54 protein-coding genes and 1 pseudogene (2 of these 55 only partly in view) are annotated in these 57,671 nt (G+C 37.0%); 29 read left to right on the forward strand and 26 right to left on the reverse strand.

Annotated features, from left to right (window positions below; all coding sequences use genetic code 11):
• The 6 genes from GNP81_RS15140 to GNP81_RS15165 form a co-directional block, all read left to right on the forward strand.
• Window positions 1-931: the 3' portion of a glycosyltransferase family 4 protein gene (locus tag GNP81_RS15140; RefSeq protein ID WP_155673936.1), read on the forward strand. The gene continues 158 nt to the left of window position 1, outside the view; 931 of the gene's 1,089 nt are visible here — the last part of the coding sequence; its start codon lies beyond the left edge, outside the window; the stop codon is at window positions 929-931.
• Window positions 928-2,115 (forward strand): glycosyltransferase family 2 protein, encoded by a 1,188-nt coding sequence (locus GNP81_RS15145; protein WP_155673937.1) that lies wholly within the window; start codon window positions 928-930, stop codon window positions 2,113-2,115. The genes GNP81_RS15140 and GNP81_RS15145 overlap by 4 nt, the downstream gene beginning before the upstream one ends.
• Before the next feature lie 14 nt (window positions 2,116-2,129).
• Window positions 2,130-2,774, forward strand: a complete 645-nt coding sequence (locus GNP81_RS15150; RefSeq protein ID WP_155669674.1) for a sugar transferase — start codon at window positions 2,130-2,132, stop codon at window positions 2,772-2,774.
• A 217-nt stretch (window positions 2,775-2,991) separates the two neighbouring features.
• Window positions 2,992-4,884: a sensor domain-containing phosphodiesterase gene (locus tag GNP81_RS15155; protein ID WP_155669673.1), complete on the forward strand. Its 1,893-nt coding sequence runs from the start codon at window positions 2,992-2,994 to the stop codon at window positions 4,882-4,884.
• Between the two features lie 87 nt (window positions 4,885-4,971).
• Window positions 4,972-5,520, forward strand: coding sequence for a DUF1415 domain-containing protein (locus GNP81_RS15160; protein ID WP_196587370.1), 549 nt, complete (start codon window positions 4,972-4,974; stop codon window positions 5,518-5,520).
• A 40-nt stretch (window positions 5,521-5,560) separates the two neighbouring features.
• A complete protein-coding gene (locus GNP81_RS15165) occupies window positions 5,561-5,788 on the forward strand; it encodes a glutaredoxin family protein (protein ID WP_005423709.1) in 228 nt (75 codons plus the stop codon).
• Between the two features lie 101 nt (window positions 5,789-5,889).
• On the opposite strand, the gene GNP81_RS15170 is transcribed toward GNP81_RS15165, so the two are convergent.
• The 3 genes from GNP81_RS15170 to GNP81_RS15180 form a co-directional block, all read right to left on the reverse strand.
• Complete coding sequence (locus tag GNP81_RS15170; RefSeq protein ID WP_155669669.1) at window positions 5,890-6,261, reverse strand: YgiW/YdeI family stress tolerance OB fold protein; 372 nt, start codon at window positions 6,259-6,261, stop codon at window positions 5,890-5,892.
• A gap of 347 nt (window positions 6,262-6,608) precedes the next feature.
• Window positions 6,609-9,068 carry an ABC transporter permease gene (locus GNP81_RS15175; protein WP_155673938.1) on the reverse strand — a complete coding sequence of 820 codons (2,460 nt, stop codon included), beginning with the start codon at window positions 9,066-9,068 and terminating at the stop codon, window positions 6,609-6,611.
• Between the two features lies 1 nt (window position 9,069).
• Window positions 9,070-9,747: an ABC transporter ATP-binding protein gene (locus GNP81_RS15180; RefSeq protein ID WP_155673939.1), complete on the reverse strand. Its 678-nt coding sequence runs from the start codon at window positions 9,745-9,747 to the stop codon at window positions 9,070-9,072.
• 158 nt (window positions 9,748-9,905) lie between these two features.
• Here GNP81_RS15180 and tesA point away from each other — a divergent pair, with 158 nt between their 5' ends.
• Entirely contained in the window at window positions 9,906-10,520 is a 615-nt protein-coding gene (gene tesA / locus GNP81_RS15185) for a multifunctional acyl-CoA thioesterase I/protease I/lysophospholipase L1 (RefSeq protein ID WP_155669663.1), read from the forward strand.
• A gap of 83 nt (window positions 10,521-10,603) precedes the next feature.
• On the opposite strand, the gene GNP81_RS15190 is transcribed toward tesA, so the two are convergent.
• The gene (locus GNP81_RS15190) at window positions 10,604-10,993 is read right to left on the reverse strand and encodes a MaoP family protein (protein WP_394134922.1); all 390 of its coding nucleotides are present in this window, start codon (window positions 10,991-10,993) and stop codon (window positions 10,604-10,606) included.
• Between the two features lie 79 nt (window positions 10,994-11,072).
• Here GNP81_RS15190 and hdfR point away from each other — a divergent pair, with 79 nt between their 5' ends.
• Entirely contained in the window at window positions 11,073-11,933 is an 861-nt protein-coding gene (gene hdfR, locus GNP81_RS15195; protein WP_072055047.1) for an HTH-type transcriptional regulator HdfR, read from the forward strand.
• A 154-nt stretch (window positions 11,934-12,087) separates the two neighbouring features.
• Window positions 12,088-13,437, forward strand: a complete 1,350-nt coding sequence (locus GNP81_RS15200) for a magnesium transporter (protein ID WP_012534818.1) — start codon at window positions 12,088-12,090, stop codon at window positions 13,435-13,437.
• Between the two features lie 59 nt (window positions 13,438-13,496).
• On the opposite strand, the gene GNP81_RS15205 is transcribed toward GNP81_RS15200, so the two are convergent.
• On the reverse strand, window positions 13,497-14,426 hold the full coding sequence (locus GNP81_RS15205) for a LysR family transcriptional regulator (protein ID WP_155673940.1): 930 nt from the start codon (window positions 14,424-14,426) through the stop codon (window positions 13,497-13,499).
• A gap of 147 nt (window positions 14,427-14,573) precedes the next feature.
• Here GNP81_RS15205 and GNP81_RS15210 point away from each other — a divergent pair, with 147 nt between their 5' ends.
• Complete coding sequence (locus GNP81_RS15210) at window positions 14,574-15,680, forward strand: alkene reductase (protein ID WP_155673941.1); 1,107 nt, start codon at window positions 14,574-14,576, stop codon at window positions 15,678-15,680.
• A 106-nt stretch (window positions 15,681-15,786) separates the two neighbouring features.
• On the opposite strand, the gene GNP81_RS15215 is transcribed toward GNP81_RS15210, so the two are convergent.
• Window positions 15,787-16,662, reverse strand: coding sequence for a DMT family transporter (locus tag GNP81_RS15215; RefSeq protein ID WP_155673942.1), 876 nt, complete (start codon window positions 16,660-16,662; stop codon window positions 15,787-15,789).
• Between the two features lie 234 nt (window positions 16,663-16,896).
• On the opposite strand from GNP81_RS15215, the gene GNP81_RS15220 reads away from it, so the two are divergent.
• Entirely contained in the window at window positions 16,897-17,286 is a 390-nt protein-coding gene (locus GNP81_RS15220) for a 3D domain-containing protein (protein ID WP_155673943.1), read from the forward strand.
• An 85-nt stretch (window positions 17,287-17,371) separates the two neighbouring features.
• On the opposite strand, the gene GNP81_RS15225 is transcribed toward GNP81_RS15220, so the two are convergent.
• On the reverse strand, window positions 17,372-19,234 hold the full coding sequence (locus GNP81_RS15225) for a PhoX family protein (RefSeq protein WP_155673944.1): 1,863 nt from the start codon (window positions 19,232-19,234) through the stop codon (window positions 17,372-17,374).
• A gap of 256 nt (window positions 19,235-19,490) precedes the next feature.
• Here GNP81_RS15225 and GNP81_RS15230 point away from each other — a divergent pair, with 256 nt between their 5' ends.
• Complete coding sequence (locus GNP81_RS15230; RefSeq protein WP_155669643.1) at window positions 19,491-19,688, forward strand: hypothetical protein; 198 nt, start codon at window positions 19,491-19,493, stop codon at window positions 19,686-19,688.
• A 72-nt stretch (window positions 19,689-19,760) separates the two neighbouring features.
• Here the strand turns inward: GNP81_RS15230 and GNP81_RS15235 are convergent, their stop codons facing one another.
• On the reverse strand, window positions 19,761-21,035 hold the full coding sequence (locus GNP81_RS15235; RefSeq protein WP_155669642.1) for an NRAMP family divalent metal transporter: 1,275 nt from the start codon (window positions 21,033-21,035) through the stop codon (window positions 19,761-19,763).
• Between the two features lie 265 nt (window positions 21,036-21,300).
• Here GNP81_RS15235 and GNP81_RS15240 point away from each other — a divergent pair, with 265 nt between their 5' ends.
• Window positions 21,301-21,774, forward strand: coding sequence for a MarR family winged helix-turn-helix transcriptional regulator (locus GNP81_RS15240; protein WP_005423733.1), 474 nt, complete (start codon window positions 21,301-21,303; stop codon window positions 21,772-21,774).
• A 155-nt stretch (window positions 21,775-21,929) separates the two neighbouring features.
• The gene (locus GNP81_RS15245; protein ID WP_196587371.1) at window positions 21,930-22,886 is read left to right on the forward strand and encodes an AEC family transporter; all 957 of its coding nucleotides are present in this window, start codon (window positions 21,930-21,932) and stop codon (window positions 22,884-22,886) included.
• A 192-nt stretch (window positions 22,887-23,078) separates the two neighbouring features.
• On the opposite strand, the gene GNP81_RS15250 is transcribed toward GNP81_RS15245, so the two are convergent.
• The gene (locus GNP81_RS15250; protein ID WP_155669634.1) at window positions 23,079-24,047 is read right to left on the reverse strand and encodes a DUF3187 family protein; all 969 of its coding nucleotides are present in this window, start codon (window positions 24,045-24,047) and stop codon (window positions 23,079-23,081) included.
• Window positions 24,048-24,283: 236 nt separating this feature from the next.
• Window positions 24,284-25,183, reverse strand: coding sequence for a transcriptional regulator GcvA (gene gcvA / locus GNP81_RS15255; protein ID WP_155673946.1), 900 nt, complete (start codon window positions 25,181-25,183; stop codon window positions 24,284-24,286).
• A gap of 128 nt (window positions 25,184-25,311) precedes the next feature.
• Here gcvA and GNP81_RS15260 point away from each other — a divergent pair, with 128 nt between their 5' ends.
• Both GNP81_RS15260 and GNP81_RS15265 read left to right on the forward strand, forming a co-directional pair.
• Entirely contained in the window at window positions 25,312-25,986 is a 675-nt protein-coding gene (locus GNP81_RS15260; RefSeq protein WP_155673947.1) for a cupin domain-containing protein, read from the forward strand.
• Window positions 25,987-25,994: 8 nt separating this feature from the next.
• Window positions 25,995-27,064, forward strand: a pseudogene (locus tag GNP81_RS15265) (flavin monoamine oxidase family protein).
• Between the two features lie 55 nt (window positions 27,065-27,119).
• Here GNP81_RS15265 and pepE read toward each other — a convergent pair.
• Window positions 27,120-27,857: a dipeptidase PepE gene (gene pepE / locus GNP81_RS15270; RefSeq protein WP_155673948.1), complete on the reverse strand. Its 738-nt coding sequence runs from the start codon at window positions 27,855-27,857 to the stop codon at window positions 27,120-27,122.
• A gap of 313 nt (window positions 27,858-28,170) precedes the next feature.
• Here pepE and GNP81_RS15275 point away from each other — a divergent pair, with 313 nt between their 5' ends.
• A complete protein-coding gene (locus tag GNP81_RS15275; RefSeq protein ID WP_155669623.1) occupies window positions 28,171-29,028 on the forward strand; it encodes a PA4780 family RIO1-like protein kinase in 858 nt (285 codons plus the stop codon).
• A 31-nt stretch (window positions 29,029-29,059) separates the two neighbouring features.
• On the opposite strand, the gene GNP81_RS15280 is transcribed toward GNP81_RS15275, so the two are convergent.
• From GNP81_RS15280 to yddG, 3 genes are all read right to left on the reverse strand, one after another.
• Entirely contained in the window at window positions 29,060-29,704 is a 645-nt protein-coding gene (locus tag GNP81_RS15280) for a lipase family alpha/beta hydrolase (protein ID WP_155673949.1), read from the reverse strand.
• Window positions 29,705-29,825: 121 nt separating this feature from the next.
• The gene (locus GNP81_RS15285; RefSeq protein WP_155669619.1) at window positions 29,826-30,914 is read right to left on the reverse strand and encodes an AI-2E family transporter; all 1,089 of its coding nucleotides are present in this window, start codon (window positions 30,912-30,914) and stop codon (window positions 29,826-29,828) included.
• Window positions 30,915-31,000: 86 nt separating this feature from the next.
• Window positions 31,001-31,888, reverse strand: a complete 888-nt coding sequence (gene yddG / locus GNP81_RS15290) for an aromatic amino acid DMT transporter YddG (protein WP_336495479.1) — start codon at window positions 31,886-31,888, stop codon at window positions 31,001-31,003.
• Window positions 31,889-32,101: 213 nt separating this feature from the next.
• Here yddG and GNP81_RS15295 point away from each other — a divergent pair, with 213 nt between their 5' ends.
• Window positions 32,102-33,988, forward strand: a complete 1,887-nt coding sequence (locus GNP81_RS15295; protein ID WP_155669617.1) for a methyl-accepting chemotaxis protein — start codon at window positions 32,102-32,104, stop codon at window positions 33,986-33,988.
• A 29-nt stretch (window positions 33,989-34,017) separates the two neighbouring features.
• Here GNP81_RS15295 and GNP81_RS15300 read toward each other — a convergent pair whose 3' ends face one another.
• A complete protein-coding gene (locus GNP81_RS15300; protein WP_005423765.1) occupies window positions 34,018-34,188 on the reverse strand; it encodes a hypothetical protein in 171 nt (56 codons plus the stop codon).
• Between the two features lie 144 nt (window positions 34,189-34,332).
• On the opposite strand from GNP81_RS15300, the gene GNP81_RS15305 reads away from it, so the two are divergent.
• On the forward strand, window positions 34,333-35,226 hold the full coding sequence (locus tag GNP81_RS15305; RefSeq protein ID WP_155669615.1) for a LysR family transcriptional regulator: 894 nt from the start codon (window positions 34,333-34,335) through the stop codon (window positions 35,224-35,226).
• A gap of 4 nt (window positions 35,227-35,230) precedes the next feature.
• On the opposite strand, the gene GNP81_RS15310 is transcribed toward GNP81_RS15305, so the two are convergent.
• Window positions 35,231-36,124 (reverse strand): LysR family transcriptional regulator, encoded by an 894-nt coding sequence (locus tag GNP81_RS15310; protein WP_336495478.1) that lies wholly within the window; start codon window positions 36,122-36,124, stop codon window positions 35,231-35,233.
• A gap of 125 nt (window positions 36,125-36,249) precedes the next feature.
• On the opposite strand from GNP81_RS15310, the gene GNP81_RS15315 reads away from it, so the two are divergent.
• The 8 genes from GNP81_RS15315 to GNP81_RS15355 all read left to right on the forward strand — a co-directional run bounded on the left by GNP81_RS15315 (window position 36,250) and on the right by GNP81_RS15355 (window position 43,069).
• Window positions 36,250-36,684 carry a carboxymuconolactone decarboxylase family protein gene (locus tag GNP81_RS15315; protein ID WP_155669613.1) on the forward strand — a complete coding sequence of 145 codons (435 nt, stop codon included), beginning with the start codon at window positions 36,250-36,252 and terminating at the stop codon, window positions 36,682-36,684.
• A gap of 108 nt (window positions 36,685-36,792) precedes the next feature.
• The gene (locus tag GNP81_RS15320) at window positions 36,793-37,332 is read left to right on the forward strand and encodes an NAD(P)H-dependent oxidoreductase (protein WP_155669611.1); all 540 of its coding nucleotides are present in this window, start codon (window positions 36,793-36,795) and stop codon (window positions 37,330-37,332) included.
• Between the two features lie 516 nt (window positions 37,333-37,848).
• Window positions 37,849-38,901, forward strand: coding sequence for an ABC transporter substrate-binding protein (locus tag GNP81_RS15330; RefSeq protein WP_155673950.1), 1,053 nt, complete (start codon window positions 37,849-37,851; stop codon window positions 38,899-38,901).
• 9 nt (window positions 38,902-38,910) lie between these two features.
• Entirely contained in the window at window positions 38,911-39,726 is an 816-nt protein-coding gene (locus tag GNP81_RS15335; protein ID WP_011263894.1) for an alkaline phosphatase family protein, read from the forward strand.
• A complete protein-coding gene (locus tag GNP81_RS15340) occupies window positions 39,723-40,610 on the forward strand; it encodes an ABC transporter permease (RefSeq protein ID WP_155673951.1) in 888 nt (295 codons plus the stop codon). Before GNP81_RS15335 ends, GNP81_RS15340 begins: the two co-directional genes overlap by 4 nt.
• Window positions 40,597-41,382 (forward strand): ABC transporter permease, encoded by a 786-nt coding sequence (locus GNP81_RS15345; RefSeq protein WP_065597835.1) that lies wholly within the window; start codon window positions 40,597-40,599, stop codon window positions 41,380-41,382. Before GNP81_RS15340 ends, GNP81_RS15345 begins: the two co-directional genes overlap by 14 nt.
• Window positions 41,382-42,401, forward strand: coding sequence for an ABC transporter ATP-binding protein (locus tag GNP81_RS15350; RefSeq protein WP_155673952.1), 1,020 nt, complete (start codon window positions 41,382-41,384; stop codon window positions 42,399-42,401). The genes GNP81_RS15345 and GNP81_RS15350 overlap by 1 nt, the downstream gene beginning before the upstream one ends.
• A 2-nt stretch (window positions 42,402-42,403) precedes the next feature.
• Entirely contained in the window at window positions 42,404-43,069 is a 666-nt protein-coding gene (locus GNP81_RS15355; RefSeq protein ID WP_155673953.1) for an HAD family hydrolase, read from the forward strand.
• A 34-nt stretch (window positions 43,070-43,103) separates the two neighbouring features.
• On the opposite strand, the gene GNP81_RS15360 is transcribed toward GNP81_RS15355, so the two are convergent.
• The 10 genes from GNP81_RS15360 to GNP81_RS15405 form a co-directional block, all read right to left on the reverse strand.
• Complete coding sequence (locus GNP81_RS15360) at window positions 43,104-43,313, reverse strand: hypothetical protein (RefSeq protein ID WP_155652200.1); 210 nt, start codon at window positions 43,311-43,313, stop codon at window positions 43,104-43,106.
• A gap of 276 nt (window positions 43,314-43,589) precedes the next feature.
• Window positions 43,590-43,799: a transcription antiterminator/RNA stability regulator CspE gene (cspE, locus tag GNP81_RS15365; protein ID WP_005423776.1), complete on the reverse strand. Its 210-nt coding sequence runs from the start codon at window positions 43,797-43,799 to the stop codon at window positions 43,590-43,592.
• Between the two features lie 359 nt (window positions 43,800-44,158).
• On the reverse strand, window positions 44,159-45,073 hold the full coding sequence (locus GNP81_RS15370) for a halovibrin HvnA (protein ID WP_196587372.1): 915 nt from the start codon (window positions 45,071-45,073) through the stop codon (window positions 44,159-44,161).
• A gap of 27 nt (window positions 45,074-45,100) precedes the next feature.
• A complete protein-coding gene (locus GNP81_RS15375; RefSeq protein ID WP_196587373.1) occupies window positions 45,101-47,290 on the reverse strand; it encodes an adhesion domain-containing protein in 2,190 nt (729 codons plus the stop codon).
• Between the two features lie 25 nt (window positions 47,291-47,315).
• Window positions 47,316-49,157, reverse strand: a complete 1,842-nt coding sequence (locus GNP81_RS15380; RefSeq protein ID WP_196587374.1) for an RCC1 domain-containing protein — start codon at window positions 49,155-49,157, stop codon at window positions 47,316-47,318.
• Between the two features lie 66 nt (window positions 49,158-49,223).
• The gene (locus tag GNP81_RS15385) at window positions 49,224-50,378 is read right to left on the reverse strand and encodes a hypothetical protein (RefSeq protein ID WP_072055079.1); all 1,155 of its coding nucleotides are present in this window, start codon (window positions 50,376-50,378) and stop codon (window positions 49,224-49,226) included.
• Between the two features lie 138 nt (window positions 50,379-50,516).
• Entirely contained in the window at window positions 50,517-52,388 is a 1,872-nt protein-coding gene (locus GNP81_RS15390) for a hypothetical protein (RefSeq protein WP_155673955.1), read from the reverse strand.
• Between the two features lies 1 nt (window position 52,389).
• Complete coding sequence (locus GNP81_RS15395; RefSeq protein ID WP_005423781.1) at window positions 52,390-53,424, reverse strand: outer membrane beta-barrel protein; 1,035 nt, start codon at window positions 53,422-53,424, stop codon at window positions 52,390-52,392.
• Window positions 53,425-53,491: 67 nt separating this feature from the next.
• Window positions 53,492-53,779 (reverse strand): hypothetical protein, encoded by a 288-nt coding sequence (locus GNP81_RS15400; RefSeq protein WP_005423782.1) that lies wholly within the window; start codon window positions 53,777-53,779, stop codon window positions 53,492-53,494.
• 440 nt (window positions 53,780-54,219) lie between these two features.
• On the reverse strand, window positions 54,220-55,023 hold the full coding sequence (locus tag GNP81_RS15405) for a tyrosine-type recombinase/integrase (RefSeq protein ID WP_005423783.1): 804 nt from the start codon (window positions 55,021-55,023) through the stop codon (window positions 54,220-54,222).
• 264 nt (window positions 55,024-55,287) lie between these two features.
• On the opposite strand from GNP81_RS15405, the gene GNP81_RS15410 reads away from it, so the two are divergent.
• Window positions 55,288-56,298: an HlyD family secretion protein gene (locus tag GNP81_RS15410; RefSeq protein ID WP_155673956.1), complete on the forward strand. Its 1,011-nt coding sequence runs from the start codon at window positions 55,288-55,290 to the stop codon at window positions 56,296-56,298.
• A protein-coding gene (locus GNP81_RS15415; protein WP_005423785.1) for an MDR family MFS transporter crosses the window boundary here: on the forward strand, window positions 56,295-57,671 show its 5' portion. The gene runs 93 nt beyond the window's last position; only the first 1,377 of its 1,470 coding nucleotides appear in the window; it begins with the start codon at window positions 56,295-56,297; the stop codon falls past the right edge of the window. The genes GNP81_RS15410 and GNP81_RS15415 overlap by 4 nt, the downstream gene beginning before the upstream one ends.

The raw sequence follows: 57,671 nt of genomic DNA on the forward strand, positions 1-57,671 counted from the left end.
ACGTTATCAAGATCAAATTATATGTTTGGATAAATCAGCAGGATTTTCTTTTAAAGTAATAAAACAACTGCTTAATTTATTTAAAACTTATAATGCTGCAGTCGTACATTCTCACCATATAGGACCATTAATTTACGCAGGTATTGCAGCCAAACTAAATAAAAAAATAAACCACGTTCATACAGAACATGATGCATGGCATTTGAATGTAAGCAAACATCGTCGATTACAACGATTTGCTCTTTCCTTGTCTCAACCTAAATTGGTTGCAGACGCCAGTTTTGTCAAAAAAGCACTTAACAACATTTTTAATAGCTACCCTATTTACACAATAAAAAACGGCATAAACCCTTACAAATTCAGCATTGGTGATAAACAAAAAGCACGAAACACACTGAAAATTTCGTTGCCAGAACATTCCATTGTAATTGGTAATGCAGGACGATTAGAAACCGTTAAAGGGCAATTAAACTTAATTGAAGCATTTCGATTTTTAAACTCTAAATATCATTTATTACTTGCTGGTTCGGGCTCTCAAAAAGAACATTTAATGCAATTAGTTAAGCAATATCATTTAGAAAACAGAGTGCATTTTCTTGGGCATATCGACCATATGCCAACCTTTTACCACGCACTAGACTTATTTTGTCTTCCTTCAAATAACGAAGGTTTTCCATTATCAACTCTTGAAGCTCAAGCTTGTGGGATCCCTTGTATTGCAAATGACGTAGGTGGCGTAAGTGAAACCTTATGCCCTAAATCCAGTATTTTAGTCAGCGATAATGCAGCTATAACTTTGTCTCAAGCCATTGAGTCTATGACCTATAAAGCTGGCCGATTCTCTTCACGAGATTTTATCTTAAAAAATAACCATGCCCAATCAATGGCAAGTGCTTATGAAAAGTTATATTTTGAAGGAGTAAATCTATGAATCTTTTTCTTATCATCATTACATCGTTCAGTATTTGTGCGGTGGTATATCACCACGCACTCTACCCAATATTGCTACGTTGGTTTGCGACTCGTCATCCAGTAAAGTCAATAAAACCAACCTGTAGGAATTTTGCTGAATCTAAACAAGATCGTACATTACCTTCAATAACCATGATCATTCCAGCTTATAACGAGTCTCAATGGATTGCAGAAAAGATTCGTAATTTATCCTGTTTAGATTATCCATCATCAAAATTAAAAATCATCATTGCATGTGACGGATGTACAGATGACACTGTTACGATCGCTTATAACACCATTCAAGAAGCGTTATGTGCAGATACCCATTTTGAGATTTTAGCTTTAGAACATAACCAGGGGAAAGTAGCGCTACTTAATCAATTTATTCCTCAATATCAATCAAGTGACATCATTGCACTGAGCGATGTTTCTGCTCTACTTTCTTATGATGCATTATTAATTGCAGCCAAACATTTCGAGAACAAACATGTTGGGGTTGTTAATCCAACTTATCGCTTATTAACGCCCTCATCAGAAGGTGAAAAGAAATATTGGGAATATCAAACCAATATTAAACAGCAAGAAGCAACATTAGGTTCAAGTTTAGGTTCTCATGGCGCTTTCTATCTATTTCGCTCTGAACTGTTTGTCCATTTAGAACCTGACACTATTAATGACGATTTTATTTTACCTATGATGATAGTTAAGCAGGGTTATCAAGCAGTATACGACCCAACAATTCAAGCGTTAGAGCTCGAGCACGTTGTACAGGAAGAAGATTTTTCTCGAAGATTAAGAATTTCAGCAGGGAATGTACAACAATTATTGCGTCTTATTTCTTTATTTAACCCTAAATACAAAGGAACTGCCTTTACTTTCTTCTCAGGCAAAGGATTGAGAGCAATGATGCCATACTTCATGCTCACCGCCTATATTGGCTCCGCATGCCTTTTATCTAACCCATTATTTTTTATTGCATTTATTGGACAAACCATTGTCTATTGCATTGGCATCATTAGCCTGTTTTTCCCCACATTATTTTCAAATAAATATTGCCAAATTCTCGCTTATTTGGTTTCTGGACACATGGCAAATTTACTGGGTGGTCTAAATTACATCTTTAAAAAACCAACGACTCCATGGACCCGAGTTCAAAAATAACAGAGGATTTTATTATGATAGATTCATATTACACAATGAACCAATCGACCATTAAAGCCAAACGTGCTTTCGATGTCTGTTTATCCATCATTGGATTGATGCTTACATTACCACTTTTTCCATTTATTGCTCTAGCCATTAAGTTAGATTCAAAAGGTCCTGTTTTTTACCGACAACTTCGAGTTGGAAAAGCCATGCCTGATAAAATTGATGTGTTTGAAATGATAAAATTTAGAAGCATGGTTCAGGATGCAGAAGTGGCGACTGGTGCTACCCTTGCGACAAAAGGAGACAGTAGAGTGACCACTGTTGGTCGCATATTACGTAAAACACGCCTAGATGAATTACCACAGTTTTTTAATGTGATAAATGGAGATATGTCCCTTGTGGGTCCAAGACCCGAACGCCCAACCTTTTATAATAAGTTAGAACGTGAAATCCCTTATTTTAGTGAAAGAACCTACGGTGTCCTTCCTGGTATTACAGGGCTAGCTCAAATCAACCAAGGTTATGATACGTGTATTGAAGATGTTCGTTCTAAAGTAGGATTCGACCATAGCTATGCTTTATCGTTGACCTCAATCTCTGGATGGATTAAATCTGATCTTTATATTCTTCTAATGACAATTAAAGTAATGATATTTGCTCGTGGTCAATAAAAGTCAGTTTCTATTTGAAATTTATATATAAATCACCTTTAACCATTAAAATTTCATGGGTATCCTTTGTTGTCATTTAATGGTTTTAAGCTTGCTAACTAATTAATTTATAAATAGACTCGTCTAGCAGTTATCAAAATTAAGACAATTAATGAATAGAATAAACTGCTACTATCTAACTAATAGCAATCAACTATTGGGAATATGGATACCTGATATGCAAAAAACATTGACGTCTGCCATCGACATTCCAGAGCAAATGCAAAACGACTGGCAAAATATGCTCGATATTTTATCGAATGTAATTAATGTACCAGCGGCATTAATTATGCGTATTTATGATAACGACATTAAAGTTTTTTCATCCAGTTCATCCACAGAAACCCCTTACATTAAAGGGGCAACAGAAAAACTCAATCAAGGCTTATATTGCGAAACCGTCATCAAAGAAAGACAGGAACTTACTGTCTTCAATGCGTTAGTTGACCCTGAATGGAACAATAACCCCGATCTAAAGCAAAACATGATTGCATATTGCGGGTTACCTTTATATTGGCCAGACAACACGCCTTTTGGCACCCTATGTATCTTAGATAAAAAAGAAAATCACTTCTCTCCGGCTTATCAAAAATTGATGAAAACCTATCAACATTCGATTGAAGCTCAACTTAACACCTTATATCAACATGCAGATCTTCTTTATCGCCACAAAGAACTGCAAGCGGAAGTCGCGAGAACAACTCAACATCTAAATGAAATTAACATCAAATTATCCAATGAAATAGACTGCCGACGAGCCGCTGAACAAAAAGTTGAATACCATAAGAATCATGATGTTAATACTGGTTTTCTCAACCCTACAGCCATTCACCGACATGTAGATAATCTGATTAAAAACGAAACCAAATTTGTTCTTCTTCATGTTCATTTTGCCAACAGTCGAAAAATTCAGCAAGAGTATGGCTATCAGGCTTTTGATTCTTTATTAATAGAATACCGCTCAAAATTAACCAAAATTACTGATACTTCAGTAACTGGTCGCTTAGGCTCATCTGATATTTTACTGATTATTCAGACTGATAAAGAGAAGCTACCGCAACTTTGCCAACACTTATCAGAAATAGGTCAAGCAAACTACACAGCAAATGAGCAGTCTCTTCATTTACAAACTTATGTTGGTGCCGTGCATTCTAAAGAGGGAATTTCTCGTTCAGACCTACTTCAATTTGCTTATGATACCGTAGTGAAATGTCAGAGTTTAGGTAAAACCTTTACAATCGCTGATGTATCACTACCAACACAATCAACATTATCTGAGCATAAAATTGAACGCTATCTACTTGAAGCTGTTCGTAATCATGACTTGTTCTTAAATTATCAACCTAAAGTATGCCCAGTAAATAAAAAATGGATTGGTTGTGAGGCATTATTGCGTTGGAATCACCCACACTTAGGCGCCATTGCGAATGATGTATTAATACAACTCGCAGAACGAAATGGACTCATTTACGAACTAGGAAACTTTGCACTTCGTAACGCTATCCAACAAGCTTCAGAATGGATTCTACACTCACCAAACTTTGTTATGGCTGTGAATATTTCAGCTGTCCAATTGAAAGATCCTCATTTTGTTACTCATATAAAACAATTACTTAATCTATATCAATTGCCAGCCCGCAATCTTGAATTAGAAGTAACAGAAAGTGGTTTAATTTCAGATGAACCGCTAGCCATTGCGACACTAAGTCAGCTAAATAATATGGGGATATCTATTGCGTTAGATGATTTTGGTACTGGCTATGCTTCATTCCAGTATCTTAAAAAATACCCATTTAGCTCATTAAAAATCGATAAAAGCTTTATCGCAAATATTGAGAAAAACGCAGACGATCAAAATATTGTGTGCGCAATGATCAACATCGCTAAAAAACTTCAACTAAAAGTGGTTGTAGAAGGCGTTGAGAATCAAAATCAAGAAGCATTTGTTGTTAAAGAAGGCATAGACCTAATTCAAGGCTATCTCTATTCAAAACCAATTTCAGCAACTGATTTTGAAGAAGGGTTATTTAATCAATCTTCGATTGGTACGCCTTATTTCCAATTTGTGTAATTGAACCTTTGAAATATCATTATAAGAATAAGCAAAAAGTCTGATACTCTTGCTAACAAATATCATAATAAAATGAACCCAGTCAGCATGAATATTCAAAAAATAGAGCAAGAAGTACAACAATGGTTAGAAGATGTGGTTATAGGCCTAAACCTTTGCCCTTTCGCAGCAAAACCAAACCGTAATAAACAAATCAAAATTTTTGTATCAGAAGCGACGACAGAAGAAGTACTGCTTGAAGATATACTTCAAGAGTTGATGAATTTAGATTCAAAAACAGCTGAAGAGTTAGAAACAACACTCGTTGCAATTCCTAATATGCTGCAAGATTTTATGGATTATAATTTCTTCTTAGATTGGGTTGATGCTCTTATCAAACAACAAGAGTGGGAAGGCATTTACCAAATCGCCACTTTCCACCCTGATTACTGCTTTGGCGGTGCTGAACCTGAAGATGATGAAAATCTAACCAATCGTTCTCCATATCCTGTGCTTCACCTTATCCGCGAAGAGAGCATGGAAAAGGTACTAAAACACTACCCTAACCCTGAAGCTATCCCAGATACAAACATTGCACGGGTTGAGGCGTTAACCTTAGAAGAGCGCCGTAAACTATTCCCTTACTTGTTCGTATAAGATAGGCTAGCAGCCATTAATACATAATTGAGAGAAACCGATGAAACGAGTTGTTTTATATGTTGCAGACAAATGCCCTCACTGCAAAGAAGCACAACGCTACCTTGATTCTAAAGGCATTAAATATCGTTTAACTAACGCAAAAATGCAGCGTGGTCGTAAAGAGCTAGAAGCCATTGGTGCTCGCTCTGTACCGGTATTAAAAATCGGCGATCAAATGATGGCAGGTTGGAATCAAAAGAATTTCGATAAGATGTATAATAGTTAATTAAAAATGGAGCTTATTTAAAGCTCCATTTTTACATAATTGTAAATGTTAAAAAAACAATCAACAAGAAAATAGTATTTTAATAAAATAATTAATTTATATTAATCAATAGTCACGCTATCTACATAAATAATATAATTATCTTCTTTATTTACTTCACCTTTGATCGTCACTTTATCGTTTGGTTTAACTTGTAAACCAGACATTTTATCACCATCAATTTTTACATTTAAAGAGCCTGTATTATCTTTAAATACATAGACTTCCTTTCCTAAAGGCTCGATTAAGTACCCCGTTAATAGGATCGGTGTATCATCAATGACGGCGCTGGCATTTAATACTGATTCTACGCTATTTATTCCATCAACAGGTTTAGAAAATTCATCCTGATAATTAGCGGTTTGCTCATTAGCCAATGCAAGCGTTGATGAACAAGCTAATATTAGAGTAAATAACAAATGTCTTTTTTTCATAAATAAAACCTTAACTGTTATTATATGAAAAACCACATTAACATTTGTAACTTAATTTAATTACGATAAAAATAAGTTATAAATATATAGTAGTTTTAATCAATTCCATTTAGAGACTACGCCTAGTTTTTAATTATATCAAGACTTATATTTGCTTTTATATTTCGATTAAAAACATTGTTATAACCTATAAAGAAACAGTAATTAACCCACTGATTAACATCGTGTATATTGCATTTTCAGTAATGTAAAGTTTCATCCAAAAAAGTAAAATATAAACATAAATAAAAAGCAGGCTTTAATATAATTAAAACCTGCATAAAAACTAAAATAATAACTTAAAAGATCTACTTTAACGGTTTTAGTAACTGCTTTATCACACTCACCAAACTCATAAAAACAATCATCATTGCAATTAAGGGAAGTACAAACCACATACTGATATGAAGTGTCGGCTCTAATTTAAAGCCCCATTTCACTAAACTGAATACAATCGCCTCTGCTCCCATCACCGCCACAAACCCCGCAGCCAATGCCATGACACCGTATTCACTCCACAACGTATTGCTGATGCGCTGACGACTAGCCCCAAGAGTACGATAAAGGGTGATTTCACGCTGACGCTGATACAAACTCAAACGAAGTAATGTGAATATCAATAAAATACCACTCACCACACCTAGTCCTGCCAATACCGTTAATGACCACGTAATTTGAGCTAGCATAATTTGGATCTTTCCCCCCATGGTTCTAAAATCCAATAAGCTCACCGTTGGATAATCACGAGCCAGTTGATTCAATAACGTATTTTCATCATCATTTACTTTAAAGCTCACTAACCATGTCGCTGGCAAGTCAGCAATCACATCGGGTGTGAAAATAAAATAAAAGTTCGGCTTCATGCTCTGCCAATCAACAATTCGAATCGAATTAACCACTGCCGTAAATGGTTGACTATTTACCGAGAAACTCAATGTATCACCAATCTTAATATTTAAATCATTCGCGACATCTTGCTCAACAGACACCCCATTTTCGCTTGTCCATGCACCTTCAGTGACCTGATTATGAACGGGCAACGCATTACGCCAAGTAAAATTAATTTCACGACGTAGCGCATCTGAGCCTTGTCCTTCACCTTTCATTTTTTCTCTGGTACTTTCGCCATTAATTTCTGTTAAGCGTCCACGAACAATAGGATAACCTTCTGAGCGATCCAATTTTTCATTGTCCAATGCTTGTAAGTACTCTTGCTGCTCATACGGGGCAATATTCATCGCAAACACATTAGGGGCATCCGGCGGTAAGGTTTGTTGCCAATCTCCTAATAAATCAGTTCTCACTAGCCAAATTACCGCAACTAACATTAAAGAGCCTGATAGTGCAGCCAATTGCATCATGCTGTTTTTTGGAGAACGCTTAATCCGACTCAATGCTAATGTCATTGCCGCGCCCCATTTAATCTGCCCAAACAGGTGCACTAAACCGTAACTAATGCCGGCAAGCAAAATAAACAGTATGACTAGGCCAACTGATACCATCCAAACTAGGCTGTTATTGCCATACATAAATAAAAAAGCAATGATGGGCACAGCAATAAGCCACCATCCTTTTTTTGAAGAAGTGTTTATTTGAGATTGCAAAACGGTAATCGCCGGCGTATCCAAAAGACGAATTAATGGAATACCCAGAGCTGGTAAACCAATGAATAACGCAACAATAGAACCAAACAAAAAAGGTTGCCAGCCATAACTTGGTAAGTCTTCGGGCAGAATATCCGTTAAAGGAATACGCAATAACAATTCAAGCCCTAACCCGATTAACGACCCGACAATCACACCCGTAACAAACATCAACCCCACTTGACTGAATAACCAACGCTTCAGCCACGCTTTGCTTGCTCCCATACTTTTTAGCATAGCAACAGTATTTGCACGACTGGTTGCATAATGCTGACAAGTTAATACCAAGGTAACCGATGCCATTAAGATCACCATCAAAATAGTCAATGATAAATACTGCTTTGCTTTTTGCATTAAATCAGCAGTTCGACCTTGTGTTTCTTCACTTATCCAACTTTCCCCAGGTTGCAGTTCATACTCACTTTGAAGCAATGAGATCGCATTATCATCCCCTTTAAATAACGTTCGATATTGCACTCGACTGCCCAGCTGAATGGCACCAGTTTTATCTAAATCAGATTGATGAATAAATACACTTGGCATGGTGCGAAATGGATTAAACGCCAACTCAGGCTCTGATTCAATCACACCAGAAATCGGCAATTCTGCATCGCCAATGGCAATCACATCACCGATATTTAATTCGAGTAAAGATAAAAGACGATCCGCAACCCAGACTTCTCCTTGGTTCACTTGTGTATATTGTTCATTATTTGCACCATGCAATAATAACTCACCACGAAGTGGATAATTACTTTCAACAGACTTTACACTCACCAATTGCATTCCAGTATCACTGAATGCCATGGTTTGGAAGCGAACTTGAGAAGAAATAACTAAATCATGCTCATCAGCACGTTGTAGAATGGAGCCGGGTGTTGGATTTGCTGAACGAAAAACCAAATCTGCAGCCATCATAGAGCGACCTTGATCTGTCATGACTTTTTCCACTCGAATAGCCAAAGCAGATAACGCCACTACACATGCAACAATCAAGGTGAGTGCTGCCATTACGGGCCATAATTGTCCCTGCCAAATCTCACGCCAACTCCACCGCAATATCATTCGACTTCCAGAGGAAGGGGAGTTATCTGAAGAGATTGATGTTAATGATTTCTCATTCATTTCACTTCACCTCTTCGCGGATCTGCCCAGCATCTATGGTCAGTGTACGCTCACATCGCTCCGCTAACTTAGGATCATGAGTGATAAGAACCAAGGTTGTCCCATGTTTTTGGTTCATTTCAAATAAAAGTTCAATAATGTGCTCAGCGGTGTGTTGATCCAAATTTCCTGTGGGTTCATCAGCAAACAGGATTTTGGGTTGAGTCATAAAGGCACGAGCTAATGCCACACGTTGTTGCTCTCCACCTGAAAGTTGAGATGGTAGATGCGTTTCTCGCCCTGAAAGCCCAACAGAATCGAGTAACTGTTTTGCTTTTTTAATGTCTTCTCCTTCCCCACGTAAAATCGCAGGTAAGGTGACATTCTCAAGCGCTGTCAATGATGGGATAAGTAAGAAACTTTGAAATACAAAACCAATGGATTCACTTCGAATCTGAGCTCGGGCCTCATCATCCATTTGGGATAGGCTTTTCCCTAATAATTCAATATCACCAGTAGAAGGGGTATCCAACCCTGCAAGCAAAGTCATTAATGTTGATTTACCCGCACCTGACGTGCCAACAATCGCAACACTTTGACCAGATTGCACCTCAAAAGAAACATCTTTTAAAATGGTTAACTCAGCCTCATTAGATATCACAGATTTTCCAACCGAGCTTACTTTTATGGCAACCGTCATTATCCTTTCCTTTTGATATTATCTTTATACTATTATACGTATTGTATACATAAGTTCTTATTAATCAGCAATTTCATTTACACTTCTTTAACTAATTTCTATGGGCAGATTTACGCTTTCTGCTATTCTATTGTTACCCACTATTGTTAAGGTTACTCATGCGTAAATTACTGACTCTTACTCTTATACTTATTAGCAGCCAATTTCTTGCTATAAAAACCGCTTATAGCCAAACCTTACTGATTCTTGGTGACAGCTTAAGTGCCGGTTATAACATGCCAATAGAACAAAGTTGGCCTTCACTATTACCAGAACAACTCAGCGCCTTAGGTAAGTCAATCACGGTTATTAACGGCAGTATTTCAGGGGATACAACAGGCAATGGATTAGATCGATTACCTAATCTATTAGAGCAACATAAACCTAATTATGTACTTATTGAGTTAGGTGCAAATGATGGACTACGTGGATTTCCACCACAAAAAATCAATGCCAATTTAGAAAAGATATTCGCTCAAATTAAGGCAAATAATGCACAACCATTATTGATGCAAATTCAAGTACCGCCTAATTATGGAAAACGATATAGCCAAGCGTTTGGATCACTGTACCCCAAATTAAGTGAAAAACACGCTATCCCCCTATTACCTTTTTTCTTAGAACAAGTAATAGTAAAACCAGAATGGATGATGAAAGATGGATTACATCCAAAGCCTGAAGCTCAACCTTGGATCGCAGAGTTTATGGCAAAAGAGCTGCAGCCCTATTTATAACAAGATTTATTCATAAAAAACAAAAAGCCCGTCTATATTAAATAAACGGGCTTTTAAAATTACAGTTACCAATACAATCGGTATTATTCTGTATCATCATCAGCAGAACCACTATCGTCATCATCTGAACTGTCTGATGAACGTTGTGTTCCACATAATGTATGAAATCTTGGTTTAAAGTTGATTTTATTTTGATACTTTAACCAACATTGCGCAAATTCTGAAGTCTCAGCAGGTAGATGCTGTATTTGCTCAACAAATCGTATTTCTGCTTCTGATTCAGGAGCCAACGTACCGTCTAATAGAGACTGCATTGTTCGACCATAGGTTTCTAAAATCAACGCTTCGCGGATTGTGAAACCACTGCGACTAAAACCTCGTTTGAAGTTTTTGTCATCGTAAAATTTAGTAAGAGTTCGCATTGATGCTTCTTCGTGACCACAAAAAACGTATATGTAATTCAGTGCAGTCACATTGTACAACGAAAAATATTAGCGATTTCAATCAAAATATTTTATTGTGGCGGTTACCACCATCAAAGAGATGATAACTTTGGATACTGATCTGCTTAAAACCTTCTTAGAAGTTACAAAAACGCGCCATTTTGGGCGTGCTGCAGAGCATTTATTTCTCACACAGTCAGCAGTGAGTTTCCGTGTTCGACAGCTTGAATCACAGCTAGGAAACCCATTATTTACGCGCCAACGCCATAATGTACAGCTAACCGCTGCAGGTGAGCGCTTACTTCCTTATGCCGAAGCAATTTTGCAAACATGGGGAAGAGCAAAACAAGACGTTGCACTGACTGAAGATTACAATTCGCAAATCACCATTGGTGCCAGTGCATTAATCTGGGAATTTGATGGAATATCAGATTGGATAAATGGGATCTATGACACAATCTCTGGTTTGGCATTACGCCTAGAATCCATACCTCGTCAAGAACTGGCAAAAGCATTATTAGAAAAAAGTGTCGACCTTTTTATTACCAGTGAGCCGCCAAAAATTGATGGTATTCGTGTATTTAAAATTCGTGATTATCAATTACAGCTTGTTTCTAGTACCCCAAATAGTACGATGGAAACGATTCAATCTATGCCGTTGGTGTATTTGGACTGGGGAGCTCGATTTGCAATTCAACACAGTAAAATTGCTGAGCTGCAAAAAACGCCTATTTTACACACTCATTCATCAAAAATGGCGCTTGATTATTTAATGTCGCATTCAAGCATTGGTTATTTGCCTGCCCCAGTTATTAACCAATGTGTTGATAACAAAGAGCTATACGTTGTAGAAGGTGCACCAATTATGGAGCAAGAACTGTACTTAGTGTGGCAAGAAAAAAGCGAAAAAGCAGAGCTAATTGAGCAAATTACCAACATAAAACCGAAAATGGTTACCTCTAGCGTTTAAAAAGCGATTTTTCGATTTACGATAAGGGCTTACACAAGCCCTTTTATTTTATCTATTTCTATAATAAATCACTGTATTAAGTGGTTTAATTACCTTTTCCTCGTTACTATAATTATTATCTTTTTAATCTTACTTCCATCCACGGAGTTCGACATTGAACGAACATCAAGATTTATCATTCCAAATTGAAACCTTATTCAATGCCGACGACCAACAGCAACAAATAAGCTTATTGAGTGAATTTGTAGAAAACGGCTTAGATACAGGTTCTGTGGCTCGTATTTTAGAAGCTTTCCCAGTTGATGACCGTGTGCAGCTATGGCGTCACTTGCCACTAGAAATGCACATTGAAGTATTAACGGAAATGCGTGCTGATGCTCGTGTTGCTATCCTTGAAGAATTGTCAGAAGCCGAATTAAACTTCACCTTAGCAAAACTGGATAACTTATCGTTAATCGAGTGGGCAGAATCCCTCCCTGATGATATTTTCAGCCTTGCACTACAACTTATCAGCCGTGATGAGTTGGACTTATATGACGATGCAAAACAATATGACGACGACGAAGTCGGTCACTGGGCTGACAGAAAAATAGCAACACTGCCTTTTAACGTGAGCGTAGGTCGAGCTAAAAAGCTATTAAAAACCAATCTGTTTGAATCACATCAATACATGCATTTAATTAATCGTGCCCATAAGTTTCACGGTATTGTGCAATATACAGATATTTTAACCGCTGACGATTCAGTTAAAATTAACACACTAAAATTAGAAGATTGCTTAGTCCTTAATGTTCACCAACCACTGAATGAGAGTATTGAAGCAATCGAACACTCCGCAGTGCCAAGTGTGGCGATTGTGGATGATGAAAATACCTTAATTGGGCAATTAGATTGGCAGTTTGCGATTAATACACAACGTGAAATCTATGAAACCCGTTTAATGGCCGGTACCGGTATGGACGAAGGTGATGATCTATTCTCACCTATCATTAAAAGTTCGAAAAAGCGTGGTGTATGGTTAGGCATTAATTTATTAACCGCTATTTTAGCATCGATTACTATCGGTTTATTTGAAGATGTCATTACCCAAGTCGTTGCTCTAGCGGTATTAATGCCTATTGTAGCCTCTATGGGAGGGATTGCAGGCAGCCAAACCTTAACGCTCATGGTGCGTGCAATGGCACTAAACCAAGTTACCGCTGGTAACCGTTTTGCCTTATTAAAAAATGAATTAGGCATTGGCTCCATTAACGGATTGCTATGGTCGTTAATTATCGGTGGTATTGCTGGCGCATGGTTCCAATCTTTTGCTTTGGGTGCCACGATTTCACTGGCTATCATTGTCAATATTGTTACCGCAGCACTATTTGGGGTACTTATTCCTATTACACTAGATAAGTTTAAACTTGACCCTGCACTGGCTGGTTCAGTTATCCTGACCACAGTAACTGATGTAGTTGGCTTCTTTGCTTTCTTAGGTACAGCAAGCCTTGTAATGATGTAAATATTTATATAAAGACCTCCCCTGAATCGACATAAATCAATCAGGGGAGCTTTTTAATCTCACTCACCACCGCTTTTCATAGCTTCAAATCTCTCCAAAAGAAAATCTAAGAATAACCGGATACGTTTTGGCTGATATTTTTTACTCATGTATACCACATTAAGATCAGCACTTGATACAGATGTCGATGTATTAAAATTAGCCATATATCCATTAAGAACAGTAACAAGGCGTCGATTATTAATGTCATCTTGCACGTCTAATATGGATTTTAATGCTATCCCTGCCCCTTCAAGAGCCCAATAACGTACAACTTCTCCATCATCTGAAAATCGTTTAGGTAAAACAGTAATCACATTCTTTTTATCTGAGCCTTGGAAATGCCATGTTTTTAATTCCTCATGGCTACGAACCATCGCAAGACAATGATGATTAACCAAATCTTGTGGAGTTAAAGGCGTTCCATGTTTAGCTAAATAGTCAGGTGATGCACACAACACTCGATGGCTAGATGATAATCGTCGAGATATCAAACTGCTATCAGCCAGTTCACCATATCGAACGACAATATCTATGCCTGATTCGGCAATATTTGAAACATCGTCATTCAAATATAAATATGGCACTACCTCTGGGTATTTCTCACAAAACTCAGAAAGGATAGGAAGAATGTATTGCTTACCAATATCTTTAGGCGCAGCTACTCTTAACGCACCTTTTACCTCTTTAATTCCATTTAAAATCAAATTCTCGGCTTCATTCACATTATCTAAAATCTCAAGACTGGCTTTGTAATAAAGCTCTCCTGCATCGGTTAGAGACACATGTCTTGTACTGCGATTAAGTAACTTCACTCGATATCTTTCTTCAAGAGCTTGAAGTCTGGCTGTCATCGTTGCAGGCGATAAACCAAGTTCTCTACCCGCTGCCGCTAAACCTTGATGCTTTACGATACTCACAAACATCGTCATATCAGAAAACTTATCCATTATCGTCCCTTTGATTATCCAGATGAACATTATTCAGTTTTTTCGAATAATGATTTTAGATATTACTCAATTATCAAAACAAAGCGAATGAATATACTAGTTGGCATTAGGTCATAACAATAAAGAAATAAGTTAAAGGTTATATACATGAATCACAAAACATTATTTGAAAAAACACATTTAAAAAATATCACATTACAAAATCGAATAGTAATGGCTCCAATGACTCGTGCTCGCACAAGCCAACCCGGTAATATTCCAAATGACATGATGGCAACTTATTACAAACAACGTGCAACTGCCGGTCTCATTATTTCCGAAGCTACTCAAATTTCAGATGACTCTCAAGGTTATTCATTTACTCCAGGCGTTTATACTGATGAGCATGTTAAAGGGTGGCAACCTGTCACTAACGCAGCTCATAAAGAAGGGGCTGCGATATTCTGTCAGCTATGGCATGTTGGCCGAGTATCTCATCCTACTTTCCAAAAAGGAGAGCTGCCCATAGCTCCATCTGCTCTTGCTCCTGTAGAAACTAAAGTATGGATCTCTGACGAAGAAGGCAATGGCAAAATGGTTGATTGCATTCAACCACGAGCTATGACTCAAGACGATATTGATCGTGTTATTCAAGATTTCGTCTATTCAGCTAAACGAGCAATCGAAGCGGGTTTTGATGGTATTGAGATCCACGGAGGAAATGGGTATTTGATTGACCAATTTCTTCGTACTAATTCGAATCATCGCACAGATAAATACGGCGATACTCGAGAAAATCGTATTCGCTTTCTACTTGAAGTTGTTGATGCGGTAAGTAAAGAAATTGGTTCAGATAAAGTTGGAGTTCGCCTTGCTCCATTTATCACATTTAAAGACATGGATTGCCCAGATATCGTACCCACAATTCTTGATGCATCAAGAGAGTTACAATCGCGTGACATTGCTTACTTACATTTATCTGAAGCAGATTGGGACGATGCACCGATTATTCCTGAAAACTTTCGTATTGAACTAAGAAAATTGTTCACCAATACGATCATAGTCGCAGGTAGTTACACACAAGAGCGCGCCAATGAAATTCTCAATAAAGGTTACGCTGACCTTGTGGCTTTTGGCCGCCCATTCGTATCTAATCCAGACTTAGTATCTCGCTTAGAGAACAATTATGAGCTAGCGGCATTAGACGGTAATACGTTATTTGGCGGTAATGATAAAGGTTATATTGATTATCCTGTTTATTGTAAAAACCAGTAATGCAAATTAGCTTTGACAAACATTATAGCGATTTCTAGTCTGACGCTTAAAAACAATAACGTCTAAAGTTATTAGCTTTAGACGTTATTTTCCATAACGACTCGATTCAAATTCGCCCATGCTGAAAAAACTTAGAAGCAAACCCAGTAACAAACATGGTGCCAATTACCACTAAAATCGTACCTATAATGGCATTTACTCCCACTGTTTCACCTAAGAACAAATATCCCCATAAGATTCCAAAAACAGGAATTATAAAGGTTACGGTTAAAGCAGAAGAGGCGCCGAGCTCCTTAATAAGTCGGAAATACAATAAATAAGCCAATCCCGTACACACAGCACCAAGAGCAAAAACAGCCGCAATAATGTCTGAAGTGACTTCTTCTCTAGCAGGCATAAAAGGAACAAGAGGCAATACAAGTAATACAGATGCCCACATACTGCCGTGTGCATTGTTAAATGGTTCAACGCTTGGTGCATTTTTGGCATAATTGGTCGCAACCCCATAGCTAAACGCACCAATTAACGCCGCAATAATAGGAATAATCGCTTCATCGCCAATATTAATCGCTTCCCATCCAACTAAAACACTCACGCCTATCATTCCGAGAATCAAACCAAAAATAACCTGCTTACTTAATCCAGTTCGAGTCCATACAGCACCAATAATCGCTCCCCAGATCGGGGCTGTAGAGTTAAGAATAGCCAAAGTAGATACATTTAACACTTGTGCAGAATAAGCAAATAACAAGAAAGGCAAAGCGGAATTAAACAAACCTAATATAAGGAAATGCTTAATATTGGACATAAAGCGTAAAGACTTTTTCAGAAAAAAAGAAACAACAAGCAAAGTCAATGCAGCAAAAGCAACACGAGTTTCAATTAATATTGCAGGCCCTAACGGATTAGCTGCAATCCTAACAAATAAAAATGAGCCTCCCCACAAAGCAGCTAAAGTAAATAAACTTAATATATTGAGCATCCATGATTCCAAACTGTGGGTAATTTTTTAGTGTGGTTGATAATGATAAATTACTCAACCAAATGACTTTAAAAATGCTATTTAGTACTCACCTGTATTTCAAATATAATTTCTGTAATTAAAAATTAAATAACTCATAGACTGTCTCAATCTTTAGCAAGGTATGCATAGATAAAAAAGGTATTATGTACGGATACATATAAAAACAAACCTCTATTTTAAAGGAAAATAATTATGAAAATTCGCTTTTATCTTCTTGCAGCACTCGCTATGACTTCACTTTTTGGCTGTGGTGGAGGCGAACAATCTCTGAAAGTAACAGCAAGCGCATACACATCAAGTGTTGGTGAAACTGATGACACTCCAAACCTTGCAGCTTGGGGAGATACGCTTAAACCAGGAATGAAATCCATTGCTGTATCAAGAGATCTTATCGAAATGGGTCTTACTCATAATCAAGAAGTAAGAATCGAAGGACTTGATGGTACATACCTCGTGCTTGATAAAATGAACAAGCGCTGGAAAAAGAAAATTGATATTTACATGGGTGAAGATGTTGAAAAAGCAAGACAATGGGGTAAGAAAGAAGTCGTTATCTACTGGACTGTAGAAGAAGAAAAATAAGACTTAGGTTATTCTTAACTTTACTATTCTCACTCAAGGTGGCTTCGTAATGAAGCCACTTTTTTATACTTCAAATATAGAAATCCTAGCTACCGATCACACCACCGTTATCTTTGGTGATCATCACAATCGTTGACCGAGGCTTACTGTTTCCACCTTGTGGGAAATGTTCAGATGGGTGTTGTACACCAACAAACATCGTCTTTTGATCTTCAGAGAAAGTTAACCCAGTAATTTCACAACCAATTGGGCCAGTTAAGAAACGACGTACTTCTCCAGTATTAGGATCGCCACACAACATTTGGTTATTACCTTGCCCTGAAAAATCGCCTTTATTTGAGTAATTACCATCCGTTTGAATCCATAAACGTCCTGCTTTATCAAAACCAATACCATCAGGACTATTAAACATATTGTCTTTATTGATGTTGTCGCTTCCAGCATAAAGATTATCTTGATGAACCATAGGATTACCTGCTATCAAGTATAAGTCCCACTGGAAAGTATCACTCACATGATCGCCATTTGTAGGTTCCCAACGCACGATTTGACCATAATGGTTTTCAGCTCGTGGGTTGACGCCATCGACATCCTGCCCTTCTTTAACGCCACGATATTTATTATTGGTTAGTGTACAAAATACGTGTTTTTTATCAGGATGAACCGCAACCCATTCAGGTCTATCCATTGTAGTTGCCCCTACTTGTGTTGCCGCACGGCGAGCAAAAATCATCACTTCAGCTTGGCTATTAAACCCATTCTCTTTGGTTAATCCATTTTTGCCATAAGTCAGCTCTAGCCATTGCCCCTCACCTTCTAACTTATCGTCTTTCATTGCGAATTTAGCAACGTACAGAGTACCTTCTTCGAGGAGATTGCGATTGGCAGCGTTATTGCCTTCTTGGTATTTGTCTTTTGATACAAACTTATACAGATGCTCACCACGTTCGTCATCACCAAGGTACACCACAACATGACCATCATCGTTAACAACTAATGCAGCATTCTCATGCTTAAATCGACCTAGTGCCGTTCGTTTTAATGGCGTTGACGTTGGATCATTTGGATCAATTTCAACCACCCAACCAAAGCGATTTAGTTCATTTGGGTTTTTCGCGACATCAAAACGATCATCAAAATTATGCCATTGATATTCACTCTGCTTTGCTTTAATACCGTAACGCTTATCATCAGGCGTTAATGCTGTATTTTGTTCTGAACCAAAGAAATCATTAAAATTTTCTTCGCATGTTAAATAAGTACCCCAAGGCGTTTCACCATTTGCACAGTTATTGAAAGTACCTAATACTTTTTTACCTGTAGGATCCGCTTTGGTTTTTAGTAAATCATGACCTGCAGCAGGACCTGTCACTTCCATTTCAGTATTTGCTGTTATACGACGATTTGCCTTACCTGTTGAATCCATCGTCCATTGACCGTTCTTTCTGACGATTTCAACAATAGTTACGCCCATAGCTGCCTGCGCTTTAGCTACATCATCCGCGGTCATGTTTTTACCTTGGTGAGCAAACAAAAATTCATAATTAGTGTATTCATTATTCACCGCAAGAATCGCACGATCGTTTGATAATGGAAATACACTCATACCGTCAGTATTATCACCAAATTGCAGTGCTTGCGCTTTTGAATCTTGCTTTCCATTTGGGTTAAATTGAGGTGCATTAGCAAAGATAGGGTCGCCCCAAGACATCAATGTATTCCAACTGTACCCTTTAGGAAGCACAATAGAATCACTTGTAGAGGTGGGAATGGCTTCAAAGTTTAATAATGTACCGTTCATATTACCTGCAATGGCTTTTGCTACTGGATTTAACGCTAAAAAAGCGCCAGCACCTACCGCCGCGGTTCCCATTATGAAACCTCTACGAGATAAACGAGCATTCACCATATTGCTAAAATCAGATTCTTTTTCTACAAATTTATTCATCATACTTCCCTTTTGAAACTATTATTTTTATAAGTGTATTTTTACAATCAGAAGTAGACTAAAGGTGCTTTGTGACAGAAATATTGAAAGGACATGACGATTTTATTGCGTATTTTCAAATCAAAATCTGGGGACTCATCCCAGAATAAAAACATTCATTATGATGATAATTCTTTCTTTAAGAGTTATCTGATATAAAGCTTAGCCTTTATTTCAGTCTGTATTGATTCATCTAACGTAGATATCAAGGAAAATCATGTTAAAGCAAACTCTATTATATTTATTTTTGAGTGCATTATTTATAACAAGCGGTTGCGCTGAGCTAAAAGATGCAGGCAGAACCATCGGACATACTACACGTGATGTTACCACTGCTATTGGGCACGCTTCTCGAGATGCGGCTAAATCAGTTAAAGCAGAATTAGATAAAGGAGAATGGGCAAATGAACCTTAATTTCAAAATGCATGTCATGATATACAAATAAAAAGCCTCTATTACAGAGGCTTTAAATTAATTTAATAGGCATTACATCAGCCATTTCCACCAAACAAAAATAGCTAAAAATCCAAATAAATAAACCAAACCAACAATGGATAACGCTTTTAATTTTGGTCCCATTTTTAGTTCATCTGGCAACTCCGTTTTTGTTACTAGAATATAATTCAGAGCAGCAAAAATCGGTGTTGTAATAAACGCCATGATCATTGCAAAATCTAACATACTCATTAAAGAGGAAATAAACAAAGTGACAATGGTGATCGCCAATACAGAAACAATCATAACCCAAGAGTTATAATGTTTTGGCTGATTTAATGGTTTGCGCTGTAGCAATAATTGAGCTTCCGATACCGCTCTTGAATAGCCATCAATCACTGTAATGGTACTTCCAAAAATACAGAAAAAAGCAATAACTGCTATCAAATACCGTGACCACTCACCGATTGTTGCAGCATAAATTCCCACTAACTGATGGGAAAAACCGATACCTGATGCTTTAAATTCAATTCCCGAACCATATAACACCAAAGCCCCTAAAGATAAAAAAAGCACAGCAAGGATCGCGGTTCCAATATAACCAACATTAAAATCAAACAAGGCTGATTGTGATGTTACTTTTTGAGTTTGACACTGACGCTTTAGCCACATTGATGTAATACTTGAAATTTCGATAGGTGCTGGCATCCAGCCCATCGTAATAACCAAAAATCCGATAGACGCAATTGACCAAACCGAAGGACCTTGATAATCAGTAGGAGCAACAGCACCATTAGAAAACGCAACACCTAAGGCTATCGTTGTCGCAATCGTTAATGTGACCATAATTAATTTAGACAGTTTATCTAAGGCTTTAAAATGTCCTGCAAACAATATTGTTATACAAGTAATTAGAACAATGCCAGACAATACATTTAAAGATAGATCAAAAGGTAAGAAATAACCTAACAAACTTGCACTAAATAACAATAAAGCAGCGGTATTAACGACAGCTGAAATCGCACTTAATACTAAAAATACCCATAAATAACCTCGGCCCAATTTATGGTAACCTTGAATAATACTGTCTCCAGTACCAAGGGTATATTGAACCCCAGCTCTAAAGAATGGATATTTTAATAAATTAACCGCAAGAATTAGCAGTAACATTTCCCACCCATAGATTGCTCCAGCCTTGGTTGATGCAACCAAATGAGAACCACCAACAGCCGCAGCGGCCATCATAATGCCTGGGCCTAACGACCGAGAAAGATCACTTATTTTTAATTTTGGCTTCATGCCATTTTGTGTACAAGACGGTTCCATATCTATCCTTTTAATAACAACACTGCCTCACTACCCCTGTGAGCAAGTACAATTTAATTTGAATTAACAATTAAGTTACATAAAGGTATGGTTTTAATCAATTGCAAAGTAGAGAATCAGCCCAAACAATACCGTATCACGACAAATAGTTATTGGAATAACTCATTAACCAGCTAATTACATAGAAAAGATTGAGAATAGTACGAACATCAGTACAATGCGAAAATAACCATTCAATCTCGCACTCATACAGAAGGTCTGTCACTTGGAAAAACATGAAGAAGTTCTGGTCGCTATACGCCAAATTATTCGAGCTATCGATTTACACTCGAAAAAGTTAAGCAAAGAATATGGGTTAACAGGCCCTCAATTGATTCTTATGCGCGCGATTCAAGAAATGGATAATGTGACAATTAAAGAGTTATCAAAACATACAAATGTAAGCCAAGCGACAACAACAACCATCATTGATCGTTTAGAACTTAACGGCTATGTTCAACGTATTCGTAGCGAATCGGATCGACGTAAAGTTCATGCTCATTTAACTGATAAAGGAAAAGAGTTACTCGATAACGCTCCTCTTCCTTTACAAGATAGCTTTGTGAATAAGTTTCATAATCTAGAAGCGTGGGAGCAGAGTCTTCTTTTATCATCAGTACAACGTGTATCCGCGATGATGAATGCTGAAGATATCGATGCAGCTCCAGTACTACAACTTGAAGGCATTGCTAAAAGTTAGTAATCGTAAAAGTCACTCACTTTCTAAAACAAAAAGCCTCTTTTTTATAGAGGTTTTTTGTTGAATCCTAATCAAAAAAATCGACTGATGCATCACTCATCATGCCGTCTTTGTGTAAACTGAACCCTTGTATTCAAACTCATAAAGAAGTCATTATGGATAACCTCATTACACAGTTATTATTTTCAGCTTCAATAACAGGCCCTATTTGTGTCATGTTGCTATTAGGTGTCCTACTTAAACGCATCCATCTGATTAATGATAACTTTATTGAAATCGCATCAAAGTTAGTCTTTCAAGTGACCTTACCTGCCATGCTTTTTTTAAGTATTGTAAACGCCAAACATGACTTTTCCTCAAGCAGTCACTTAATCCTTTACGGGCTTATTGCTAACTTCGTTTTCTTTCTTTTCACTATTTTTTCCACTCGATTTGCTTTTAAAGACAAGCAAAATCACGGCGTTATTATTCAGGGTGGATTTCGCGCTAACACTGCGATCATTGCTTTAGCTTATGTGGCTAATGCTTATGGGAACACTGGTGTTGCATTGGCTGCTATCTATGTTGCTTCAACAACTATTTTATATAATATTCAGGCCGTTATAGCCCTTACACCTAAGAATGAACATAATAAAAAACAAGCGATTGGGATCATAATAAAAACATTAACTAAAAACCCATTAATTATTTCTATTATATTAGGTGTTATTTGTTCTCTTCTCTCTATTCCTGTACCGGATATGCTTTCACAAGCCGGACAATACTTTGCCAATATGACACTTCCTTTGGCTTTATTATGCGCAGGAGGGTCACTTAATTTACATTCAATGAAAGAAGAGAGTGCTGCTACGTGGTTTGCTACAAGCTATAAACTTATCTTAAGTCCATTATTCATTACGTTAGGAGGGATCCTCATAGGATTTAGAGGATTAGAACTAGGACTTATTTTCTTCATGAGTGCCGCGCCAACAGCAGCTGCAAGTTATGTAATGGCAAGAGCCATGGGGGGAAATGCAATATTAGCAGCAAACATTATCGCTCAAACAACCGTAGTCTCATTGTTCACTTGCACTCTAGGTATATTTATTTTGTCATCATTTAATCTAATCTAATTTTAACTAAGGATAAATTAATAATTTTTTGGAAAATGAAAAACAATATCCTATATATAGTAATACCAACATCGTTAATGTGATGCTCAATTACGACGATTGGTGTTGGTACAATGTATCTACTATTGTTTTAGTTAATATCACGTTTTTCCAGAGAGTTTCCCCTTAAATTCTCTGGAATTTTTTTATCTATTATAATGTGTAGCGAACACCGAAAGTGAACGCGATATCAGTCGAGTTATCCATATTTATTGCATTTTCAATAACAGAAAACTCAAACGCAGCCTTCTCCAATAAATAACGATAGCCTAAAACATATTCATGAGAGGACTCTGAAAAATCGTCACTATCATCAACAGTCCCTTCATAATTATGATAAGAAGTAACAATATGATGCGATGGCGTAATGGCGTAGCCATAACCAATAGCAAAAGAAACAGTATTATCTTTGTATGGCAATTCACTTATCACGCCACCGTCATGAAAAGTGACTCCAAGTGTAGAAAAAATAGCGTGTTTTTCATAGCTAAAGCTGTAGTTTGCCTGTAATCCTTGCTCAAAAGCCTCTCTTTTAAAATGACCACTATTCACTTTATTAAAATATAAACTAGCACCTAAACTCACTGCATTATGTTCATTGGCAAACAATTGATATTCTAAATAGCTATGAAGTGCACTTGATAATATCTCGTTTTCAAAATCTTGAATATCCACCCCATACTTAGGCACCGAGATAGAAAATTGATCATCTTCAACTTTATCTCTTCCATTTTGACCAATGCCAAAAAAGTCATGGAAACCATAAACAAAAGAATCCAGCCTATTGTTACCTGCGTAGTTATATTGATACTTTAACTCAGCCTTAAACTTAGGGGTTATTTGCCATTGTGCTCCAGTGACTACTTGGTTTTGATAGTAATCCATGCTGAAGCTTTCTGAATGAGCCCAAACACTAGAAATGGTACCAGTAGCAAACAGCTCTACAGAATCGTCTTTCATTGCAAAAGCAGAACGAAGCTCTGTCGTTAGGCTATTGGATTGTAGTGGAGACTGAGCGTAAGTTTTTAATGGCGTAACAGCAGTATCAGCCAATACCCAGGAAGAAAATAAACCAGTCGTTATTGGAATTAAAATGAAGGTTATCGGTTTTCTTATAGGCATAATACTTTTCACATAATTAACCGCTACCAATAGATTGATAACAAAAGAAGAAATAAGGTAATAACAACATTATTACTTATCTTTCCTCTACCTCTCAATGCGTTAATGACATGATGGGAGATAGATCATACACAAAGCGGCTAAACGACCATAAAAAAAGCAATTAATAATAAAACCAAACAAATGCATACGAAAACAAAATAATATACTCAATTACATATTATTAAATTATCAATTCATTCTATTTGCTGATGTAACCATTCTTTAAATACGCTGATTTTATCACTCACAATCCCCTTTTTTTTCCACACAACGTAATAGGCTAACTCTGTGGTCGATTCAAGATCAGGGAACAACTGTACTAATCGTCCGCAATCTAAATCATCTTTGACTAATACACTTCTCCCCAAAGCGATTCCTTGTCCATTAATTGCAGCTTGAATAACAGAAGCAGAGTTATTTATTTTTAGTCCTTTTTCTGTATTTACATCAAAAATACCATTCTGTTCAAACCACGCCTTCCAAGAAGGAAAACCGCTTTCTTTAGGCAGAGAGATATCATGCAATAAAGGAAATTGAGCAATCGACTCGATACCTTCAATACCTCTATTTAGTAATTCAGGAGAACACACCGGAAAAACGGACTCAGTCATTAATAGCGATGCTTCTAATCCTTCCCACTGACCTTTTCCATAACGAATCCCAACATCAATGCTTTCTGTAAGGTAATCCACAGTTCTAATATTTGTATCTAACCTTAAATCCCATTCAGGGTATGAGGTTTGGAAATCATCTATTCTCATCAATAGCCATTTAGCCGCAAATGCAGGACTTACCGCTACAGTTAAAATAGGACTGTTATCCATTGGTTTTAATAAATCTAAACCTTGTGCTAAATGCTCAAATCCACGCGTAATTTCAGGTAATCCTAACAGCGCTTCTTTAGTTAATACTAAGCGAGCGACTCCTGATGTTCTCCTTTCGAATAAAGAAATACCTAACCATTCTTCCAATAATTTTACTTGCTGCCCAATCGCCGCTGGAGTAACGTTTAACTCTTTCGCCGCTAAAGAAAAACTCAAATGTCGAGCTGAAGCTTCAAAGGCTCGCAAACCATTTAGATGGTGCAATTTCATAAAACACGTCCCTAAAAACACACTTCAATAAAGAAAAACTTTAATGGAAGTATAGAAGTTCTGATTTGTGAGTACGAGATAAAAATCACACAATAAACTTTATCGTCACACATTCATGTAGGTTTATTATGAAATTACACACTGATTTATCAAAACACGCACATGCTATTTTCTCTCAATCCACATGGGTGCCTTCTCCAATAAAAGAAGTTTCTCGCAAAATGCTAGAACGTAATGGTGGCGAAATAGCAACAGCCACGACCCTAGTTCACTATGAACCCAATAGCTATTTTTCTTCTCATATTCATACCGGTGGTGAAGAATTTTTTGTATTAGATGGCACTTTTGCTGATGAACACGGTGACTACCCTATTGGTACTTATATGCGTAACCCTGTTGGCTCTTCTCACGCTCCAGTCGTAGAGGCGGGGTGCATGATTTTAGTTAAGCTAGGGCAATACCAAGAAGGTGATACAACTCCCGTACATATTGATACTCACACTCAAGATTTTATTCCTGATCCTTTGCGTCAACATGTGCAATACCAAGCGCTACATTCTTTTAAACATGAGAGTGTTCGTCTTGAAAAATGGCAGGCAAATCAAACTATCGAACAGGAAAACCGAGGAGGAATTGAACTCTTAGTTCTTGAAGGGAAATTTACTCATAATAATACTGAATATCGAAAATTTGATTGGCTACGTTTACCTATCGGACACTCCTTACGCGCTAGTATCGAGAAAGATACTTGTAAAGTTTGGATAAAAACAGGGCACCACTTACATCAAATTCAAGATAAGTGAGAAGTAATATGAAAACAGACTATCTCATTATTGGTGCTGGTTTAAGCGGCTTATACCTAGCTTATCAACTTGAAAAAATGGGTAAAAATATCAGGTGATTGAATCACGTCAACGTATTGGGGGACGAATTTTATCATTAGATAGCATGGATATGGGGCCTTCTTGGTTTTGGCCACAAATGCACCCACGTATCACACAGCTTATTGATGATTTAGAATTACCGGTTTTCCCACAATATTCTCAAGGAGCCTATTTATTAGAAAATCAACATAACAGTGCACCTATTAGATACGAATCAGGATTTGAACAGTCTCCAGTATCAATGAGAATTGCTGGCGGAATGCAATCTCTTGTTGAGACCCAATTTAATTTACTTCCTTCTGAACACATTCAATTAGATAGTAAGGTTACTCACGTAAATTACAAAGAAAATGGTTATTCAGATATCACTGTTGCTCAAAATAACAAAAGACAGATCATCGAAACAAAGCATGTCATTTTTGCTATGCCTTTACGTCTTTTATCTGAGCAAATTACGTTTAATCCTAGCTTGCCTACAGATGTAAAAAAACACTTTGCTTCAACGCCGACATGGATGGCAGGTCAAGCAAAATTCTTTGCTATATATGACACTCCATTCTGGCGAGAAAATGGATTATCAGGCTCAGCAAGCAGCCATATTGGTCCGTTAATGGAGATTCATGATGCCAGTACATTTGAGGGTTCAGGTGCTTTATTCGGTTTTATCGGAGTCGATGCTTCAACACGTATAAAAGTAGGCGAAGCTCGTATTAAACAAGCGGCAATAGATCAATTAATTCGAATTTTTGGAGAGCAAGCCGCCTTCCCTACTGATGTTAAATTATTGGATTGGAGCCAAGAGGCTAATACGGCAACGCATGCAGATCACCAAGCCCCAAGAAATCATCCTTCTTATGGTCTACCAACAACTGCAAAAGAGTTACGTCGATTACATTGGCACTTTGCAGGAACAGAAGCGGCAGAAGAAAATGGTGGCTATTTAGAAGGTGCATTAGAAGCCGCCGACGCCGTTATTAATATCCTTGATTGTCATTAATACAAAAGGCCAAGTCATCAATAGACTTGGCCTTAATTTGTATTCTTAGAACAATTTAACAGCTGTGTTCCATTAAGAATTGAATATCATCTCCAGCGCCGTAATACACGGGTTCTTTACCATGACTGAATAGTTTTAATGGCTTTTCATTAGCAGTGTGATAGCTCAACTTACCATCAAGAATGTGCAGCCATGTACCTTCAGGAATACCAACGACAGGCTCATGCTTATTCACTTCTAAAAACTCTTGAATACGCTCATCACGAGTTTCACCAAAATGGCCTTCAACAGATGCTTCTAAATAATGAGGGTTAATTTGGAATGGAACTAAATTCAATGAAGGCAGAATAGCGCCAGTGATGATAGGCATATCGTTCGTTGTACGAATCGTTGGGCAACCAATATTTGTGCCTGCACTCCAACCGATATATGGAACGCCATTATCAAGAACCGCTTTACGAATAGGACCAATCAAACCTAAATCATGCAGTGTTTTATTTAATACCCAAGTATTGCCACCACTAACCAAAATTCCATCCGCTTCTTGAATGGTCTTCACAGGATCTTCTGAACGATGTAATCCTGTTACTTTACAATCTAACCCAAGATGATCAAATGTTTGTTGTACCAAGGCAACACGATCATCATGACTTGAGCGAATAACAGCATAAGGAATAAGAACTAAATTCTTCGCTTTTGTGCGTTGAATCTGTTCAATAATCGCGTCACTTGCGAACTCCATTACATGGTTATTGCCCGCAATTTTACCGTTACTTAATAATAAAATATCCATCTTCTTACAGCCTTATGTCTATTTAATATCGCCACAAATGTTTACTTTTATAAAAATAAGCATAGCGATCCAAGAGAGAGCAAAAACCATAACAGAAAAAATAAGCCTAAAACTTGTGTTAGATCTCACCTAACAATGATTAACTCAATGACTTAACATATAATTTTATTTTGGCAGAAGTAAGACAAAAATAAGTGTTTCAAGAAAACTTAACTTGTGAGCAGCCCGAATACAGGCATAATGCGCGTTAAATGATTACTTGGTTTACAATAACGTCTGTATATACGACGTTTATTAAACTCCTTGAGGTGCAATGAAAATACCAAATAGATTACTGCCATTAGTTGAAGATGGTTTGATAGATGAAGTTCTAACCCAATTAATGAGCGGCAAAGAAGCCTCGGTCTACATTGTTCGTAGCGGCGATAATATTCAATGTGCAAAAGTATACAAAGAGATTGAACAGCGCAGTTTTAAGCAAGCTGTCGCCTACCGTGAAGGTCGAAAAGTAAAAAACAGCCGCCGAGCTCGTGCGATGGAAAAAGGCTCTAAATTTGGCCGTGATGAGCAAGAAAAAGTATGGCAAAACGCTGAAATCGATGCGTTATACAAACTATCAGAAGCAGGTGTTCGAGTCCCTACTCCCTATGGTTGTTTTGATGGCGTATTACTAATGGAACTGGTCACTGATGATGAAGGCTCTGTCGCACCTCGTTTAAATGACGTGACCTTGACCAAAGAACAAGCGATACGCGATCATGACTTAATGATCCAATACGTCACTCGTATGCTGTGTGCAGGTATTGTGCATGGTGATTTGTCTGAATTTAATGTATTAGTCGATCACCTTGGTCCTGTCATCATCGATTTACCGCAAGCGGTTGATGCCTCAGCAAACAATAATGCCAAATGGATGCTTGAGCGTGATGTAAATAACATGACCACTTATTATGGTCAATACGCCCCTGAACTGCTTGGTTCTGAATACGCAAAAGAAATGTGGGCACTGTATGAAATTGGTGAATTAACACCAAATACACAGCTTACAGGCGTATTTATTGATGATGGAAGAGATGCTGATGTCGATGGCTTAATGGCTGAAATCAACGCCGTAATGGAAGAAGCTCGTTTACGTAAAGAACGACAACTTGAAGATCAAGATATCGATTAAACCTTTCAAATTGCAGATAACGGATTATCTGCTAACACTCCACGCTTTCTCTTTCTTCGATCACTCTCTTAAATTCATGATTATGAATAAAGTGATCAATTTGCTCAACGGTTTGTTTCGCATATATTAAACTGGTATGTGAATAATTTAGACACAGATGATCTTTAAGTTCAGGCAATAGCGTTTCTTCTACTGTAACTGTACCATCAGAAGGCACTTTATCGCGAATAATCGAAGAACGAATACCAATAGACATAGTCCCAGCAATCGATCCTATCGGGCAATCTACGGTTAATTGGTTTACATCAACAAGGCCTTGTTCTTTTGAATTACCTAAAATAAAACCAAGTTTTCTACTTTGTATTTCTTTAGCAATCGAAGAACCTTGAAGTGGAGAACCAATAGTAACAATAGAGTCAACAGGGGTGTTTTTATCATTATGTGAATTGACAAAATGAACAGCGAGAATGCCACCTAAACTGTGTCCTACAATGACATTTTTTTCAGTTTCAGATAAACAATTACGGATCCGTTTGAAAAGCAACGCCTCGTTAATTCGCACTGAGTTATAGCTGATCACTTGGATGCTATGACCTTTACGTCTTAACCGAGAAGCCAACGGTTTCATCACAAGACCATGCATATACAAACCATGTAACACAACAATGTGAGCCATTAGCTACTCCTTCAAATCCATCCATTAGTTATGACTATATCAAGAAGTAATCGTTCTCTATATGATAAAAATCATTCAAGTCTAATTAAACTCATTCTACATTGAGTTCTTATAATCAACCCTATCGATTATCTTTTGCATTTTGAGTTTCTTCAGCTTCATTCTTAAGCCATACAGTAAACATCTGGTAGGTAAGACTCAATACAACGGCACCAACAAATAAACCCACAATCCCAGACATAGCCATTCCCCCTAATGCCCCTAGCAAAATCACAATAATAGGAATATGAGAGCCACGACTTAATAATATCGGTTTCAAAATTGCATCACTGCTGCTTACCAAGACACACCAGACAGCAAACAATACGCCAGTAGTCGTGGTATCAACACTAAAGACATAAAAAATGATAGGCAGAAGAATCAAAATCGGTGGAAGCTGGATAATGGCAAACACAAGAACAAGAAATACCCATAGCCCAAGAACTGACGCAGAAATGCCAACAGCAGCCATTCCTAAGCCCGCCATTGTAGCTTGTATTACCGCGACACCAATCACACCTTGAACAACACTTCTTATGGTCACTTTAGAGAGCTTAATTAACTCTTCGCCATGTTTACCGGTTAATCGATTAGTAATTAAAATAAAGGCACGTTCACATTTAGCCGCATTGGCCATAAATACGCCAGCAATAATTGTAGATACAATAAACTGAATAAAACCACCGCCAAGTGAACCAACGAGTGACGCCGCTTTTGCTGCCACCACTTTCACTTCTGCACTGTATTTAAATAATAAACTCTCTAAATTTGATGATGCTAGAGACATAAATGAATAAGCTTCATGACCAATAATAGGCCAGTCTTGCATGCGTTCTTTTGGTTTAGGTATAGCGATACTGCCATCTTGATAGCCTAAAAAGAGCTCAGTACCACTTGTATAAATACCAGTAGAAAGCGCGATAAGTGGGATCAGTAATAACAACACCCCAATAACCGTTAAAATGATACTCACTTTACTTTCGCTTAGTGCTGTTTTTTTACTAAAGAAGGCAACAATTGGATACAAGGCCGTTGCAATAATCCCTCCCCATACCATTAATAAAAGAAATGGTTTTAAAATAGAAAAGCACCATAAAACAAGCACAGACAGAGCACTAATTTTAATAAATGCATCAATCGCTTGGTTAGAGAAATTATGATCAAGTTTCATAAACATTCCTTGTTACTTAAAAGGGATAACTCAAATTAGATTCGAGTCTGTATTACTTATATGTATAGTGTATTACTCAGCTAAAGTTAGCTTTTTTCTCTCGTAAACCACCAACAAATCAATGATGCAACTGTCACCATTATAACCCCTTGCCAAAATTGAATTGTTAACTCAATGTCTAAAATCCAAGCGGAAAAGAAAGTTGAAAAAATAGGAGTAAAATATGAGAAAGTAGCAAGCAACACCATGTTGCCACCAATAATACCTATATTCCACAAGGCATACCCACTTCCCATTACAATACCAGCCAGCAATAAATCGATTGCAGCTTCACTGGTCATCACAATCGAGCCTTCATCACTTATCGCGTATTTGCACCATAATGAAAGTGCGGTTGCAATAAAAAACCAAGTAATCGCATTCTTACCATTTGCTAATTTTTTCGTAATATTGCAATAAATTGCCCAAAGAAATGCGCCAGTAAATGCCAAAGAATAACTAACAGGATTACTTGCCGCATTGCTCATTAATTGAGATATAGATAAGCCCTGATCGCCACTTAATGTCCACGCGACACCAAAGAAAGACAGTAAAATAGCAGGATAAATGACTTTGCTTACTGGTTTTTTACTCGCAAGAACAGCAAACAACACCGTTAGCGATGGCCATAAATAATTGATAATACTCATCTCAACCGCTTGGTTACGGCTATTTGCCATACCTAAAGCTAGAGATAAGCACATTTCATAGCAAACAAATAAGCCACCACCAATGAGCAAATAACGAGGTGAAAACAATTTTAATTTAGGCAAACCTACGGTAAAGATTAAAAACAACGAACCCACGCTATAAATCATAGCGGCCCCACCAATCGGGCCTAATTGCTCGGTCACGTTACGGATAAGCCCAACAATTAAGCTCCAAAGTAAAATGGCAGAACAACCCGCTACAGTATATTTATATGATGAATTCACTTTTTATTCCTAATTACAAAATCTCTGACAACAAAAGACACTTTATCATTTTCAATTAACTTTTATTAACAAAAACATCAATAAAGAAAGCCAATAGTTATTTTAAAATCATTATTATCTTCAATGGATTTTTTATGTCATCATTTATTTTAAAGCTTAAAATTATTAAGACAAAGCACAAACTATTCACAAATTAAAAGATGAAGATCGATTATGTTTAAAAATTTATCGCTTAAAAACAAGCTCGCTATATCCGCAAGTGCTGCAATTATACTCGGGGGAGTATTGGTTGAAGCCCTTTCTTTCAAAGCCTCATTAGATCGCTTAGATACAGAAGTTGAACAGCGATTAGAAAGTACCACTGCCTCATATAATCAATACGTAACAGACTGGATTATCTCTAAAGAACGCTCCTTAACCTCATTACCTGTCGAAGCCAAGAACGATGCTATCGTTGTCCATCTAAAACAAATTCGTGACTCTGGTAAATTTGATAATATCTTCCTCGCCTACCCAGATGGTTCTCAAGTAAACGCCAACGGTGTCATATTACCTCCAGGTAATGATGACCCAAGAAAATGGGGGTGGTACACAAACGCTGTTGCCGCACCTTCCAAAGTCTTTATGGATAACCCAACCGTTGCGGCTGCAACAGGCGCAAATGTTGTATCTTTAGGTAAAGCGCTAAATTTACATGGGCAACAAGTAGTATTAGGTGCTGACGTAGAGATTACCGATATTTTAAACAGCATGGAAAAAGTTATTTTCCCAGGTGATGGTTTCATGTTTATCGCTAATGATAAAGGTAATATTTTTACTCACCCAGATACCAGTCTTCTAAATAAATCGGTATCAGAAGTCGGGCTAACCTTCGCAACAATTGAGCAAGCAGCAAATACCAACCGAGATATTACCATTGAAATTAATGATGAAAAATTCATTATTTATGCAAAAAGAATTGATGGAACAAGCCTAATTACCGTTAGTGTTATTAATTATGACTCATTAGTTGCGCCATTATTTGATGCGATTTCAGGTCAAATATTAGTGACGGTTTTTGTTGTTCTTATCTGTGCCGTACTTTTCAATTTACTTTGTACGATACTATTCCGTCCATTAAATAATGTCTCTCAAGCCCTCGCTCAAATCGCTAATGGTAGCGGTGATTTAACCCAAAGAATTCATGTTGAAAACAACGATGAAGTTGGAAAACTAGCAAATAACTTCAATACATTTGTAGAGAGTTTACAACAGCTTATTCAGCATATACGTCATCAATCACAACAGCTTACTGATGGTTCAGAGCAAAGCACTAACCGTGCAAACAACTCAGTAAAAGAACTTAATCTACAGCAACAAGAAATCACAATGGTTGCAACTGCTGTAACCGAAATGGCCTCTGCAACTCGTGAAATCGCATCACATGCAGAACAAACTGCTGAAGCTGCTCAAAACTCATCAACAAGCACTGAAAAAGGTCATTCATTAGTTGTTGAAACCAAAGCATCAATTAATAATCTTGCCAATGAAGTGGCTGAAGCAAGTAACGTAATTAGTGAATTACAACAGCATTCCCAAGAGATAAATACCGTTTTAGCAACCATACAAGGCATTGCGGAACAAACTAACCTGTTGGCACTAAATGCGGCAATCGAAGCTGCTCGTGCCGGAGAGCAAGGACGTGGATTTGCAGTTGTGGCTGATGAAGTTCGAGTACTATCACAACGTACACATACTTCAACAGAAGAGATAAAATCGACCATTGATATTCTACAACAAACCACTAGCCGAGCAGTAAACCTAATGCAAAGCAGTTCTTCGTTAGCTGGTAATTCAGTTGAAGATGCAGATCGCGCAGCATTAGCACTTGAAGAAATCAGTACTTCAGTCACGCTAATCAGTGATATGGCAACTCAAATTGCAACGGCTGCAGAAGAACAAACTCACGTTACTGGTGAAATAACTCAAAACGTAACATCAATCAAAGACGTTACTGACCAGTTAGTAATTGATTCTGAAAACAGTTTAACTCAATCACATGATCTTAAAGAACAAGCCATTGAATTAAGTGAAAAAGTGGCGACATTTAAACTATCGTAAACTAACAACAATATAATAAAAGTGGTGAGTTAGCTCACCACTTCAACTGTTTTATGTTGAGGACCTAAATAAGTACCTTCATCAATGAAATAACGCAGTGACTCTTCACACTCAGGGCATTCAAACACTTCATTCGGTTCAATCTCTTCATCTTCAACCCAATCCCAACCAATATGCTCTTCACAACTAGGACAATCCACTTTAAATTCCTCATTACAACTTTTTTAATATCATATTTATGTAAATACATTACTCGGATAAAAACATAAATTTATCGGTTATGTTTATCATCATAATATTTTGTTATATTGATGATCAACAATACGGTAATGACATGGTGATTTATGCTTAACCCTTTATGGCTCAATACCTTTTGCACTTTGGTTAATGTCGGGCATTTTACTCAAACTGCAGAAAAGCTTTTTATGACACAACCTGGCGTCAGTCAACATATAAAAAAATTAGAACAAGCTTGTGGCTATAACTTATTAAAGCGTGAAGGAAAAAGTGTCGAGCTTACTGAACAAGGCCGCCTTGTTTATGAATATGCGAATAAACAAAAGCAAAATGAGGCTCAACTCATTGAAGCATTAAGTTTTGATGACCCATACAAAGGACTTTGTAAGTTATCTTGCTCAGGTGCATTAGCGCTATCTCTTTATCCTGAATGCATCAATTTACAAAAAACACATCCAAACCTGACTACCTCTCTAGAGGCTGCACCAAACCATAAAATATTGGATGATATTCAACGTGGGTCAATTGATATTGGCATTGTTACTCATAACCCAACACCAAGTTTATTTAGTAGTGAAAAACTAACTGAAGAGCCTCTTTGCCTAGTATTACCAAAACATTATCAAAACACAGCCATCACTATTGAAACCTTAATGCAATGCGGGTTAATCAAACATCCGGATGCAGAGCACTATTTATCACTGTATTTTGATAATTGTAAGGATCACGGATTAGAAAATGGTAATGCAAATGAGTTTCCTGTGGCCAGTTACATCAATCAATTAAGCCAAATTTTATTGCCTGTTGCTCAAGGTATTGGTTTTACTGTATTACCACAAAGTGCCATCGATGCCTTTCCCGATAAACAAGAACTGTATATTCACGAACCAACTCAATTGGTTATGGAGCGTCTGTTTTTAGTTCACAAACGAAACAGAGACTTACCAAAACGGTATCAAACGTTAATCGAAAAGATCAAAAACGCTTTAGCTTTAAATTAATAAATTATTTAACTAATTTATCGACCATAAAATCTAAAAAGGCTCGTACGTGCGGCTTAGGATATTGCGAGCCTTTATAGATAGCAAAAATCTCACCGCTCCCTTGCTCTCCATGTGTTATTGTCCATTCAGGCAAAATCTTAACCAAAGCACCATTCTCAATATAGGGAATAACCATCCAATCAGAAAGCAATAACACGCCAGTACCTGATAAGGCAGCATTCAATAATGGAGAACCACCTTTAGAGATTAAATTACCTGAAACAGAAACTTTTTTCTGAATATTTCCTTTTTTAAAAAACCAATGATTACGTTGTCGTTCATGACTAATCAATAAGCAATTATGATCATGTAAATCATCTGGCTTATTAATACTATGATATTTATCGAGATAAGTAGGAGAAGCCACTAAAGAAGTATAGTTGACCATGAGTTTACGAGCTTTTAATCGACTATCTTGAGGGGTACCAATTCGTATAGCAATATCTATATTCTCACTATTCAAATCAACAACTTTGTTATCAAGTTCTAACTCTATTTGTACTTTCGGATATAGCGCTAAAAATTCCGGGATAAAAGACGCTAAAACCAAGTTACCGAAGCTTTCAAAAACTGAGATACGTAACATACCTTCAGGCTCTTCATTACTCCCCTTCATTTCGCTCAATAATTTATCGCTATCCTGCAATAATTGAATCGACTTTTGATGAAAATAAAGTCCTTCTTCAGTCAAAATTAACTGTCGTGTACTTCTTTTAAATAAAGTCGTCTGTATCTTCTCTTCAAGATTATCAATATTTCTCGCAACCGATGATGGTGCCATATGCAATGCATGACCGGCCTTAGAAAAACTGCCTGATTCTACCACTTGATCAAATATTCGGATTAAATCTAACACATTATCACCTTTGCATTTTACGCAAAACTACTTCAGTTTTAATGGCCATTCTCTCTTTTAATCGAATTATGCACAATACCTCCATCGCAATAAAGCGCTAACAAACAATATAAAGAGACTTAATTATGACTACACGTATTGATATTGCAAAAATCCAACCAACAGCTTTGAGTGCTATGCTTTCTATTGAATCCTACCTATCAAGTGTGAATTTATCTGCTGAATTAAAAGAATTAATTAAGATCCGTGCTTCCATGATTAACCAGTGTGCATATTGTATTCAAATGCATGTACCTGAAGCTGAAAAAGCAGGAATTGAATCACAAAAGTTATTCGCTCTTGCTGCATGGAAAGAATCGCCACTATTTAACGCGACAGAACGTGCAATTTTAGCACTAACAGATGAAATGACCTTAATTGCAAATGACGGTGTTTCAGATAAAAGCTATCAAGAAGCATTAGATCTACTAGGAGAGGAACAACTAGCGCAAGCAATGATGCAGGTAATCATGATTAATGCTTGGAATCGTTTCGCTTTAGCGACTCAAATGACGCACTAATCAAGAATAATAAATAATCAACTCTAGCTATATTCATATCAACTCAAAATAAACCGTTGAGCATTGTACTGAGTATAGCTATTTTTTTACCTGATAATTGAGAACATTATGAAGCGTATTTTAGTCTTACTCGCACACCATTTAATTGAAAGCTCTACAATTAACCGCACGCTAGTAGAGGCGTTGTCTAAGCATGATCAAACCACAATACATAACTTGTACCAAGCTTATCCAGATTTCCAGATTGATGTTGAGCAAGAGAAAAAATTACTGCTTTGTCACGATATTATTATTTTTGTTTTTCCAATCTATTGGTACTCAACACCTTCTCTATTAAAAGAATGGCAAGATCGTGTTTTAGAATATGGATTTGCTTATGGCACTAAAGGGAATAAGCTTCACGGTAAAACATTATTATGTATGACGAGCACTGGTAGCCCAGAATCAACTTATCAGTCTGACGATAATCAAGGCTCTATAATGAAAACATTATTAATGCCAATTGAAAAAATGGCTCAAGATACTGGGATTAATTATATCGAACCACTAACATTGTATGGTTCAAGAACTGCGATTGAAGAAGATCGATTAACACCTCATATTAACAACTGCTTAAATAAAATAAATACGTTGTTATCTGAAGAGTAAAAAGAATAATCATTCTATATAAAAACAATGATTAAACGTTGAGTTTATGTATTACAAAGCCCTAAAACCAAAAAACTCCTGAATATCAGGAGTTTTATTTTTTACCACTTTTTAGCCACATCTTTTGCAGTGTCTTTCCAGTATTGAATTCGCGCACGTTGCAATTGGGCTTTTCTTGTTCTTTTCATAAGAGACTTCCTTCTAACATTCATTTACTCGTCAATGAGCAACTTCATGAATTTCCTTACCCTTTGAATCTATCGAAGAGTTGCCCATATTGCGAGGATCAAGATCACGAATATTTAAACGTACCGCGTGTTTTTACTTTATTTATATGATCTTAATACCACTTATCCCCATTCTTAATACAAAAGCACAATTCTTCTTTCACACCACACTGAAACATTTGTGACATGAAAATTCACTAAAACTGTCAGAAAATCGCCTCAAAATCGTCATAAAGTCTCTCTAGGATGACAATCAAATTATTGATGTAGTCCAAAAGGATAGAGACAAATGAAAACATTGCTAACCAGTGCGACATTGCTCGTTACTACTTTATCAACGCCATTAATGGCAAAAGAAACCGACATTCAATCGCTTGTCAATGCAGCCCAAAAAGAAGGGAAAATATACAGTGTTGGTATGCCGGGAAGCTGGGCAAACTGGAAAGATACATGGAACGATTTAAATAAACTGTATGGCCTAAAGCATCAAGATACGGACATGAGTTCAGCTCAAGAAATTGCGAAATTTGCAGCAGAAAAGAACAACGCCACTGCCGATATCGGTGATGTCGGTTTTGCTTTCGCACGAGTTGCTGTGAAAAAAGGCGTTACACAAGCGTATAAACCAACCACTTGGGATTCAATTCCAGATTGGGCGAAAGATAAAGACGGTCACTGGGCACTTGCTTATACAGGCACGATCTCTTTTATCTCAAATAATAAGTTAGTAAAAAATCCACCGACATCTTGGGATGATTTATTACAAGGAAACTACAAAGTCAGCGTTGGTGATGTTGGTGTGGCAGCGCAAGCAAATAACGCCGTATTAGCAGCCGCTTTTGCGAAAGGTGGTGATGAAAGCAATCTAAAACCTGCGATTAAATTCTTTGCAGAGTTAGCCAAGCAAGGTCGCTTATCTTATACCGATCCAGGTTTAGCTAATCTAGAGAAAGGGGAAATCGAAGTTGCGCTACTGTGGGACTTTAATGCTTTAAATTATCGTGACAAATTAGGACGAGATCGCTTTAGTGTTAATATTCCTCAGGATGGTTCTGTTATTTCAGGATATACCACCATCATAAATAAATTTGCTAAAAACCCAAATTCAGCAAAATTAGCACGTGAATACATCTTCAGTGATCAAGGACAAATTAACCTAGCAGAAGGCTACGCCCGCCCTATTCGTAGTGATGTTGTGTTACCACAATCAATTCAAGATAAGTTAATTCCTAACGACCAATACACCAATGTGCAACCTGTAAGTGATTTTAAAGCGTGGGAAAAATCCGCTCGTAAACTTCCTCGCCAATGGCAAGAAAATGTATTAATTAACCAGCAGTAAGTGAATCCCATGAGCAGTAAGACTATTCTTGTTGTTCTCGATGGCCTTAATTATCAAGTAGCTCATGATTGTATGGGCTACTTAACAGGGTTAATTGAGCACCAAAGAGCAACACTATATAAAATTCAATCCGAATTACCTTCAATGTCTCGCCCATTATATGAGTGTTTATTAACGGGTATATCTCCTGTAAATAGTGGCATTGTAAACAATGATATTGTGCGATTATCTAACCAAGATTCCATATTCAGCTTAGCGACAAGCCAAGGTAAAACAACGGCAGCCGCTGCTTATCATTGGGTTAGTGAACTCTATAATATCGCTCCTTATCATGCGACACGTGATCGCTTTACCAACAGCAAGCAACTCAACATTCAGCATGGTTGTTTCTATCATTGGGATCATTACCCTGATGAAGCGCTATTTCTTGATGCTGAGCACCTGCGTCGTACGCATCAACCGGATTTTTTATTAATCCACCCAATGAATATTGATGATGTTGGACATAAATTTGGTCTGGATTCTCGTCAATATCGAAATAGTGCCCGCACTGCTGACATTATTTTATCTAACTACATTGATGACTGGGTAAACGATGGATATCAAGTCCTTATTACCAGCGATCATGGTATGAATAACGATCTATCACATGGTGGAAATCTACCAGAAGAGCGTGACGTCCCCTTATTTGTTATTGGAGAACGCTTTACTCACCAAGCATCCGATAACATCCAGATTAAGCAAACGGATATTTGCGGTGTGTTATGTCAATTATTAAGCCTTAAACACAACAAAACTTATCCTCAGGAATTATTAGTATTATGAGTAGTTCTGCAGTCACTCACCCAAGCAACGCATCAATTAAATCGATTGTTGCTTGGATAAAGAAAATGAAACCAGCAATTTGGCTTGCTCCATTAGCACTGTTTTTTTATCTCTTTCAATTAGCGCCTATGATTTGGGTATTCATCAATAGTTTCATTTATGAAGATGAATACTCATTTGAAAACTACCAAGAAATATTCGATTCTAGCTTTATGCTACAAGGGTTTAGTAACAGTCTATGGTTATCGATATGGTCCAGTTTAATAGGCTTAATGATTGCGACACTCTTGGTTTCGTCACTTCGTCGCATTGATAGTAAGCTACGTGATGGCGTTATTGCTTTCACTAACATGAGCAGTAATTTTTCAGGTGTACCATTAGCGTTTGCTTTCATTATAATTCTTGGTGTCAATGGGGCATTTACCCTATTGCTTAAACAATATGGATTAATTGATGATTTTAATCTCTATGGGAAATGGGGATTGCTTTCTCTATACATCTACTTTCAGATCCCACTTGCCGTGTTATTACTTTATCCCGCTTTTGATGCATTAAGTGATGATTGGCAAGCGGCTTCAGCATTACTTGGCGCGAAGACATGGCAGTACTGGACCAAAATAGCGCTGCCAGTACTCTTCCCTGCGCTACTAGGTACATTCATTATTCTTATCGCTAACGCCATCGGGGCTTATGCGAGTGTATATGCCTTAACTAATGGTAACTACAACGTAATTACTGTACGTATCGCTAGCCTTGTTTCTGGTGATTTATTCCTAGAACCAAATTTAGCGGCCGCTATCTCCGTTATATTAATGGCCATTCTGGCTTTTATTACCATAGTTAATCAGTGGCTTATCGCTAGGAGTTATCATGCAAAACGCTAATACCGCATTTCATAAATCGGTGGTTTACTCTATTGTCGGATTAATGATGATCCCCATCATTGCTACCTTTATTTATTCGATTTCATCTCGTTGGGGAGCCACCATTTTACCCGATGGATTTTCTCTACAATGGTATGGTCAACTCTTAACAGATGAGCGATTTTTAGCCGCTTTTGGACGCTCATTATTTATTGGCATTTCTGCATTAACGCTCAGTATTGTCTTAATTGTCCCAGCTATTTTTGTTGTGTTTTATTACTTTCCAAAACTCGACAAAGTAATGAATATTCTGATCTTATTGCCTTTTGCAGTACCACCAGTGGTCTCCTCTGTTGGGTTATTGCAAATCTATGCAGATAGCAGTATCCCTTTAGTGGGGACTCCCTGGATATTAATTGGAACCTACTTTACCATTGCACTTCCATTTATGTACCGCGCTATCGCAAATAGCTTTGAATCCATTAATTTACAAGATCTTATGGATGCTGCTCATTTATTAGGGGCCAGTACAACAAGAGCATTTCTCTTGATCATTCTTCCGAATTTACGTAAAGGTCTAATGGCCTCACTTTTTCTCTCTTTCTCATTTTTACTAGGTGAATTTGTCTTCGCTAATATCTTGGTTGGCACACGCTATGAAACCTTACAAATCTATCTCTACAACATGCGTCAAACCAGCGGACACTTCACGTCTGCATTAGTGATGACCTATTTCTTGTTTATCTTTTTACTGACTTGGTTAGCAAGTCGCTTTAACCGAGGTATTAAATAATGAGCTATGTAAACGTAAACCAATTAACAAAACGTTTTGGTGACAATACGGTTTTTGAAAACGTAAATTTTAATATAGAAAAAGGCGAGTTTATTACTTTGCTAGGTCCAAGCGGATGCGGTAAATCAACCCTACTTCGTAGCCTAACAGGATTAGATCCTATCAATAATGGTGAAATTTGGGTTAATGGCGAAAACATAACAGAACAAACACCACAGCAGCGTGGTATTGGCATGGTATTTCAATCTTATGCGCTTTTTCCAAATATGACCGTGAAAGAAAACATCGCTTTTGGTTTAAAAATGAAAAAGATAGACGTAAATACGATTGAAAAAGAAGTCTGTAAAGTTATTGAATTAGTTGATTTAAACGGTAAAGAAGATCGCTACCCTCATCAACTTTCAGGTGGGCAACGTCAACGAGTAGCACTCGCTAGGGCTCTGGTTGTAAAACCGAGGATCTTATTACTTGATGAGCCTTTATCTGCACTTGATGCCAAAATAAGAAAGCGTCTCCGACAGCAGATCCGTGATATTCAAAAAGAACTAAACTTAACTACGATCTTTGTTACTCATGATCAAGAAGAAGCCATGATCATGTCAGATCGCATCTTCTTAATAAATCAAGGTGAGATTGTTCAGCAAGGATCACCCGAAGAGATTTATACTCAACCTGCAAATGAATTTGTAGCAAGCTTCATGGGACATTACAATTTGGTTGATGCACCAAAAGCCAAACAGCTATTTGATATTGAAACCGAGTGGAAAGTCGCTATACGCCCTGAATCGATTTATGTAAAAGAAGAAGGCAGGCACTATGCTGAACATATTTCTTCACCAAAACAAGGGATTATCAAAAATCATCAACTGCTTGGTAATGTCATTCGCTATCAAGTAGATGTTAATGACTGCGACTTAACCGTTGATTTACTTAATCGTTCGTCAGAAAGACTATTAGCAGCGGGAAGTAAACTAGAGTTACTTTTTAATCTTAACGAAATTCAACCAGTGAGAGCCTAAACATGACACACCCACTTTATATATTTGATCTTGATGAGACCTTGATTAATGGTGATTGTGCCATGATTTGGAATGAGTTTTTAGTTGATAAAGGCATCGTCACAACACCTGATTTTTTAGAAGAAGACAAACGCTTAATGACGCTGTATTCACGAGGCTTAATGGATATGGAAGATTATCTTACCTTTGCTATGTTCCCACTAAAAAATATACCAACAGTTCAAGTAGAAATACTCATAGAAGAGTGTGTTAAAGAACGTATACTTCCTCTGTTATTCCCAGAAGCAAAAATACTCATTCACCAACTAAAAGCCGATAATATAGATATGATTGTTATTTCAGCTTCTGTTAGTTTCCTAGTAAAAATCGTAGCCAAGAACATAGGTATAGAACATGCAATTGGAATTGATTTAAAAGAAAAAGAGGGCTGTTATACAAGACACATTCTTGGTGTTCCAAGTTACAGAGAAGGCAAAGTATCTCGACTAACAGAATGGTTAAATGGAGGAGATAAAACCTATTCTAGTCTTCATTTTTATACTGATTCAATCAACGATTTACCATTATGTTTGTACGCGGATCATACGTACTTGGTAAACCCTTGTGAACAATTAGCGGTATATTCAAAAAAGAAAAATTGGCCGATACTTGCTTGGGGAAGCCAATAAATCAAAAATTATCCTTAAATTTCGTGATAACTAATTAAAACGAAACCATAAAATTACCAATAGTTTGATTATGACTATTGGTAATACTGCCTTCACCCGTCTCTTCACAGTATGAGAAATCGACATCAAGTGAATCAAGTTGTCCTTTCATTAAAAGATTACGCAATAATACATCGCTGTTTAGTTGATGAATTAACGCGTCCCATGACATATTGTTTTTAAACATTGTGAAATTTACTTTCATTAAATACCTTTGTTTTTTGATAGTTACTTTAAATTTATTTATAAATTAGTTAGTTAAATAAAATTCAATTAAAATAGTGTAATTTTAGTATGTTACAGAAAAATGATGGATTAAAACTAATGAAGTAGATGTTACTGAGAGATTTATGGCAAGTACGAAACAGGAGCAGATGTTTGAAATGTTGCAATCTTACAAGTAGAGCTAATTTAATTATTAATAATGCATTGTTAAAGTAGCGTAAATGATGCAAGCACCACTCACGCAACTTATTTGAAATTAAAGCGCTACAACGTTAGCAGCTTGAGGGCCTTTTTGGCCTTGCTCAACTTCAAAAGAAACTTTTTGGCCTTCAGCAAGAGTTTTGAAACCTTCTGAAGCGATAGCACGGAAATGTACGAATACGTCAGCGCCGCCGTTATCTTGAGTAATGAAACCGAAACCTTTTTCTTCGTTAAACCATTTAACGATACCAGTTGTTTTAGACATATTATGTCCCTTCTTAGTAAAAATTCATAAAAATCGCATTATGCGATGTGCTTGAGCTTGAATTATTAAATGTGGCGATAAAGCTAAGGGAGACACTGAGGATAACAACACTTACGAAGAAATTCTGAGGACTTACTTTTACTTGATGTTCACTAACAACTCTGAGCAACAGAGCGAGAACAATAGTACTCGATTACTGATCGTTGTAAAGACTTTTTTAATTTATTTTAAATAACTGTAAAAAAAGCCATGACATAAACAGCAAGACTCCATCAATTTAATCCGTATATACATACAAAAAAGTCACCATCAGAAATGGCGACTTTTTATTTTGTAATCAATGAGTTTTAGATTAGAACTTAGATACCTTGATCACTCATAGTAAATAAAAATTGAGCATCTTGATTTTTGTTATCAGGAAGCTTCATTTTAATTACTGGAATTGCAATACCTGTAGTTTGATAAAAGTCTTTTTGATAACTTTGAGCTTCATTTCGTCCATTATAACCAGAATCAGCTGTATAGAAAAAAGCTTGTATAGGTAATTCTCTGCCTATATTTTGTGGCCATACAGCTAATCTTAGCTCATTTTGAGTACCAAACGATTCACTAGAGATCTTAGCCATTGATTTAATACCTTCAGAAAAGTTTCTAGACGTATCTGATGGTGCAGTCTCTCTTAAATTAAACGAACATTGGTGGTGGTGTTTATCACCATGCGTATCATAATAATGTGATTTCCACTCTGATGCTGTATAAATATTTTGTTGGTCACAAGAACGACTAGAGCCCTTATAATCAACATTCTCTCCACAACCATTATAATTACGACGGTTTGAATCTGCATCGATAGGGAAGAAACATAGATAATCTAAATCTCTTTTACCTTGTGGAGCACCAAATATTTGATAAATAATATAACCACTATCATAACCATAAGCCAATCTAGTATATTTTGAATCTTTGCGTAAATAAGAAAACGACACACCGCCTGTATTTATTGCATTCGGACTTGGATTCCAAACATGATAATTACCCGGTTTATTACCTCGAAAGGTAATCCCCGAACATAAAAACGCAGGAGACCCATTACCGCAATAATCTGGAGTTTCATTATAATCATTCGTTAATGCTGCAACTAACGAATTGCCTTGCTGCTGTGTAATAGCACTATTACTACGACTTGCTGCACCATTGTCATCAGAAGCGTCATTTGCTAACACAGACAAGCTAAGAGGTAAAACAAACCAACTGATCAATTTTATAAATTTCATAATATATTCCATATATTTAAGTTTTAATTAATGCACATCACTGCGATCAATACACGTTACGTAATCGGTGTACGTGTCATAACCGTCATCGCTATTACCATTACTCAAATCAAGCCAGAAATGAGCATCGGGATCAGAACCAGACCCTGATACGGTCGATGACCAGTAATATGTATTGGTTGGCCATTGATATCTCCCCATATCACCGTATTCATTCTGCAACGTTTTCAGATCCCAGATTGTTGGCAATTTCCATGATGAACTGCCTCCAATACGTAAACCTTCACAAAATTGCTTTGCTGTGTTTGGATGATATTTAGGATATTTATAGCCATTTTCATTGTTGTACCCATCATAATTATGATAAGAACCAACCTGATCTAATTGCTCAACATTAACTGGACAAGAAACTTTAGCGCCGCTTGATAACGTCACTATTCCACCATCGTTTGAGCAAGTAGGTGTATATTTATCATCATCTTCAGTAATAGCTAATGACGTTATACAACTTTGATTTCCTTCAATTTGCCCTGTACTTTTAGGGACAACACAGAACTCAATGTGTTGGCCAACAAGAGAAGCATCATTTTTTAAATTGAAAGTAGAAGAGAAATGCTCTGTTCCTTTATCTCGATATAATTCTTCGTGAGTTTCCACCACAGTCCACGTGCGCAAACTGTTTTTTTCTTCTGCACCAGAATCAGCAGCAACATAAAGATAATCACCTTTTAATTTCTCGCCTATAACTGGCACATTAGGGGTTATTCGTAGCGACGATACCGAAGGTAAGCTCTCTTCTCCTGTCTTCCATGTTGTCACTTCATCACCACAACTAGGGTGGTATGCAAGAAAATAAGATACGCTGTTATCAGGGGCTTGCGTGGAATACAAATCAATAGGTATGCCATCGCAAGTCAACGTAATATCATCAACATTAGCTCCATTAGCCCAACTGTTTAAAATATTACTTCCTGCCCCTAAGCCTTGATGGTTTACAGCAGCAAATGCATTACCGCTAGCAATGGTTTCACTAGCAGGAGCAACAAATGCATTTAAAGCATCAGGAGACAGTTCTGCACTTTGTAACGCATCAATATAATTTCCCTCACCATCAAGTACCAAAGCACCTTCATTAGATGTTCTTGTCACTAAACGTGTATTTTCACCATACGTTTTTTTAGTATGTAGATTTCCCCATTGCGCCAGTTTTCCAGTTGATACATCCGTGGCAATAAAACTGCATCGAGTCGCACTTAACTGGGGACTTTTCATATTTGATAAGAAATCAGAAGTTGATGAATTTATCTTTCCTCCACAAGCATCATCCCCCCACGCATAAATAGTTGAATTGGAGATAACTGCAAAGGCTTTTTCTGTTGCTTGTATGCTCGAACTTCCAGAACTATTTAAAATAGAAGAAATATAACTAGGGATAGTGCCCGACTCTGAATTATCTCCCCCCCATGCAACGTATTTATTACTCTGTGTTTTAACTAGAAACGCATCTTTCGTAGCATAAATAGACTGCACAACTTCATTTTTTAAAGCCTTCTTAGCCTCTTCAGATATTGTTCCACCAGCGGTGCCATCACCCCACACCTTAATATCTCCTGATTCTAAAAGCGCAACCCAAGCGATAGGATCACCGATAGTACCTCCAGAGTGATAAATTGAGCGTATAGTGTCGGAAGACGTAATTGCATCAATCGTATTCTCTGTTCCTGTCGACGGAGTATATTCAATAAGTGAACCATCGGTTTTTACTATCATGAATGATTCTGTTCCCGGATAAACAGACTGAATATTCTCAATCGATTTCTCTTCACCACGAGTAACGCCATTTCCCCAAGCAACTCCATGGTGGAATACAGGATCTAAAGCGAGAAAAGCATTACCAGATGCATACATTTGGCTTGGTTTAATAAACGCTAATAATTCATCTAATGTACTTCCTGCTTCTATTTCTCCCCCAAACTGCGGATTACCAAATGCCATCACGTTTTGGTATTCACCTTTGTTTTGTATAATAAAAGCACCTGCAGCAAGGTTAATCCCAACAGTGCCTGGCAATGCTTCACTGTTATTAAAACGATAATTGTTTGCTTGATTGAACCAACTCTTATTCGCTTCACTTTGAGGGATTAACATTGGCTGTGCAGCCATCACTACTGGACTTAATACATTAGCCAATAGAAGTGCGATAATAGACTTTTTCATTATTACTCCTTTGTTATTATTTTTATTACTCATTGAACACACCATCAGGGACAGAATTACCCCACATCACGACAGCATTAAAACCCCTAACATAAAACCCCCCTGTAGTTTCATCCTCAAATTCAGAAAACGTATTAAAACTACCAATTTGAGAAATATCAGAAAGATCATTAATGGCACTACGTAAATTCAAACTAGAATCATCAGAAGAAAGACACTGATGTCCATCAGGAATACAACCTCCTTGGTTTACCCCTCCCCACGCATACACATCATCCATCGCCTTCATCAAGAAAGCGTGATTATTGCCAATGACATTAGCTATTGAGAAGGTAGGTATATTGCTAGGTAAGGTTCCGCCATATTTCTTATCTCCCCACACAAAAAGATGTGAGCTGTCGTATAAAGCAATGGCTTTTTCTGTTGATGCACAATGGAAATCATCGGTAATCGTTATTGCATCTAACTCTATTTGAATATTTGATGGGATATAACCAGCACCGTAATCATTTCCCCACGCAACAACACCTTTATTGCCATCAGAAATAGCAACAAACGATGCATCAGAAGCACACAAACGGGTAATAGGGTTTGCATTAGTAAAGTCAGTAGCCGCAGAACTTAGTAACCCACCATAATATGAGTCACCCCATGCTATTACTCTGCCTGATTTGGTTATCCCAGCAAATGCATAACGAGTTGCATAGACCGTTTGGATGTTTTGGTGCTGCTCGAATGGGCTATGTCCCCATGAATAAGCATTTCCATCATTATCGAGCACAGTAAAACTGTCTTGAGACGTAATAACATCTTTAATCGATAAAGCGGATTTCATTTCATCAGGTAATGTACCGCCATATATGGATTGCCCCCATGCAACAAGCTTTTGCTTACCGCTTGGCATATCAAACACAGCTAAAAATGCTTGAGCGGTATGATAAATTGCCTTTGGCAAACCATCTTTGCTTAACAACTTATCAATGCGTTTTTGTGATTCACTTGATATTGAGCCACCACGAACCATATCCCCAGCCGTATTTATTCCACCATTTTTTAAAATGGCAGCCATTGCATAAGGGGCTGGAAAAATTTCTTCGACTTGATTTATATAAGATGGCGTCGTATCAAACTGCCCCCAAATGATGGCATCATCTGACTCACTTTTAATCGCAAAGCCATCAAGCATAGAATACACTTCTTTCGCTTTAGGTAAGTTAGGGGCATTAGTCACTTCAGAGCCATAACCAATTAATGAAGCATCGCCCTCAGAGCTAAGAGATAACGCCGCAGAATTACTTGTTACAAAGGAAACATCATCTTTTGCATCCATGGTTGGTGCATTGTATAAACTGAAGTTTTTAGTTTGATTTAAATAACTGAATAACGCATTTTTATTATCGATATCTCCATTAGTAATTAATTCACTTCTGCATTCATTTTCTGATGGAGCATAACTTCCAGGCAGATAAGTTACTTTAATACAATATCGTAAATATTTATTATTTGTATCTTTTGGTACATTAATTGGAATTTCAGGAAACCCATCACCAGATATATTTCCGCAAGTTAATAATCCATCTAATTCACATTCCTCCTTATTATTGTTGATAATATTTTTTAACGTATCATCCGTTATTTCACACTCAGATGAATCATCATTTAAAATACAAGCACTGTATAATACTTTTATATCTGAGTCTGGTGTTGTTTTATAATTTATATTTGTTATTTCATTTTCTTTTGGTGGTGAAGATAAATGAAGCTGATCAATAAAAACCCTTGGTAGCTTTGGAACAATAGCATTAGCCATATTCCAGCTACTGGATAGAATGGTAATAGTCATACCTATCCAATATTTATATTTCATTATATTTATTCCGAACAGATAAAAGCCTCTAATAAAAGAGGCTTTATTATTATTTTATATTGTTATTTACTTAGGGATATCTTCACATACAACTAGTGCTAGAGAGTCTGGATCTTGTCCAAGAGGACTAAATGCAGCATCATCAGTAAGGTATGCAACCCCCATGAAATAATCAAAAACTTGACCAAGCTCAGATGTATCTTCAGTATTTGTCCAGAAAACACGAACATCATAAGGCCAATGTTCTGTTAATCCACCAGCAGTCGTATTTGTATTCAAATAGTTCGAAAACACCGTTGCATCATCCGCTAGACGTAGTTTAGGAGATCGGCTTTCACACTCTAGTTTTGCTTGCGCTTGAGGTAACGCAGCAAAGCCATAAACGCCATCACCTGTAGCAGAAGTTGCAACACCATTTTCATCAGTATTTACAATATTTTTTGATTCTTCATCATATATAGTTTCACTTGCTAACATTGGACGATAGTAATTATCTGCAATGTTACCGCCAGGGAAGTTTTCTGAAATATCAAACTCAGCATATGCTTGACCAGAACCACTACCTACTTCTTCTGTAGGAAGAACAGAAATAAACACTTTCAATGTTAAATCAGGAGTAACAGGTTGTGCTGGAGTGCCATACGTTTCTGGTATCGTGATTTTTTTGTCATCTTTATCAGTTGTTTCTTTGATAACGACATCACCAATTTTCCATGTGTATTTTGCTGATTCAATTTGATCATCAGTTAAAGGGGTATCATCACCACTATCAGGGTCAATCACGTCAAAAGAAAGAGTTACTTCTTCTGTTGGAGCTATAAATTTTCCAACTAATACATCCGAAATTGTCGTTTCATGAATACGAGGATCACCAACCAACGTCTGAATTTCTAATGGTAAAACATCGGAACATTCAACATTTGATGCTTGATCTTCTGGATTGATATATGACATACAAGCCATTACATTCTGACTATTACCTAGAATATCAGGAGTTACCGATAATTGCTTACCAGTACCAATTACCACCCCTTTTTCGTCTTTCCAAATCACTTTAGGATTTTGCAGTTGTTCTGATGTAAGATCCGTTTTTGCAGTTAATACACTACCTTGATGAATATTTTGATTTTGATGGTCAATATATACATTTGCAGAAGCTGTACCTACAACACCTACACTTAATAATGATACCATCGCCAACTGGTTTAATTTAAAATACATATTATACTCCAACCACTATTGTGGTTATTTATTTTAATTATGATGAAGATTTACCCTCATCTATTTATTCACTGTAATTATTTAAATAATAAATACAGTCCTTAATAATTAGAGCTATATAAAGATCTAATTAAAAAATTACCGACTTACACATAATGGGTTTATCAAATTAAAACCTGTGTAATTTTCATAAAAGAAATCTTTTTCTCGCTCTTCAGCAAAAATAACGTCTGCAGTAAAATCATATGGTCCTGATAGATATGAGGTTGAATAACCTTGCAATGCATAATAATTATTATTTATTGAAGATACCCACCCCGTAGTTAATGAACCAAACGGAATAATGTCAGACTTATTAGTGGATCTTTTTAATCCCAAAATAGATCGATTTAATGCAACGGCACTATAAGATGACGTAGCCAAATCAGACATATCCTGACCCATTGAGTCTATTTCATTTCCTTCACCTAAAACATCAATACCCGGAACGACTAAATACCAATCTCTACCTTTCTCAGTCAAAAGATTACATGAATCTGCTTTTGTCGACTGATCATATAGTGCCCATTTATATCCAAAAGTAACCAATGGATACTCTTCAACAGGAGCAGGAAACTCACCTTCACTAAATTTCAGTTTTTGCGCATTTTTTGCTTCTGTTATTGTTAATGGCCTATGGTAATAAGCGTCATCTCTTGTACCACCCAAAGAATCTAAATAACGTCCTTCTGCCGAACCAGGGATCAATATTTCACGTATCGGCTCTATACCTCGAGAGTAAAATAATGGTTTATCTGGTGTTTCGGGATAATATGCACCACCTGTGACGCACTCAGTATTATCCGTACATATCTCAGCGTCCCCTTTTACCGAAAGAGGTGTCGCTTCTGAGGCATTAACACAATATTCATACCCAAGTTCGGTACTATCAATACAAAAGCTGATGTCTTTACCAATAAAATACGTAGCATCTTTAGGTAGAGGATCTCCATTTGCTTCAGCAACAAGCCAATCCCAATCATCAAGTTGCTTATCAAGACTCACTTGTTGATCTCTACTGCTTCCCATATCCATTAAGCCCGGAACTAATTCCACAGCCTTATCTCGAGTACCTATGGTGTAAGATAAGTTAGTACCTACACCACCTTCACCTTCAGCAATCTCAACTCTGTCTTCTGCTTTATCGTTTGTCCAACCATCTTGTGCGCTTAAATTGGCTTTCCATTTTGTATCACCAGTTAGTCCATATATTTTCGCGGTTAACGTGGCACCATATTCCAATGAGCCAGTAATTTTAGTGCCAATTCCTTTTGTTGAATCACAATTCAGTGGACCAACTTGAGTGCCCTCTCCAATTGGGAGAACACAAGCTCGAATGGTTTTATCAATATAACGGCGGTTAATATCATACATACAATCCTTACCAGCTCCGGAGTCACATTGAGTAAACTCTGGCATATGATCATCACCTAAAGTATGAGTAACAAAACCAAATATACTCTTACCTTCAGGGATTCCTGCACCGTTATCATCATAGGTATAAGAAGCACTTATGGTATTTCCAGGTAGAGGAAAAACTGACGAATCTATCGACACTTCTGCAGAAATATCCGATGAAAGCCCAATACTTAAATCTGTACAATATTCATCACCAATTAATTCACCTGTTTTTGCTGATGGAGTAACACATCCAGATACTGTTACACCTAATAACGAACTTGCATCTGAAACAGGCAAGATATAATCATCAGCACCAGGAATATCGACACCATCTTTGAGCCAGCGAAAAGTAAACTGTTCAACATCAGGCTCGTCTCCTTCTTCATCGTAATATGTCCCAGTCAACTCCAACTGTTTATCTGCAATATTACCAATAATCTGTTCATCAAGAACTTGAGGGGCATGGTTTGATGTCGGATCCGTAGGCCGGCTAGGCATAAGATCCGTATCTCCATTCTTACAACTAACTAAAGAGACCAAAGTAGTTAATACAACAATAGATTTATTCATATTAAGACCCAACCCTACGGTTAAACTGAATAACCACTCGACGATTCAGAGCCGATTCATTTCTCATAAGATCTTCATTTACAAGCGGGTCTGCTGAACCTTTAGAATTAATGAGAATTCTTTCTTCATCCACACCAGCTTTAATCAGCATATCTGCAGCGTAAGTTGCTCTTCGTAAAGATTCGATATCATTTGCTGAATCCGTTCCTTTTGCGTCGGTGTAACCTGTAATGCTTACTTTCCCTTGTCCCTGCTTAACGCTTAACGCCAGTTCATTCCATGAGTGCCATTGCTTACTTTCAACAACAAAACGGCTTTCCCCAAATTCAAAATGAAGCGTAACTTGCTCTGGATAATAGGTTGCTTCAGGGACCAGTTTTACAATCGTTTCAGGCTTAGGCTCTGGTTTTGCTTTAAATTTATAAGTCAAACCAAGAGAGGTGAAGTAGAGGTCACTTTTACCCGTTTTAGCATTACCTATACCGTCAATAACTGAGGTTCCAAATCGTAAGCTCCAGTTTGGAGCAAGCGCATATTCCGCACCAATTTCCCAAATACCGTCTAGGCTAGAATCGGATTCGAACATGCCAAGATGTACATTATCGTTGCCTGAAACCGATAAATAGTTATAAGCAGCACCACCTTTTGCATAAAGATCAAGATTATCGGTTACTGGTAGTGATAACTTCACAGATAAATCAACACCCGTAGCATTTGAATAATAACCATCACCAACCCCGTAAAAAGTCTTAGGGCTTCCGTAATCATGCCAGCTACCTTCTAAGGCAAACCAAGAATTAAACTGATAACCACCATAAAGGCCACCACCAGTGACATAATTTTTACACTCGATAGCATTTGATGAACACGCACCTAAAAAGTGACTAACGCCAACCTGCCCACCTAAATACACATGAGATTGTTCTTCTTTTGATTCAGAAGCTACAGTTCCATTAGAGATAATTAACATTATTGCCAATAGTAAGGCTTTTATTTTTATTATGTAATTATCGTTATAAATTTTATGTTTTATCACTTTACTTTACCTTTATAACTAGCCAAATTTAAAACAAAGACAAACTTCATTTTAATTTATATTCTATTTATGTATTTATATAAGACTCAGATTGAGCAGATGATTGAAATCGACACTTATTTGCCATCTCTAGTGATTTCAATATACTCTTCATTCTTTCCTCACTTATTGACGATTTTTTTTCTTTAGGTTCTTTAATATCAAAGCTTTTCTTACTTACGAATTTATCGTCACTGTTTTTTATACGATATTCAAAATAGCTGGATAATATTAGATCTAAAGAAATACTTTCATATCTCTCATAACAACGCTCTAAGCGTTTAATCGTTCTTCTCTCTACAGGATTCATTTTCATTAGCCACGGGTTACCTAGTCAACATTTTTAATATTAATATTTTTTATATATAAGAGATTTCATTTTTATTTATATGAATATCTCCCCTCCAAAAAAAGATATTTCTTTTTAGAGTTTCTTCTTATTTAAATTAATATTTAATTCTATTTTACAAAGTAGGTAGAATGTAAGTTAAATAATAAGACTTGTTTTGGTAACGATGTTTGAAGGTGATATGAAAATGGATTAAAATGAACGCATGTTGTAACAAAACGTAAATTGATATTTGTAAGCTATTGATTTTAAAGTGGGTCCGACGCTAGTTTACCGTCTACCTATTTGGTTAAATAGATGAAAAAATACACCATTTACAACAATCTAAACCAATCAATAACAATAAATACATTTACCAACCCAATAAAAAGCGCCATTATTTTGGCATTGAGTCACAGAAATAAAACTTAGCTCGATAAATAGGTAATAAGTGTCTTTTGGGCCAATTTAATGTCATCGTCTGATACACCTATATACCTTAAGCTGACACTTTCTGATTTATGTCCTATGGTGGTCATGACAAGACTAATATCCTTACCCGTTGCGAAATATAAATGCCTCGCAAAACTCTTCCTTAATGTATGACACCCTACTTTAGCTGTACTCCCTATTTTCTCTAACACCTGAGTAAGCTTAGAAAACACAGTCCAACAAGCCTGACGAGTTAATAAACCATCCACACCTTTGGCTCTATTACTCAGTAGTGTTTTACGACTAAAAACAGAATCGCTATTAATGTGTCTAAATTTCTCCTTTCTTTGTTTGAGCATAAAAACCATTTTTTTACTAAATAAAAAGGAACGAGTTACTGGTGGTGTTGCTTTTTTAGCTGCAGACACCCTTTCATTCACCATTAATATCCACTCTTTAGGAAGCAGTTTTTCAATTTGATAAAATGGAGTTATGTACGTTGCCGTCAATTTTTTAACGTTATGTTGATAATGAAGGATAAGTTCCTCTTTAACTTGTTTAAGTACCCGATGTTTCGCTCTTGCTTTACGTGCTAATGTACCTTTACTTTCAATAACTTCACAATGACCACTTCTAAAATCAATATCAGAATATTTTAATCTTAATATATCGCTGATCCGTAACCCTGTCTCAAGTCCAATATTCCAAATTAATGAAAATGCAGGATCATGATTCTTCTGTAAATATTTTGCCGCATACTTTAAATGCTCTTTGTTTTTTATTGGTTCTACATAAGCCATTACTTTGCTCCTCTATTATGGCTGTAAGTTGGTTATATTAACTGATAATTTTATAAGCTAACATACCTTAGATGTTAATAACAATAATGTCAGTATAGCTCTATATCATTGAGTATCTTTAAAAATATTAACTACAATTTTCACTATCAACTTAAGTTAATTTAAGGTTTTGCCTTAAATAAAGCAGTTTTAAATTTCGCTGCATTGTCATTCAAAAAGCACTAGGTAGTATTGTTTATATTCTATAGCGTCTTATAAAAACTCATGAAAAAAAGCAGACATTTCAGTATTACTTTCACTTTATTTTTTGTCTCAAGTTTAATTGGATATTTAATCTACTTTGCCTGGCAATATTCTAATAATCACCCTAGCACCGAGAATGCTTACGTCCGCGCCAAAATAGTATCCATTGCGCCCCAAATAAAAGGACGAATTATCTCAGTTGAGGTGAATGACTACCAAAAGGTAAATAAAGGCGATCTGCTGCTTAAGATAGATCCTCAACCGTATCTTCTAGCAGTAAAAAGAGCAGAGTCAGCATATCAACTCGCAGTGCAACAACATCAAGTCGCCGACAGCAAAGTTACACAAGCTATTGCCAACTTAAATGGTATAACTTCTAACCTTAAAGAAACACAAATTGAATTCAAAAGAACTCAAGCCTTAGTTAGTCGCAAATTAAGCTCACAACAAGAGCTAGACATAATCAAAAACAAATTAGCCATTGCACAGGCAAAACTAGAAGAAGCAAGAGCCAACGTAGAAGCCGCAATAGCAAACAGAGGGAACGACAATGGTGTTGATGCCGCGATAGTTCAACAAGCCTCTGCAGAGCTTGCTCAAGCTGAACTAGACCTAAGTTACACCGATATCACAGCTCCAACCGACGGTTTACTTGGCGAAATAAATGTTTTTGTAGGTTCAGTTGTTAAAAACAGTCAAATGCTGTTTCCTTTAGTGGTTAAAAACACTTACTGGATTAGAGCTAACTTTAAAGAAACCTCATTAACCAACATTAGAATGGGACAAACAGCAGAAGTCGTTATTGATATGTACCCAAATATCACTTGGCAAGCCAAAGTAAGCGAACTTTCTCCTGCCAGTGGTACTTCGTTTTCTCTCATGCCACCAGAAAACGCAACCGGGAACTGGGTAAAAATAAAACAACGTTATCCTGTGAAATTAATTTTGGATATCCCCAAAGATGCCCCTCAGCTTCGCATTGGTGCAAGTGCAGAAGTCACTATCAATTTATTAGATGACTCAAGAACATGAGCAAAAATGGTGCAACGATTGCCGTCATGCTTGCTGTCTTGATGGTACAAATTGACATCACTGTTGCGAATGTTTCCTTACCTCACATCATGGGCTCTCTTGGTACAACGGTTGACAAGATCCCTTGGATATTAACCAGTTATAGCATGGCCGAAGCCATCTTTATTCCAATAACAAGCTTTTGGGTCGCTCGGTTTGGTGAACGCAAAGTAATGTTAGTTGCTATCATAGGTTTTACTATCGCAAGTATGCTTTGTGGTACCGCACAAACCTTAGCTGAGCTAGTTATTTACCGAATTTTTCAAGGAATGTTTGGGGCTTCAATGTTGCCTTTAGCCCAATCGACCATTGCTCAACTTTATCCAGCTGGACAAAGAGGGCGTGGGATGGCCATTTTTTCTATTGGTATTCTTCTTGGCCCAATATTCGGACCTATTATCGGAGGGATTATTACTGATAACATCAACTGGCGATGGATTTTTTACATCAACCTTCCTGTTGGCTTAATTAGTATTTACCTTATTTATAAACACATTCACCTTAACAATCGCTCTAAATCCAAGTTTGACTGGTGGCTTGTTAGCTATATGGCAATATTCATCAGCTCACTGCAATTTATTCTTGATAGAGGCAATGAGAAAGATTGGTTCGATTCAAGATTAATTCAAATTTTACTCGCCTTTACTATTATTGGCGGAATAATGTGGATATACAGAAGTTTAAAAACCAAAGGTTCTATTGCTCCGCTATGGGTTTTAAAAGATAGGAATTTATTAGCCTCATCCATTATCGGAGGGTTAATATCAATGTGTACTTCAGGATTAGGAGTTCAATTATCTATTTTATTAGAAGAAGTTCTTAACTATCCAGTATTAGATACAGGGCTACTTATGACACCAAGAGGACTTGTTTCAGCATTCGTACTTGTTTTAGTCATTAAATTTAATCCGCAGTTTGATCCTCGTTTGAAAATACTTTTTGGTTTACTCTGCCTTGGACTCGGAAATTACTTAATGACTAAGTACTCACTCAATATAGATACGTTTTGGATCGTATTTCCTGGCATGATACAAGGATTAGGTCTTGGGTTAGCCTTTTCCACATTATCCGTTGTTGCCTATTTGACCTTACCGACACAGCATTCCATTGCAGGTGCGAGTATTTATAACCTTTTCAGGATCTTAGGTAGTGCGTCAGGCATCTCAATTGTCACAACACTGCAATATCGAGATTCGCAACAACAATGGCACGGATTAACAGAAGGGTTTTCTCCTTACAATCCTGATTTACAAAAGTGGCTTCAATTAAACGATTTATCGATTACTGATCCTGAGTCAATTCTACGCTATGAGAATATGATTTATGAACAAAGT

Source organism: Aliivibrio fischeri, assembly GCF_009727955.1.
GTDB lineage: Bacteria > Pseudomonadota > Gammaproteobacteria > Enterobacterales > Vibrionaceae > Aliivibrio > Aliivibrio fischeri_A.

What these genes read in the sequence shown, in the direction of transcription:
- GNP81_RS15145 (WP_155673937.1), top strand. Translation starts at nt 928, where the DNA reads ATGAATCTTTTTCTTATCATCATTACATCGTTCAGTATTTGTGCGGTG.
- GNP81_RS15150 (WP_155669674.1), top strand. Translation starts at nt 2,130, where the DNA reads ATGATAGATTCATATTACACAATGAACCAATCGACCATTAAAGCCAAA.
- GNP81_RS15155 (WP_155669673.1), top strand. Translation starts at nt 2,992, where the DNA reads ATGCAAAAAACATTGACGTCTGCCATCGACATTCCAGAGCAAATGCAA.
- GNP81_RS15160 (WP_196587370.1), top strand. Translation starts at nt 4,972, where the DNA reads ATGAATATTCAAAAAATAGAGCAAGAAGTACAACAATGGTTAGAAGAT.
- GNP81_RS15165 (WP_005423709.1), top strand. Translation starts at nt 5,561, where the DNA reads ATGAAACGAGTTGTTTTATATGTTGCAGACAAATGCCCTCACTGCAAA.
- GNP81_RS15170 (WP_155669669.1), bottom strand. Translation starts at nt 6,261, where the DNA reads ATGAAAAAAAGACATTTGTTATTTACTCTAATATTAGCTTGTTCATCA.
- GNP81_RS15175 (WP_155673938.1), bottom strand. Translation starts at nt 9,068, where the DNA reads ATGAATGAGAAATCATTAACATCAATCTCTTCAGATAACTCCCCTTCC.
- GNP81_RS15180 (WP_155673939.1), bottom strand. Translation starts at nt 9,747, where the DNA reads ATGACGGTTGCCATAAAAGTAAGCTCGGTTGGAAAATCTGTGATATCT.
- tesA (WP_155669663.1), top strand. Translation starts at nt 9,906, where the DNA reads ATGCGTAAATTACTGACTCTTACTCTTATACTTATTAGCAGCCAATTT.
- GNP81_RS15205 (WP_155673940.1), bottom strand. Translation starts at nt 14,426, where the DNA reads ATGGATAAGTTTTCTGATATGACGATGTTTGTGAGTATCGTAAAGCAT.
- GNP81_RS15210 (WP_155673941.1), top strand. Translation starts at nt 14,574, where the DNA reads ATGAATCACAAAACATTATTTGAAAAAACACATTTAAAAAATATCACA.
- GNP81_RS15215 (WP_155673942.1), bottom strand. Translation starts at nt 16,662, where the DNA reads ATGCTCAATATATTAAGTTTATTTACTTTAGCTGCTTTGTGGGGAGGC.
- GNP81_RS15220 (WP_155673943.1), top strand. Translation starts at nt 16,897, where the DNA reads ATGAAAATTCGCTTTTATCTTCTTGCAGCACTCGCTATGACTTCACTT.
- GNP81_RS15225 (WP_155673944.1), bottom strand. Translation starts at nt 19,234, where the DNA reads ATGAATAAATTTGTAGAAAAAGAATCTGATTTTAGCAATATGGTGAAT.
- GNP81_RS15230 (WP_155669643.1), top strand. Translation starts at nt 19,491, where the DNA reads ATGTTAAAGCAAACTCTATTATATTTATTTTTGAGTGCATTATTTATA.
- GNP81_RS15235 (WP_155669642.1), bottom strand. Translation starts at nt 21,035, where the DNA reads ATGGAACCGTCTTGTACACAAAATGGCATGAAGCCAAAATTAAAAATA.
- GNP81_RS15245 (WP_196587371.1), top strand. Translation starts at nt 21,930, where the DNA reads ATGGATAACCTCATTACACAGTTATTATTTTCAGCTTCAATAACAGGC.
- GNP81_RS15250 (WP_155669634.1), bottom strand. Translation starts at nt 24,047, where the DNA reads ATGCCTATAAGAAAACCGATAACCTTCATTTTAATTCCAATAACGACT.
- gcvA (WP_155673946.1), bottom strand. Translation starts at nt 25,183, where the DNA reads ATGAAATTGCACCATCTAAATGGTTTGCGAGCCTTTGAAGCTTCAGCT.
- GNP81_RS15260 (WP_155673947.1), top strand. Translation starts at nt 25,312, where the DNA reads ATGAAATTACACACTGATTTATCAAAACACGCACATGCTATTTTCTCT.
- pepE (WP_155673948.1), bottom strand. Translation starts at nt 27,857, where the DNA reads ATGGATATTTTATTATTAAGTAACGGTAAAATTGCGGGCAATAACCAT.
- GNP81_RS15275 (WP_155669623.1), top strand. Translation starts at nt 28,171, where the DNA reads ATGAAAATACCAAATAGATTACTGCCATTAGTTGAAGATGGTTTGATA.
- GNP81_RS15280 (WP_155673949.1), bottom strand. Translation starts at nt 29,704, where the DNA reads ATGGCTCACATTGTTGTGTTACATGGTTTGTATATGCATGGTCTTGTG.
- GNP81_RS15285 (WP_155669619.1), bottom strand. Translation starts at nt 30,914, where the DNA reads ATGAAACTTGATCATAATTTCTCTAACCAAGCGATTGATGCATTTATT.
- GNP81_RS15295 (WP_155669617.1), top strand. Translation starts at nt 32,102, where the DNA reads ATGTTTAAAAATTTATCGCTTAAAAACAAGCTCGCTATATCCGCAAGT.
- GNP81_RS15305 (WP_155669615.1), top strand. Translation starts at nt 34,333, where the DNA reads ATGCTTAACCCTTTATGGCTCAATACCTTTTGCACTTTGGTTAATGTC.
- GNP81_RS15315 (WP_155669613.1), top strand. Translation starts at nt 36,250, where the DNA reads ATGACTACACGTATTGATATTGCAAAAATCCAACCAACAGCTTTGAGT.
- GNP81_RS15320 (WP_155669611.1), top strand. Translation starts at nt 36,793, where the DNA reads ATGAAGCGTATTTTAGTCTTACTCGCACACCATTTAATTGAAAGCTCT.
- GNP81_RS15330 (WP_155673950.1), top strand. Translation starts at nt 37,849, where the DNA reads ATGAAAACATTGCTAACCAGTGCGACATTGCTCGTTACTACTTTATCA.
- GNP81_RS15335 (WP_011263894.1), top strand. Translation starts at nt 38,911, where the DNA reads ATGAGCAGTAAGACTATTCTTGTTGTTCTCGATGGCCTTAATTATCAA.
- GNP81_RS15340 (WP_155673951.1), top strand. Translation starts at nt 39,723, where the DNA reads ATGAGTAGTTCTGCAGTCACTCACCCAAGCAACGCATCAATTAAATCG.
- GNP81_RS15345 (WP_065597835.1), top strand. Translation starts at nt 40,597, where the DNA reads ATGCAAAACGCTAATACCGCATTTCATAAATCGGTGGTTTACTCTATT.
- GNP81_RS15350 (WP_155673952.1), top strand. Translation starts at nt 41,382, where the DNA reads ATGAGCTATGTAAACGTAAACCAATTAACAAAACGTTTTGGTGACAAT.
- GNP81_RS15355 (WP_155673953.1), top strand. Translation starts at nt 42,404, where the DNA reads ATGACACACCCACTTTATATATTTGATCTTGATGAGACCTTGATTAAT.
- GNP81_RS15360 (WP_155652200.1), bottom strand. Translation starts at nt 43,313, where the DNA reads ATGAAAGTAAATTTCACAATGTTTAAAAACAATATGTCATGGGACGCG.
- cspE (WP_005423776.1), bottom strand. Translation starts at nt 43,799, where the DNA reads ATGTCTAAAACAACTGGTATCGTTAAATGGTTTAACGAAGAAAAAGGT.
- GNP81_RS15370 (WP_196587372.1), bottom strand. Translation starts at nt 45,073, where the DNA reads ATGAAATTTATAAAATTGATCAGTTGGTTTGTTTTACCTCTTAGCTTG.
- GNP81_RS15375 (WP_196587373.1), bottom strand. Translation starts at nt 47,290, where the DNA reads ATGAAAAAGTCTATTATCGCACTTCTATTGGCTAATGTATTAAGTCCA.
- GNP81_RS15380 (WP_196587374.1), bottom strand. Translation starts at nt 49,157, where the DNA reads ATGAAATATAAATATTGGATAGGTATGACTATTACCATTCTATCCAGT.
- GNP81_RS15385 (WP_072055079.1), bottom strand. Translation starts at nt 50,378, where the DNA reads ATGTATTTTAAATTAAACCAGTTGGCGATGGTATCATTATTAAGTGTA.
- GNP81_RS15390 (WP_155673955.1), bottom strand. Translation starts at nt 52,388, where the DNA reads ATGAATAAATCTATTGTTGTATTAACTACTTTGGTCTCTTTAGTTAGT.
- GNP81_RS15400 (WP_005423782.1), bottom strand. Translation starts at nt 53,779, where the DNA reads ATGAAAATGAATCCTGTAGAGAGAAGAACGATTAAACGCTTAGAGCGT.
- GNP81_RS15405 (WP_005423783.1), bottom strand. Translation starts at nt 55,023, where the DNA reads ATGGCTTATGTAGAACCAATAAAAAACAAAGAGCATTTAAAGTATGCG.
- GNP81_RS15410 (WP_155673956.1), top strand. Translation starts at nt 55,288, where the DNA reads ATGAAAAAAAGCAGACATTTCAGTATTACTTTCACTTTATTTTTTGTC.